This is a genomic window from Yoonia sp. (genome assembly GCF_030731595.1).
Taxonomy (GTDB): Bacteria; Pseudomonadota; Alphaproteobacteria; order Rhodobacterales; family Rhodobacteraceae; genus Yoonia.
This window is the reverse complement of record NZ_JANQTS010000039.1, coordinates 1-53350: the sequence shown is the minus strand read 5'-3', so window position 1 is coordinate 53350 and position 53350 is coordinate 1. Positions and strand designations below refer to the sequence as shown.

Here is a 53350-nt window from a genome sequence, read left to right as displayed (position 1 = left end):
GATCGATCTTCATCCTTGATAAACACCACCGCAGGGCGGCCAGTGCAAAACCTCGGACCAATTCCCAAACAAATCTTAGAATGATCATTCACCACTGTCCCGAAACATTGCACTCGCGTGGCGCATACTCCATATGTTTATGTGTTCCATGACAAGGCGCTATCCATGACCCAGTACCTCGACTTTGAAAAACCTCTGGCCGAAATCGAAGGCAAGGCGGAAGAACTGCGCGCGATGGCGCGCGCGAACCCCGAGATGGACGTCGAGAAAGAAGCGGCAGCCCTTGATAAGAAAGCGGCCGATCTTCTCAAATCCCTTTACGCGGATCTTACCCCTTGGCGAAAGTGTCAGGTTGCCCGTCATCCCGAACGTCCACATTGCAAGGACTATATTGACGCGCTCTTTACAGAATATACGCCGCTTGCCGGAGATCGGAACTTTGCCGATGATCTGTCGGTCATGGGTGGGCTTGCCCGCCTGAACGGTATTCCGGTCATGGTGATCGGTCATGAAAAAGGCAATGACACCAAAACGCGGATTGAACGGAATTTTGGCATGGCCCGCCCCGAAGGGTATCGCAAAGCGATCCGCCTGATGGAGCTTGCCAATCGCTTTGGTCTGCCGGTGATTACCTTGGTCGACACGCCCGGCGCCTACCCCGGCAAAGGCGCCGAAGAGCGCGGCCAGTCCGAAGCGATTGCCCGCTCGACCGAGAAATGCCTGCAACTGGGCGTACCACTGATCAGCGTTGTCATCGGTGAAGGTGGATCTGGCGGCGCTGTGGCCTTTGCCACGGCAAACCGTGTCGCGATGCTGCAACACTCCATTTACTCGGTCATCAGCCCCGAAGGCTGTGCATCGATCCTTTGGAAGGACGCCGAAAAGATGCGCGAGTCCGCCGAGGCTCTGCGCCTGACATCCAAGGACCTGCAAGAACTGGGAGTCTGCGACCGCATCATTCCAGAGCCTCTCGGCGGGGCACATCGCAGCCCCGAGGAGGCAATCAAGTCCGTCGGTGAGGCCTTGACCCTCTTGCTCAACGAATTGCGTGGTCTTTCACCACAGAAACTGCGTGCGGATCGTTGGAGCAAATACCTTGATCTTGGCTCAAAAGGCCTCGCAGCCTAAGTTTGGTGGCGCCTTCTTGGGTCCGGTGCGGAAGCAATCAAGTGATCGGTGATCAACTGATGCCTTCAGACCGGGGCGCAACAAGCGTCTCGGACTGCAAGACTACCACAAGGTCTGCTGCGCGCGGGCGGCCCAACTGGCATCATAGTCTGCCCCGTCAAACCCAGCCTCTTGTTCGGCCAAGATCTGCCCAATCGTTGGTAGATCCGCGCTCTCATCGGTAGAACTCCAGGTCCTGGCACGCATCAAGGCCCGTGCGCACTGGCTGTAAACCTCAGCGACAGAGATCACTGTAATGCTGCGCGGCGGGGGTCCTTTCTGGTCAAAACGCTCCAGCAATTCCGGGGCAACAGACACGACCGCCGTGCCATTCACGCGGATGACGTTATTGGAACCGGGTACGATGAACATCAGGCTGATGCGCCCGTCCAAGACGATATTGCGCAAGGTATCAATGCGATTATTCCCGCGCCAATCCGGCATCAACAGGGTGTTTTGATCCAGCAGTTGCACGACAGGTCCATCGTCCCCGCGTGGACTACCATCTGTGCCATCCGGTCCTACGGTTGAAACGATGCACAACCGCGACGCCCTGATCCATTTGGCATAAAGCGGCGTGAGATGGTCGGCAACCTTGATCAATGAAGCCTTCGCCGGCGTATCGTAGATCGCTTCGAGGGCAGCAATTTCCCTGATCACGTGATCAGCCATCAAAGCCGGCCTCTTTGTTCAGACGGTCCGAGGCGGTTTCGATATCATGCTCAAGACGCGCCATGAAATCGGATACATCAAGTCCGGGCTCAATGCGCGGCAAGAATTCGAACACAGCCGTACCTTGCCGACGCATGATCCCGCGCTTTGGCCAGAAAACCCCGACATTGGTCGCGACAGGCACAACCGGCTGTTCCAGCTCGCGATAAAGCGCACCGGTCCCGATCTTGTAAGGGGCCTTTACGCCCGGAGCGATACGGGTCCCTTGGGGGTAGATGATCAACTGCCCCGGAAGCGCGCGACCTGCTTTGACATCCGCGACCATCTTCTTGATGGCCTGCCCGCGCTTGCCACGATCAACAGGGATGCACCCGATCCGCAGGCCGAATTGTCCGATGATCGGCGCATATTTCAAGATCGCCTTGAAGATGAATTTGCCACGCGGCATTGCGCCATAAATCATCAATACATCAAGAAAGGATTGGTGTTTTGGTGCCACCATGACCTCATCGGTGGGGGGAGTACCGCGAATTTCGCATTTGAGGCCGATCATCCAGGCGGCGCTCCAGCGAATATAGCGGCAATAGGCGTGACAGGCGGCAATTGCGCCTTCGCGTGACCAGATGGCAGCGGGCGTGTAAAGGATGCCGACAACCAGCATCGCGACATACATCTGCGCATTGAAGATCAGCGACCTTGTCCATTGGACCGCATTGCTCATGTCTGTTCCCTTAGCCTTGCAAAAGCAGCAGCCCGTGTCGCAAAGAATGCAACGATAGCAGAGAGCAGCGGGATGAGGATCGGCCAGAGCCAGTCGCCCCCTTCGAAACCGACGCCCATCAAAAGGCTCCCGGAGGCATCACCCTGCGGCATGAATTGCAGTGCCAGAACGCCCAGAATTGCCCCGACAACTGCACCGCCGCCTGCACGCAATGTGTAACGGCGGACAAAGGCCCGGGCAATGTAGACGTCTTTCGCACCGACCAGACGCAAGACCCGAATGACCTGAACATTCGCCGCAAGCGATGCTTGTGCCGCCAAAGTGATCATCGCGGCCACAGTCGCGCCAATCAGCAAAATGACAAACCACCCGATCACACGCACACGGCTCGCAGCCTCGACCAAGGGGGCCCGCCATGCGGTGTGATCATCAAGGATTGCGCCGGGTACCTGTGCCGAAAGACGCGCCCGCAGACCTTCAATGTCATAGCCGTCACCATCCGCAACGATTTCGATCAATTGCGGGACGGGCAAGGATTCAATAGGCAAGTCAGGGCCGAACCAAGGCTCGAGCAGGGCCTTTTGTTCATCTGATGAAAGCGCGCGCACACGGCTAATGCCGGGCGTTGTATCCAGCACATCCAAGGCAGACAGCAAGAGCGCATCTGCCGTGGCTGGATCAGCTGGCAAACGCAGTGTTGCCGATTGTGCCAACTCTTCAGCCCAGACATTGGCCACGCGGGTCGTCGTCAGCGACACCGCCAGTGCGATGATCGCCAAAAACGCCATTACCGCAGCTACGAACACAGTCAGGCGTGCGGTCATGCCCGTTGGTGGCACCGCACGGTCAGCTTGCTGATCGCCGACAATCAATTCAAGAAATGCCCTCAAAGCTCTGACCCCGCCTGCATCAATTGCCCGTCCTTGAGCCGCAAGACACGTGCACTCACATCCGCCTTCATTGACCGGATCATGGCAAGGTCATGTGTCGCGATCAGAATCGTCTTGCCCATCTTGTTCAGCTCAACCAACAAACTCAGCAACCGCTGGGACATTTCCCAGTCGACGTTGCCGGTGGGTTCGTCCGCGATAATGATCTCTGGCGAAACGATCACGGCACGGGCGAGGGCGGCTCGCTGCCGCTCACCACCGGACAACTGCGGCGGAAGCTGATTTGCTTGCGGGCCCAAACCGACCCAATTGAGCAGCTCCTGCAGGTTTCCCGAAACCTCTTGTTCACGGCCTGATACCGTCAATGGCAAGGCAATATTCTCGGCGATACTGAGGTGATCAAGGAATTGGCAATCCTGATGAACCACACCGATGCGTCGGCGAGACATCGCCACCGCATCACGATCCAACGACGCCGCATCCTGCCCGAAAATACGCACTTTCCCTGCCGTTGCCCGCAAGTCAGCATAACACAAGCGCAGCAATGTGGTTTTCCCCGCGCCCGACGGGCCCGTCAAAAAATGGAACGACCCCGGCGCAAGTGTCAGAGATAACTGGGAAAAAAGCGCCGTTCCGCCGTATCCATAAGACACTTTATCAAGTTCAATCAAAGCTTTTCCCCTGCCCTACACCGCCCTTCTGCCCAAAACTGCAACAGGTTTCAATCTCCGGACAGGTCTACATACGCAAATCCTTTGCGTTTGCCGTAGTCATTGCTAGATTGGAGACGGCTATAAAAACAATAGTGTAACAAGGCCGGGCAGAAGGATTGGTATGATGAGGCTCATTTGCCCTAATTGCGAGGCTCAATATGACGTTGCAGATGAAGCGATCCCATCGGGCGGTCGCGATGTGCAATGTTCAAACTGTCAACAGACTTGGTTTCAGACGGACAAACCGGTCGTGGCCGGACGCGAGTTGTCGCGCAGTTTGCCAAAAGTAGAAGTGACCAAGGCGGGATCAAACGAGAGCGAAGACAAACCGATCGCCCCCGCAGCCCAACCGCCACGCAAAGCCTTGGACGAAGCAGTCGCCAGTATCTTGCGTGAAGAAGCGTCTTTGGGCGCCAACTCCCAAAACGACATCCCCGGAAGTCAGGCTGCAAGGCCGCCGATGACACAAGCGGACAGAACAGCGCAAGTCGTGGATGCTGATGAAACCCGCAAACGCATCGCACAGATGACCGAAGCCGAAGGCGGAACCCGGGCCGTCAAGGCAAGTGTGTCAGCAGCAGCCGCTGCCGTCGCTGATACGCAAGCCAGATCAATACCGGATATCACTGAAATCAACGCGGCTTTGCGTGCGCGTGCCGAAGCAAATGATACGTCGGGCCTGACCGAGGCCGAAAAGAGCGAAGCCGTCCAGCGCAGTGGTTTTCGCCGTGGTTTCTTTCTGGTGCTTCTGCTGCTGGTCGTGCTGGTCGCGCCGTATTTCTTTGCTGACCTGATCACCGAGAACCTGCCGCAAACACGCGCGTTCATGGCAGACTACGTGACCACAGTCGATCAATTGCGGATTTCTTTGAACACCTTTGTCAGCGGCCTGTTTTCAGGCTAACCCGATACTTTAGGTTTCTGCTTCTAGAATTGGTCCAGCAAACGGCGCAGGTAATCGCGTTCGATCTCTGGACGGCTTTGTTGGGCAGAGCGGCGGCGAATCTCATCGAGCAGTTCTTCGGCGCGGCGGTTGACATCGTCGCCACCCAACAATTGCTGATCCGTGCCAAGTTGGCCGGTATTACCCATCTCGCGGCCCAAAGGGTCGCGTTGTCCGGGGATCGGGCGACCGGCGGCTTCACCTTGTTCTGACCCTTGGCCCGGCTGCATGTTTTGGTTTTCGGCCAGAGCCTGCCCCAATTCGCGCATACCATTGCGCAGGGCATCCATAGCTTCTGCCTGCTGGTCTATCGCTTCGGCCAGATCGCCGTCACGCAACGCATCTTCAGCACCTTCCATCGCACCTTCGGCACGGTCCAGTGACCGGCGTGCAATATCGCCTGCTTCGCCCCCAAGATCGGGCAATCCGTCGCGCTGGCGTTGTAGCTCTTGGCGCAGGGCCTGCTGACGCTGTGCCAAGCTGCGCTGGTCGCCTTCGCCACCTGCGCCATCGCCGCGCTGATCACCAGTTTGGCCGTCCTCGCCTGTACCTTGGCCTTGGCCTTGCTGACCATCTTGCCCGGGCTGTTCGCCGTTCTGGCCCTGCTGGCCAGGCTGCTGGCCCTGCTGACCGGGTTGCTGTTGGCCTTGCTCTCCCGGGCCAAACTGGTCCTGCAACTCGCTAAAGCTGTCATCGGACAGTTCTTCTTGTTCGCGCAGCGTGTCAGCCAGATCTTGCATGGATTGCTGGCCCGGCGATTGCGGTCCATCGCCGCCTTCGCCTTGGGTCACGCGCAGGTTTTCCATCATCTGGTTGAGCTGTTCCATGAGTTCTTGCGCCTCGGCCATCCGGCCTTCTTGCATCAGCTCTTCAATGCGATCCATCAGCGCTTGCAGCTCGTCCATGCCCATCTGCTGGCCCTGCTGGCCGCTGTCAGCCTGATCTGTGCCATCGGAGGGTTCAGCCTGTTCAGCCAACATGCGCAGGTAATCGTCCGTTGCCTCGCGCAATTCCTGCATCAGTTCCGCAATTTCTTCGTCTGACGCACCATCGCGCATCGCCTCGGCCAGCCGTTCCTGCGCGCGGCGCAACCGCTCGCGGGCGTCGGCAAGGCGGCCATCCTCCAACTGGATCGCAAGATCCCAAAGCGCCTCGACGATTTCGGCCTGTGCTTCGTCGGTCATGCCGGTTTCGGCAAAGTTATCCATGCGACGAATAATGGTGCGCAGGCGCAGGTAAGTCGTTTCATTGGAAAACAGTCCCTCGGGGCGATGAGAAACAGCGCGCAGGATCTGATTGATGCGTGGCGCATTGGCCTTTGACCACATCAAGTCACGGCGTTGTTCGATCACAGCTTTGGCGAAAGGCTGGAAAAAACGACGGCCCGGCAAAATCAACGGTTCCGCAGGGGTGGAACCGGTCTGTCCTGCTGCGTCCGTCACGGTCAGCTGGAGCGTCACCGGCAAATTGGCAAGCGGATGCTCGCTGAGGTTATCGACGAGGAAATCATCGAAATCCGACCGGTCGCCCGTGAAGGGCATCGGCAAGTCCAGCACCAAAGGATCAATGGGGTCTGGGTCAATCGCCAGACCGTGGCTGCGATCGACCGCTGCCAAATCCAGCGCAATGGTCGCGGTCCCCGATTCGATTCCATAGTCATCCGATGCCGCAAAGGGTTGTGACATCTCTCCCATCGCATCGGATTCGATAGGTCCGGTCAAATCTACGGTCGGGGCGTCATCGGCAATGGCGGTCACCTCCCATGTCGTGGACGTACCGCCACTGATTGTCAGCGTACCCGACTTCGCAATCGTGAACTGCTGCTGCGCGTCTGAAGCCAAGCCAATGTCATCGACCCGCCCCGAAACGGTCTCTGCCACAGTCAGCGCGCCCACTTCGCCATAAAGGCGCAACGTGATCTGGCTTCCCACTGGGACGCTCAGGGGACCGGGTGGCACGTCATTGAGATAAAGTGACGGCCTGCCTGTATAGGCGGGTGGCTCCACCCAACCCTCCCAAACCGGACCGGTCACAAGCGTCTGCTCACCTCCGGCAACAATCTGACCCACCGAACTCACGCGGAACAGAGAACCGAACATAAGGGCGGCAACGAAAAACAAGAGCGCAATAAAGCGCAAACCATAGGGGTCGCGATCAGAGATACGCAGGTCCGGCTCGACAGGCCGCGCTTTTTTGGTTTGCTCGGCCATCCGCGCGATGTGTGCCTGCCACACGGCCTCGGACGCAGCATCACCGCCTCCAATGGCTTGGGTATCGGCGACAGCAGCAATTGGGCGACCGGGCAAGGCTGCGTCGACCCGCGCGAGCGCCTCTGCGGATGACGGGACCCGAAACCGACGAATACCCCAAACAAGTGTCGCAAGACAGGATATGACCGAAATGACAGCGCCAGCCCAAAACGCCTCGAGCGGCAGAGTGTCCTGCCAGCCCATCATCAACGGGGCAAGCACAAGGAACACGACGGTCCAGAAAGGCCAGAAGGCGCGCACGACCTCTTCGGCCACCATCCCGGCACGGGTGGCTGCGACAGGCAGGCGCAAGTGGCGCATCTGGTCGTGCTGATCTTTCAGCGGGCGTCTCCCATTTTTTTGCACCACGGGCCAGTCCTGCGAAGCTTGCGCTATTCTAACCACATGGGCAGCGTATCGCGTGCAATCATTTCTTCATAGGTAGGGCGTGCGCGGATAACTGCAAATTGATCTTTGTCCACCAACACCTCTGGGATCAAGGGGCGCGAATTGTACTCTGACGCCATCACCGCGCCATAGGCCCCAGCAGAGCGGAAAGCGACCAGATCATCCGCTTGCACCGCGGGCATTTCACGCCCTTTCGCAAAAGTATCGCCGCTTTCGCAAACAGGCCCGACAATATCGTATTTTGCAGGCGCGGCACCCGGTGCAGGCTCTTTTACAGGGATAATATCATGCCATGCGTCGTACATGGCTGGACGGATCAGATCGTTCATGGCGCCGTCAAGGATCAGGAAATCACGGTCTTCACCTGATTTCACATAGATCACCTTGGACACCATCAACCCCGCATTGCCCGAAATCAACCGACCCGGTTCAATCTCGATCTCGCAGCCCAGATGCCCCACGGTGCGCTGAATGAGCGCACCATAATCTGTCGGCAAAGGCGGGGCTTCGTTGGAACGGGCATAGGGAATCCCCAAACCGCCGCCCAGATCAAGGCGCTTGATCTCGTGACCATCGGCGCGCAACTGTTCGGTGAGTTCGGCCACCTTGCGATAGGCCGCCTCGAACGGCGCCAATTCGGTCAATTGGGACCCGATATGCACATCAATCCCGATGACCTTCAGGCCAGGCATCGTGCCCGCCATCGCATAGACCTCGCGAGCGCGGCTGATTGGAATGCCGAACTTGTTCTCGGATTTTCCGGTCGCAATTTTCGCGTGGGTTTTGGCATCGACATCCGGATTCACCCGCACGGTAATCGGCACGACGGCACCCAGCGATTGCGCCACGCGGTCCAGCATGATCATCTCGGGTTCGCTTTCGACGTTGAACTGTCGAATCCCGCCTTCAATCGCAAGACGCATTTCATCGGCGGTCTTGCCCACGCCTGAAAACACAATGCGATCACCCGGCACGCCAGCAGCCTTGGCGCGCATGTATTCGCCTCCAGACACGACATCCATGCCAGCACCGGCATCGCCCAGGAGCTTGATCACCGCTTGGTTGGACAGGGATTTCATCGCAAAGCAGACAAGGTGGTCTGCCCAGCCCAGCGCCTCGTCAAACAGTGAAAAATGGCGCTTCAGTGTCGCTGTGGAATAGACATAAAACGGGGTCCCTACCGCCGCAGCAATCTCTGCCACAGGAACGTCCTCGGCGTAGAGCGCGCCGTCACGATAAAGAAAATGATCCAAGCCAGCGTTCCTTGTCCAAAGCCAGCCACCGACATATCAGATCGCGGGCAAAGACCAACCCTGATTTGAGGCGTTAGACGCGGACTTGTCTTTTGTCGCGGGCATAAACGACGCGGTCACGCAGATACAGATACAGTGGCAAGCCACAACTGACCCCGATACAGAATGTGGCCGGTATCGCGATCAGGCTCAGCCAGTTTTTCGTCCGGAATGCCTCGAACACGATCCAGACGGTCAGGGTCACTGCGGCAATCGTCAGATCCCATACCAAACCGCTTGTTGCGGCGTTGACATGCCAGGCATCGACCATCGCCAAAAGGCTCCACCCCTCGGCCTGAAACCAACTGATGAAGTAATACATCGGGTGAATGGCACCCCAAATCGCCAACACAAGAAAAACATTCCGCATCAGATGCCAACCCCAACCGAGACCGTACCATTCGAGGCGCCCAGACTGGCGCCAGTGCTCACGCCGCCGGTGCCGATACTCAGCCCCAGATTGGCGCTGGGAGTCCACGGCGCACCATCTGCACCGCATCCAGCAAGAGCCGCAATCATCAAAATCAAGGCGATACGCTTCATTTCAAGACCTCTTTCCAATGCGCCACCTGTGCGCGGACCTGTTCCGGTGCCGTCCCGCCAAAACTGGTGCGCGACGCGACCGAATTTTCTACCCCCAACACATCAAAGACATCTGGCCGGATCTCTGCATGAATGCTTTGCATATCTGCAAGCGTCAGGTCCGGCAGATCACAGCCTTTGCCCTCGGCCATCGCCACCAAAGACCCGGTCACGTGATGTGCATCCCTGAACGGTAGCCCAAGTTCACGCACCAGCCAATCCGCAAGATCGGTCGCGGTCGAAAATCCGCTGGAGGCTGCGGCTTTGAGGTTGTCGCGCTGCGCGGTCATATCCGTGACCATCCCCGACATGGCCGCCAAGGCCAGCATCAGGTTGTCGGCAGCGTCAAAGGTCTGTTCCTTGTCTTCCTGCATGTCCTTGGAATAGGTCAGTGGCAGGCCCTTCATCACCGTCATCAGGGCGACGTTCGCGCCAAAGATCCGTCCAATTTTGGCACGGATCAGCTCGGCCGCATCAGGGTTGCGTTTTTGCGGCATAATCGACGATCCGGTCGACCATTTGTCGGACATCTTAACAAAGCGGAACTGGGCAGAGGACCAGATCACCAGTTCTTCGGCCAGACGGCTCAGGTGCATTGCGCAGATGCTGGCGCTGGCCAGAAACTCCAAGGCGAAATCGCGGTCGGCCACAGCATCCAGCGAATTGGCCATCGGGCGGTCAAAGCCCAGCGCCGTGGCGGTCATCTGGCGGTCAATCGGGAAGGAGGTGCCCGCCAAGGCAGCAGCGCCCAAGGGCGATGTATTCATCCGCGCCCGCGCATCCGCAAAACGCGAGCGGTCGCGCGCGAACATTTCGACATAGGCCAGCATATGATGGCCCCATGTGACGGGCTGTGCCGTCTGCAAATGGGTAAAGCCGGGCATAACCCAATCGGCCCCTGCCTCTGCCTGACCGAGCAGAGCCTTTTGCAAGGCCGCCAGCGCCGCATCGGCCTGATCGCACTGGTCACGGACCCAAAGGCGGAAATCGACCGCAACCTGATCATTGCGGGACCGCGCGGTATGCAGACGGCCCGCTGGTTCGCCGATCAGATCGCGCAGGCGCGCCTCGACATTCATATGGATATCTTCGAGTGCGGTCGAAAACGGAAATTCTCCCGTTTCAATCTCTGACAATACGGTGAGCAGGCCTTCACGGATGGCTTTTGCATCGTTATCGGTAATGATGCCACAGGCGGCCAACATGGCGGCATGGGCACGTGAACCTGCGATGTCCTGCGGTGCAAGACGGCGGTCAAACCCGATCGAGGCATTGATAGCCTCCATGATCGCGTCTGGTCCGGCGGCAAAACGCCCGCCCCACATTGTGTTTGCGGATTTGGTCATAAAGGAAGTCGCCCATGCGAAAGTTACTGTTTGCCCTGCTTTATACGGCCCTTTACGGTGTTGCAAACACCGCTGTCGCCGATATGTCCGAGGTGGCCGAACTGCGCACGGGTGATATGCGCAAGCTGATGTTCCATAGCGCGCCGATGGCCGGCTCTGACGTGGCCTTTACTGGGCAGGACGGGACCGAAATGACCCTTGCCGATTTTCAGGGGCAATATGTGGTCCTGAATTTCTGGGCGACGTGGTGCGCGCCCTGCCGCAAGGAAATGCCGCATCTGTCTGCGCTGCAAACGCAACTGGGCGGTGATGCCATGCAGGTCGTGACAATCGCGACAGGGCGCAACCCGCGCCCTGCGATGGAACGCTTCTTCGCCGAGATCGGCGTGGATAATCTGCCACTTCACACTGATCCGAGACAGGCGCTGGCGCGCAACCTGGGTATTTTGGGCCTGCCTGTGACGATCATTCTTGACCCCGAGGGGCAGGAAATCGCGCGGATGCAAGGCGATGCCGATTGGTCCAGCGAAAGTGCGCTTGCGATCATGCAGGCATTGCTTGACTCACCCGCCTAGCGCGTCAGCCCTTCACAGAAAGTCTGTTTCAAATCCTCTGTCAGGATGTGGTCCTTTAGGCATGACCCGCCGTGCCAGATAACAACAGCGGATCAATCCCCAGCAGTCCCAGTGCCGCCGTCCATTTGTTCTGGTTATCATCTCCGAAAATGATCTGGTCACTGGCAGGGCAGGTCAGCCAGCCGTTCTGACCAATCTCGTACTCCAACTGACCCGGCCCCCAACCTGCATAGCCCAAGGCCAAGATCGACCGCGCAGGGCCATTGCCCTTTGCGATATCCTCGAGCACCTCGATTGTGGCGGTCATGCAGAATGTCTGGTCCACGCGCAGCGTGCCGGTTTGCGCTGTGTAGTCATGCGAATGCAAGACAAACCCGCGCTGTTGATCCACAGGGCCGCCATAGTGCACTTGGACATCACGCATATGCGGTATGGCCGGGATGTCCATTTGCTCGAGAAGTTTGGCAAACTTGATCTCTTTTTGGGGTTTGTTCACGATCAACCCCATGCCTCCGTCGTCGGAATGCGCGCATAGGTAAATCACCGTCTTGGCAAAACGCGGGTCGGACATATCCGGCATCGCGATCAGTAGCTTTCCGGCAAGTTTGGATTCTAAGGCTTTCATATCACCAAGATGTGTAACCTCATCTCGTGGTGCAAGCATCAATATTGCATCGATTGGCGCAAACGTGACTTCCCATTGCAGCGCTGATGCATAATTAAGGAATCATGCGCAAAAACCTGCTGATCACCCTCGCCTTTCTGAGTTTGCCGACATTGCCCGTCGCGCAGACTTTTGACGATTTGGCGCAAGTCGAGGTCCTGACCGGATGGCGTACAGCCGCGGGCGACCACATCGCAGCCCTTAAGGTCACGCTTGCGCCTGGCTGGATCACCTATTGGCGCGCGCCTGGCGCTGCCGGAATTCCGCCCGAGTTCCATTTCAGCGGCTCTGACACGATTGCCGAGATCACGCCTCACTGGCCCACGCCGGGCGTTTATGTGTCGGATGGCATACGATCCATCGGATACTACGATAGCGTGATCTTTCCATTGACCATCGCAACAGATGGTGACGCGCGCGACATCGCCATCGCGGGCGAGATGACAATTGGCGTCTGCGAGGAAATCTGTATTCCGGTGACGCTGGAGTTTGATGCGCTTTTGCCGCAAGTCGGTGCAGCCGACAGCGCGATTTCCGCAGCACTTGATGCAGAGCCCCTTTCACAGGCCGAGGCGCGTATTCCTTCTGTCACCTGCGCCATTGCGCCGATCAGTGACGGGATCCAACTGACCACTACGATTGATGTGCCGCGACCTGCCCGCTCTGAATTTGTGATGATCGAAGCCAGCGATCCAAGCATTTGGGTGTCTGAAGCAGATGTGTCACGCGATGGCGATGTCCTCAATGCGACCGTCGATATGGTTCATCCCAGCGGGGGACCTTTTGCGCTTGATCGTTCCGGCATCCGGATCACGGTCTTTGGCGCTGATCGGGCGATTGATATTCTCGGCTGCGACGCAAGCTAGCTGCGCGCGCGCCGCATGCTTTGTCCGGCCAAGGCGATGACGTAGATCGTCAGCAGCACAACTATCAGACCCAGCACAAACAGGCCAAGCGCCGGCCCAAACCCGCCCTGTAGCATCGGCACGACACGTGCAACTGCTTCAAACGGTACCCCCGTCCAAAGCAACGGCAATATGGTCAGCGCAAACAGGATAGCGGCTGCAACAGCACCTACAGCCGCTGGCACAAACATCGCCAGTTTACGCCCTCGCAAGGCCCGCTTGGCTGACTGCACCTGCCGATAGACATCGGCCTGCATCGCCATGACCGAGGGCACGACAAGCAAGACAAGCACCATCCCGAAGGCAAGGCCAAAGACCAGCGTCACAACGGTTGGCTTAAGAAACTCCGCCTGATTGGACCCTTCATAAAGCAATGGGGCCAGCCCCAGTACAGTTGTCAGCGTTGTCAGCAATACAGGGCGCAGACGATCCACCGTGCCGTCAATGATCGCAGGGACCAAGCCCCGGTCCTGAGCGTATTCATCTATAGTGGTGACCAATACGATACTGTCGTTGATAATGATCCCGACCATGCCGATCAGGCCCACAACAGTAAACATGCTCATCGGGATGCCCCAAAGGTGATGGCCGTAGATCGTGCCGACAAGCGCGAAAGGTATGATCGACATCACGACAACAGGCCGTGTCCAGCTGCTGAAAATCCACGCAAGCGTCAGATAGATGCCCAGCAAGACGAGAATGAGCCCCGTGCGGGCGTCGCTCAGGAACCGCTGTTCCTGCTCGCTTTGCCCCGACAAGACCGTCTGCACACCAAAATCGCTTTCGACACGCGGCAGGATATCGTCAGTGATAATCTGCTGGATCTCAGTGGCACGGGCGGCATCTTCACCGTCCAGATCACCAATGACGGAAATCAACTGAATGCCGTTCTCGCGGCGGACCGTCGAAAACCCTGTGCGGGTCTGTACAGTGACCACATCAGCCAGCGGGACATAGACCCCGTCAGCGGTGCGGATCTGGGTGAGGTCAAGAAAATCAGCCGAAAGCTCGCCCGCAGGCAATTCGACGCGGATTGTGGCCGAGCGCGCACCATCGGGGAAACTGGCCGCCTCGATCCCGCCCAGCCGATTGCGCAGCACACGGCCCAAGCCGTCGATGCTCAGCCCCAAGGCCTGGCCTTGCGGGGTCAGTTCCAGGATCAGTTCTTCTTTGTCATAGGCCAGCGTATCTTCCAGCCCCGAGATTTCAGGATATATGGCAAGGGCAGTTTTCAGCGCCTCTGCGGCGGCTTTCAGTGTATCGCTATCGGCACCGAACATCTGGACATCCAGGCTATCGGCCCCCGGACCAGAACCCCAGCGCCGGAAGCTGACAGTCTCTGCCATCGGGTGCTGCTGGACGCTGTCCTGCAGCGCGGCGACAAATTCAAAGCTCGTATAGGGGCGGCTGTCAGCGTCAATCAACTCGATGGTGATCGCACCCAGTTGATCCGCATCCTTGGTATCAGAGCCGGCAATCGCGCGGCCAGAGTTGCCGCCGATCTCGGCCACGACATACTGCAGCGGGTTGATACCATGTTCAGCCTCGTATTGTGCGCCCAATGCCTCGGTCGCGCGTTGCATTTCGCGCATCATCTCGAGCGTATCTTCGCGGGTGGCACCGGGCAGCATCGCAAAATTGCCGGTTACCTGGCTTTGCTCGGGAGAGTTGAAGAACTGCCAGCTGACTTCGCCCCTGATCACCAAAGCGACCTGACTGGCCAGCAGCACCAGCGCCATCGCAAAGACCGGATAACGGGCCTTGATCACAAGCCCCATGAAGGGGCGAAACAGCGTCTGGCGGAACCAGTCAAAACCCCGGTTCACGGTCCGCGAAGGCCAATCGTACCAATGTTCCTTGGCGGAATGGGCCATGGAATGGGCCAAGTGGTTCGGCAGGATCAGGAAACACTCCACGAGGCTCGCAATCAGGACAACGATGACGGTAAAGGGAATGTCCGAGATCAGATCGCCAAAGCGTCCGCCGATCACCACAAGGCCAAAGAAAGCGATAATCGTGGTCAGCGTGGCCGAAAACACTGGGCTGAACATCCGCTTTGCCGCCTTTTCCGCAGCAATGGTGGGATCTTCGCCCAAGTGCCGGACCCGAAAATCAGCATGTTCCCCCACAACAATCGCATCATCCACCACGATCCCCAGCGTGATGATCAATGCGAAAAGCGAGATCATGTTGAACGTGATCCCAACGGCATACATCAAGGCAATCGCAGCCAGCATCGCCACGGGAATGCCAAAGGCGACCCAGAAAGCAGTACGCGCGTTCAGGAAAAGAAACAGCAAGGCCACGACCAGCATCAATCCGGTGAAGCCGTTGCTGAGCAGAATGTTCAAGCGGCCGGTAATCTGTTCGGCCCGACCATTGGTCAGTTCAATCGAAACTCCCGACGGCAAAGTGGCCGTCATCTCAACAGCGACGCGCTCGACCGCTTGTTGCATCCCGATCGCATCACCCGTGGCGGACCGGTCAACCCGCACTTTGATCGCGGCATCGTCACCTACAAAATAGGCCCTTTCGCGGTCGGGACCCTCAACGCGGATCTGGGCGACATCGGCGATGGTCAGGGTTGATCCGTCAGGATTGGCGCGCAGGGCAATCGCGCCGATCTCTTCGGCGCTGCGCTTGGCCACACCTGTCCGCACACGGGCATTGGCCGAGACATCCCCCGCCGGGTCGGCTTCGGCCTCTTCGGCGATCCGGGCGGCGATATCCGAAAGCCCGATGTCGTATTGAATAAGCGATAGCGACGGCACTTCGACGATGGTCGAGGGCGCTGCCACGCCTTGCACGGTGACTTGTGTCACACCTTCGGCGAACAACCGGGTCGCGAACTCATCGGCAAAGCGGCCTAACTGGTCCACGCTCACTGGGCCGGTGATCACAACATCTGTGACGCGATCCGACCAGCCACCGCGGCGCACGCTGGCGTCTTCCGCATCTTCGGGCAGATTGGTCGCACTATCGACGGCAAGTTGTACGTCTTCGGCGGCGCGATCGATGTCATAGCCGGGGGCGAACTCCAACCGGATCGAAGCCCGCCCTTCGCGGGAGGTTGACGACGATGCGGTGACACCCTCAACCGCCAGCAAAACCGGTTCCAGCACCTGCACGATAGCGGCATCGACGTCTTCGGCCCCTGCCCCGCTCCACGCGACCGAAACTGTCAGGTCATCGACGACAACATCAGGAAAGAACTGCGCGCGCATGTTCGGAAATGCCAAAGCGCCTGCGGTGATCATCAAGACCAAGAGCAGGTTTGCAGCCGTCCGATGCCGGGTGAAGTAGGACAAGATCCCGCCCGCCCCTGCGTTCAGCCTTTCACCGCCAGTCACCATCAGCTACCCATCCTGCTCTCAAGCCGGGTCACGGTTTCGGATGACACTTCGTCTGCTTCCAACTGACCTATGATCCGCGCTTTGACGTCGTCAGGCATCTGGCCTGCGCTGACAAAGGCGATCAGCTTCGCGCGGCGATCAGCGTCAAGCGCGATCATCTCGGGCGCAGCTTCTTCTTCAACGACACCGGGGCGGATCGGGCGCACCTTGATCCCTGCACCCAACAAAGGCGAACGCTCAGCCACGATGGTCGCACCGGTATTGGGGCCTATTGCAACGATCACATTGTCACCCTGCCGGCGCAGCAGGCTAACTGTAGCCGTTTCCAGCCGATCCTCTTCGCCTACAACCAAAACGGTTTCATCGGCAGCCACCGCCGTCGCAGGGATCAGCGCCACATTTTCCAAGGCAGGCTCTGCAATGCGCACGGTCACAAAATCGCCCGGGCGGAACCCGGGGGCCGCATCCAGCCGCGCAAACAAAAGCCGCCCCGTCTGGCCCACGCCGACTGCTGCACCTTCTCGTGTAATCTGGCCGGTGGCCGTCAAGTTCACGCCAGAAACATCCAGCGCCACCGTGACGGGCGCTTTGGTCAAGGCGCCATTGCTATCCAGCAACCGCGCATATTGCGAGGTCGAGACACGAAAGGTGACTTCGAGTTGCGAGGGATCGACAAGCTGCGCAAAGCGTTCGTTTGCTGTCACCCGCCCGCCGGGGCTGATCGTGACCTCGGCCAAAGTGCCATCAAAGGCCGCGAAAACCTCTGTGTCTGCGACTGCGCGTTCTGCCTCTGACACGCTGATTTCAGCGCGGGCCAAGCGCGTCGTCGCCTGATCAATGCGCGCCTGTGCCGATGCCAGCGCCTGCCTGCGGGTCAAAACCGCCGCCTCGGCCGAAGAGGCCGCCAATTCAGCAGTTTCGATAGCCGCAGTCGTACCCACACCGCGGTCTGCCAGATCACGGGCGCGGGCCAGCGCCTGATCGCGCAAGCTTGCCTGTGCGCGAGCGGCTGAGAGTTCATCATCGGCGAGGATCAAGGCACGCTCTGCATCGCGCAATTCGGCTTGGGCATCTTGCAGATCCGCGCGCACACGGTCCAAGGCCGATTGCGCCTCGATCGGGTCGATCCGCAAAAGCAACTCGCCGGCTTGGACTGTCCCACCTTCGACCAAGGCATCACTTGCTGATAAAACAGTGCCGCCTGTCGCACTGCGCAAATCCAGCGTGCGCTGGCTGCGCAATTCACCAAATACGGTCAAATCGGGAATGATCGTCTGCGGTTCCAGCGTGACAACATTCACCGCCAAAACGCGTTCGCGCTGCGGAAAGCTGCGGGGTTCTTCGCTCATCCGCGCGACGACAGCGCCGCGCACCATCTCTCCCGCCCAAGCCAATAGCGCCAGCGTGACCGCCAGCAAGAAAACACCTGTCAGGCTACGACGTAAAAACCGCATTCTCGAATTCCTTGGCCTGTCATAGTGATTTAGCTGAAAGCAGGACGCTGTCCACTTATACGCACGATCAGTTTACTTCCGTCGCAGATGTTCATCCAAACGCGGCATGATCTCAACAAAATTGCACGGTCTGTGGCGATAATCGAGTTGTTTGACCAAAATCTCGTCCCAAGCATCCTTGCAAGCCCCCGGCGATCCGGGCAAGGCAAACAGATAAGTTCCTTGGGCAACGCCTGCCGTTGCGCGGCTTTGGACAGCGCTCGTCCCGATCTTTTGCATACTCACGATGGTGAAAATCGTGCCAAAGGCATCGATTTCCTTTTCATAGACGTCGCGGTGCGCCTCGACTGTCACATCACGCCCGGTCAGTCCGGTGCCGCCGGTCGAGATCACAACATCAACAGCATCATCCGCGCACCAAAGGCGCAATTGTGCTGCAATCAGGTCGCGCTCGTCGGCAATGATCTTGCGATCCGCGAGACTGTGCCCTGCGGCCGCGATCCGGTCCACAAGCACCTGCCCGGATTTGTCATCGGCCGCCACGCGCGTATCGCTGACCGTCAGCACCGCAATACGGACGGGCACGAACGCCTTGGTTTCATCAATACGGCTCATGCCCGCAACCTCGCCTTGAGTGCCAATAGATCTGCCCAAGCCTCGCGTTTGGCAATCGGGTTGCGCAACAGATAGGCCGGATGGAACATCGGCAAACAGGGTTTGCCCAAAACCTCGACCCAATCGCCGCGCATCCGCGTGATGCCACTGCGCCCCAGAAGGGCCTGACAGGGCGTATTGCCCATCAAAACAACGAAATCGGGCTCAGCCAAAGCGATGTGACGTTCAAGAAACGGCAGCATCATCGCGATCTCGGCGGCATCCGGCGTGCGGTTTGAAGGCGGGCGCCAAGGCAGAACATTGGTGATATAGACCGCTTGCGCCGCATCCTCGCGGGTGCGTCCCAGTTCAATCGCCTCCAGCATACGGTCCAGCAACTGACCAGCACGCCCGACGAAAGGTTTACCCGCGCGGTCCTCTTCCCGACCCGGTGCTTCGCCGATAATCATCACGCGGGCCTGCGGCTGCCCGTCAGAAAAGACAAAACTGCGCGCGCCGCGTTTCAATTCACAATGTTCAAACCCCTGCATTGCTGCCGAAAGGGCCACCAGATCGCCCGCGCCTGCCGCTAAATCGCGCGCGATGCCAACAGCGTCCACTTCAACGGCTTGCGGGATCGGAGGCGGTCCTTCAACCTTTGCATCTGCAACGGCCGCTTTCGGGACGGGTTTGACCGCTTCCAATGCATAGCGGTCCACAGGCGCGTCCAAAATCGCCTCTGTCACACCCAGTTCGACCTGCCATTCCAGCAGGGCGCGGTCATGCCAATATGTGTCACTCGAATCCATCACCGCTACGATATGCTGCTTTTGAACCGATGTGCAGTGCTTGCAGCATTGATGCAGGCCCGCCGCGGCCCTATAAGACCGCGAACCGATGAAAAGAGGGCCTCATGACATTTCGCGCCAAGCATCTTTTGGGCATCGAACCTCTGCATCCGACCGAGATCACCACATTGCTGGACCTCGCCGACAGCTATGCCGACCATAACCGGCGCGGGATCGCGCATCGCGACGTGCTGGCCGGGCTGACGCAAATCAACATGTTTTTTGAAAACTCGACCCGGACACTGGCAAGTTTCGAACTGGCAGGGATGCGGCTTGGTGCGGATGTGATGAACATGGGGATGCAGGCGTCATCCATCAAAAAGGGTGAAACGCTGATTGATACGGCCCTGACGCTGAACGCGATGCGACCCGATTTGCTTGTCGTGCGTCACCCGCATTCGGGTGCTGTCGACCTGCTGGCGCAAAAGGTCAATTGCGCCGTCCTGAACGCAGGTGACGGCAAGCACGAACATCCGACCCAAGCCCTGCTTGACGCGCTGACCATCCGACGGGCCAAGGGTCGTCTGCACCGGCTCTCCATCGCGATTTGCGGGGATATCGCGCACAGCCGCGTCGCGCGCTCAAATATCATGCTGCTGGGCAAGATGGAAAACCGGATCAGGCTGATCGCCCCGCCAACGCTGATGCCTTCGGGCATGGGGGAATTCGGGGTCGAGGTCTTCGAGAACATGGAAGAGGGGCTCAAGGATGTCGACGTCGTCATGATGCTGCGCCTGCAAAAAGAGCGGATGGATGGCGGGTTCATCCCGTCCGAACGCGAATACTTCCACCGCTACGGGCTGGATGCAGTCAAGCTGCGCCACGCCAAGCCCGACGCGATCGTCATGCACCCCGGCCCAATGAACCGCGGAGTCGAGATTGACGGGACCATCGCCGACGACATCAACCGCTCTGTCATTCAGGAACAGGTCGAAATGGGCGTTGCCGTGCGCATGGCGGCCATGGACCTTCTGGCGCAAAACCTGCGCGCGGGGCGAAAGGCTGTTATGGCATGATCAAGCGGTTCTTCCAGCCCCCAGAACGCGACCGCTGGGACGACTATTTTGAGCCGGGTGAAGTTCTGCTGTGGCAGGGTGCGCCGGAACCGGGCCCGCATTCCTTCATTGGCCCGCTGGCCATCAGCATCTTTGGCCTGCCGTTCCTGATTGCCGGCCTCTCGACCGCTGCGACGGGGTTGGGATATGCAATAGGAATGAACAATATCGCCGATCTGGGGATCGGGCTTTTCCTCACGGCCTTTTCCATGCCATTTCTTGCGGTAGGTATCGGCTTGACGGTTGGGACATGGCTTTTCGTCTATCATGGTCATAAGTTCGTCCGCTACGCACTGACCAACAAACGCGCCTATGTGGCAAAATCCTTCTTCAAGCATACGCTCGAGAGCTATTCCATCGGCCCGGATGACGCGATCACGCTGGAGCAGGGAAAGTTCGATAAAGTGCGGTTCAAAACCATCCACAAGAAAGATGATGATGGCAACAATAGGATCGAGGAAATCGGCTTTGACAATATCGTCAATGGCCACGACGTGTATGCCCTGATCCGCCAGATTCAGAGAGAACAGATATGAAGCTCGCGATTCCTGCTTCTGATTTCGGTCAACTGCGCGTCTTTGCGACAGATTTGGACCTGCCCGCAGAAGTGGTTGCAAAACCCCCGCAAGGGCTTGCGGATCTCTTTGGAGCCGACCTGAACCCTGATTTCGTCGATGTGGTGCAGATCAGGGATTTGGACGGCATGAAGCTGAGCGCCTATATCGCGGAAGGCTATGATATGGCCCCCGATCTGGTGGACAAAGCCGCCGTTGACGCCATCACCGGGACAGCGATCCTTGTGCTGTCACGCGCGACAAACGCGGTGGAAACAACCCTTAAACTGGCAGAAGGGCTGCGCCATGTGACAACCTACAGCCCCGCTGTGCAGATCATAACACCCGAAAAACTGCCTGACGCCTCGGCAAAGGGTATTCTGGGCAATCCGCCGACCAAAGCCCCCAAATCCGATGCGCGCATGAGCGGGATGGTCGCGACCTATGCCCTCTTGGTGATGTTCGCATTGGTAGGCTTGATGATCTGGGTGGGCGGCTAGATGCGGTCACGCTTTGCGCAGGCAAGACTTGCCCTGCGGACGATTTGCCGCCAAAACCCCCTGAACCCATGCCAGCAGGACCTCACCTTATGACTGCGACCTTCTTTGCCAACGCCCGTCTGATTGATCCGGTCGCGTTGACGGATGCCCCCGGTGCGATCCTGATCGCGGACGGCGTGATCAAAGAGGTCTTCGAGGGTCATCCGAGCGCACCCAAAAACGCCAATGTCGTGGATTGTGGCGGATTCTGCCTTGCGCCGGGGATCATTGATATCGGCGTCAAAGTCTCGGAACCGGGCGAGCGGCACAAGGAATCCTTCCGCTCTGCCGGACGGGCCGCTGCTGCGGGCGGCGTGACCACGATCGTCACACGTCCCGACACGACGCCGGCCATCGACACGCCCGAGACACTGGAATTTGTCGAGCGCCGCGCACAACAGGATGCACCCGTACACGTTTTGCCAATGGCGGCGCTGACCAAGGGCCGCGAAGGCCGCGAGATGACCGAGATCGGGTTCTTGCAAGATGCAGGGGCGGTTGCCTTCACCGATTGTGATCGGGTCGTGACCAATACCAAGGTCTACAGCCGCGCGCTGACCTATGCCCGGTCTTTGGATGCTTTGGTCATCGGCCATGTGCAGGAACCGGGGCTGTCCGAAGGGGCCGCTGTAACATCCGGAAAATTCGCGTCATTGCGCGGTTTGCCGGGGGTGTCGCCGATGGCCGAACGCATGGGGCTGGACCGCGATATCAGCCTGATCGAGATGACGGGCGTGCGTTATCACGTGGATCAGATTACAACCGCACGCGCCCTTCCCGCGCTGGAGCGGGCCAAACGGAACGGCCTGCGCATTACCGCTGGTGTAGGCATCCATCACCTGACGCTCAATGAACTGGACGTGGCAGATTACCGCACGTTCTTTAAGCTTAAACCGCCCTTGCGCAGCGAAGAAGACCGCGTCGCCGTGGTTCAGGCCGTCGCGGAAGGGCTGATCGACATCATTTGTTCGATGCACACGCCACAAGACGAAGAAAGCAAGCGCTTGCCTTATGAAGAGGCCGCAAGCGGGGCTGTGGGGCTGGAAACACTGCTGCCTGCTGCCCTGCGGCTTTATCATGCGGACATGATCGACCTGCCGCGCCTGTTCCGCGCCATGTCGCTTAACCCGGCCCATCTGCTTGGGCTGGCGGCAGGGCGGTTGCTGCCCGATGCGCCTGCGGACCTGATCCTGTTCGACCCTGATGCGCCATTCCAACTGGATCGGGCAACATTGCTTTCGAAATCCAAGAACACGCCCTTTGACGGCGCGCGCATGCAAGGCAAAGTTTTGGGTACATGGGTCGATGGTCAACGCATCTGGGAGAAATCGTAATGCCACCTCTTGAGAGCGCGACCGCTGTCTTGGTCCTATGGGGCGTGATCGGTTATTTTCTGGGCTCGATCCCGAGCGGGATGATCCTTGCGCGCATGATGAACCTTGGCAACCTGCGCGAAATCGGGTCCGGCAATATCGGGGCCACCAATGTCCTGCGGACCGGCAACAAAAAGGCAGCGGCGCTGACGCTGTTGTTCGATGCAGGCAAAGGGGCGGTCGTCGTGCTTTTGGCGCGCGCCTTTGCTGGCGAAGACGCCGCTCAGGCAGGTGCGCTCTTGGCCTTTGTAGGGCATTGCTTTCCGGTCTGGCTTCGGTTCAGGGGCGGCAAGGGCGTGGCCACCTATCTTGGCATTCTCCTGGCTGTGTCATGGCCCATGGGGCTGACCGCCTGCGGTCTCTGGCTCGTGGTTGCTGCCCTCACGCGGTACTCGTCACTGGCCGCGCTTGTCGTCGCAGGCTGGATGCCGCTTGTCGTCGGCTTCACCGGCAACGGTTCGATATTTTTCCTCTGCGCAATCCTCTGTCTGCTGGTTTATTTCAGACATTGGGGCAACATCAGGCGCCTGCGCAAAGGGACCGAAACAAAGATCGGGGCCAAGAAGGCTCCCGAGGCCTAGTAGCTGTACTCGCTGTAAATCCGCTTCAGGTCGCCATTCCAGTCACCGTGATAGTGATCCAGCAATTCATCGGCGAGCGTTTTGCCCGTCTCGATCGATTCATGCAGGGCATTCAGGAAATGGGTCTCGTCAGGGACAAGACCACCTGCGCCGGGCATCGCGCGTGCTTTCAATCCGGCATGTGAAATCGCCACGACTTCGCGGGCCAGATCATGCATGTTGATCCCGTCAACCTGCGCCTGCAGCCCATCGACCGATGCGGCCACTCGCAAAGCCTCGCGCTGTTCGGCGGTCCAGTCCTTGCACAGGTCCCATGCGGCATCGAGAGCGGTTTGATCGTACATCAGCCCGGTCCAGAAAGCAGGCAGCGCGCACAGGCGCCGCCAAGGACCGCCATCCGCGCCGCGCATTTCGATGTATTGCTTCATCCGCGCCTCGGGGAAGACCGTTGTCAGATGGTCAGCCCAATCTGACATCAGAGGCTTTTCACCGGGCAGCGCAGGTAATTCGCCCTTCAGGAAATCACGGAACGACATGCCCAGCGCGTTGATATATTTCCCGTCGCGGTAGACGAAATACATCGGCACATCGAGCACCCATTGCACCCAAGCCTCGAACCCGAAACCGTCTTCGAAGACGAAAGGCAACATGCCGGTGCGCGCGGCGTCCAGATCGCGCCAGATCCGGCTGCGCCAAGACTTGTGACCGTTCACTTTGCCTTCGAAAAACGGCGAGTTGGCAAACAAAGCGATCGCGACAGGCTGCAATGCGAGGGAGACGCGCATCTTTTGCACCATGTCAGCCTCGGACCCGAAATCAAGGTTGACCTGCACGGTGCAGGTCCGCCGCATCATGGCGGTGCCCATGGTGCCGACCTTTTCCATATAGTTGTTCATCAGCTTGTAGCGGCCCTTGGGCATCAGGGGCATCTGCTCATGGGTCCATTCGGGGGCGGCACCCAGACCGATGAATTTCACGCCGATCTCGTCCGAGACAGATTTGACCTCGGCCAAATGCGTGTTCACCTCGTCACAGGTCTGGTGGATGGTTTCCAAAGGGGCGCCCGATAGTTCCAGCGCGCCACCCGGTTCAAGGCTCACGTTGGCGCCGTCTTTGGTCAGGCCGATGATATTGCCTTCTTCTTCGACACGGTCCCAGCCAAAGCGGGTCTCAAGCCCTTCCAACACAGCCTTGATCGACCGTTCACCCTCATAGGGGAGCGGCAAAAGACTATCCTGGCAATAGCCGAATTTCTCGTGCTCGGTCCCGATCCGCCAATCCGCTTTGGGCTTGCAGCCTTTGGCCAAAAGCTCAGCCAGTTGTGCGTGATGTTCGATTGGGCCACCGCCGGATTGGGGGATAGACATAGGCGACGCTCCGTTGTTGGTCAGACGTTATCGGTGACGTGACTTAATGCGGCTGTCAATGCAAGAGCGGCTTCACTCTGCTCCAGACAATCACACGCGCATCAGGTGTGCGGGAAAGCACATCGAGAACGGTATGTGTCTTGATGCCCGGCAGGGCGGCAAAGACATCGAACAGCTCTTCCGCACCAGCGGCATTGATCGGGATCGCGATCCGCTGGCCGCCAATACCGGTGAGCACCCAACTGGGTTCAGGATGGCTTGAGGGGTCGATTTCCAACTGGGTCAAGTCTTCAACATCGATCACCCCGCCATCAAGCGGCCCGAAATAGGCCAAGCGCCGTTCGCGGATCTGCACAACGCCGGGGCCGCCACCATCTTGACGAAAGCGCGCGCGTTGCGCCCCCGCAATCGCCCAGATCAGCCCCAAACCGATCAGGCCATAGCCGATCCATTGCAGGATACCAAAACTGCGTAAAGCCCAGAACAGGCCAAGCGCCAAAAGTGCAAGGCCCAAAAGCATATCGCGATATCGCCAAGCCAAGGCGCGGACTTCGGGCCTCAGGAAATCAGCCATAAATCACCTGCGGTTCCGGAAAGATCAGGATGGCAAAAGCGCCGGTGCGGGCAAAGCCTAGCGCCTCATAAGCCTTGCAGGCCTGGGGCGATGCCGCAAAAAGGCTGGCATCGGTCACGCCTTTGCCGCGCGCCTCGGACAGATGCATCGCAACCGCGCGCCGCGCCAGCCCGCGCGACCTTTCGGCAGGGGGCGTATAGACGCCACCGATCTGCACGGCATTTGGCACTGTCGCATTGAACCCGGTCATGGCCACGGGCATATCCTCTTCATACAAAACACGGTGCGTATCGGCCGCGCTATAAACCGCGATGTCGTCAGCCGCTTTGCGTGCTGCGTCCTCACCCGGCATCGGCATCACCTCATTGATGTAAGCGTGCCGCCAGCCGATTACGAGGTCGCGGGGCGCCTGCGCAAGAGGGCGCAGTGAAAATCCGGTCACATCAGGCATCCGCAGTGCCGCAAGACGCAGTCGGTATAGTGGCTCTTGGGTATCCATCGCAGGCCTATCACAAAGCCCCAAGGCGTGTCGCAACGCGCTGACCTGTCCGGCGTCCCCCAGCGCGCCCATGATCGCTGTCCCTGCGAGCACAGCCTTAATTGCACCCCAAGGCCCCGTGGGGCATTGGGGGAACAGAACCCCTTCATTGGTCATGGTCAGCACATCAGTGATCATTCCATCCTGCCAGCGCACCCAGAACGACACCACATGGCGATGATCCCCGGTCATGCCATACCGCCGCAAATTCGACAGCGGAAACATGGAGGTCGCGATGTGTTTGGTCAAAAAGGCCTCGATGGCGGGGCGATCCTGTGTCGTCGCACGGATCATTACCAGTCGCCCAAGGCCTGCTGCCACAGCGTCAGCGCCACAACCGCCGCCGTATCGGCGCGCAAAATTCGCGGGCCAAGGCTGACGGGATGGGCAAAGGGCAAAGCGCGCAGCCGGTCACGCTCAGCGGGCGAAAACCCGCCCTCAGGGCCGATCAGGATCGCCCAAGGGCCACCTTTACCGGTCAAAGCAACCGGATCACCAATCAGAACCTCGTCACAAAACATCAACTGGCGGTCTTGGGGCCAATCGGCCAGCAATCGGTCCAGCTTGCGCAGATCACCCACAGGCGGCACAAAAGTCCCGCCGCATTGTTCGGCGGCCTCTACCGCATGAGCCTGCAGTTTGTCCTGCCTGATGCGATTGACGCTTTGGGTATAGTCCGTCTGGACCGGCAGGATACGGGCCACACCCAACTCGACCGCCTTTTCCACAATAAACGCGGTACGTTCCTTGCGGATCGGCGCAAAGAGCAGCCAGATATCCGGCGGCAGTTGCAAGGGCCGTGTTTGCGACCGGCACAGCAGAATACCGCCCTTCTTGCTCGCCTGGACAACCTCGGCATCCCACTCGCCATCCGCCCCGTTTATCAACGACAAGACTGTGCCCTCATCCAGTCGCATCACGGCAAAGAGATAGTTGGCCTGCTCCCGCGAGAGCGGAACCGATTGCCCTTCCCCCAACGGGTGATCTACATAAAGCCGAACCTTGGATGCCATGAAGCGAAGCATATGACCGAAGAAACCCAGATGCCAGAGCCGAACGGAACTGTCGCCGACGCCGTGAAAGACAATTGGGTGGACCGTTTCGCACCGCGGCCAAGCCGCCCCTATCTGCGGCTCAGCCGGGCGGACAGGCCGATCGGAACATGGTTGCTTTATGCGCCCTGCCTGTGGGGTTTGTCCTTGGCGGTCCTCGCGACAGACAGCTACAGCCGGCATGATCTTTGGACGATTGTGGGCTGCGGGATCGGGGCATTCCTGATGCGGGGTGCGGGCTGCACGTGGAACGACATCACGGACCGCGACATTGACGGATCGGTCGCGCGGACACGCTCGCGGCCCATCCCCTCTGGCCAAGTCAGCGTCAAAGGTGCGCTGGTCTGGATGATCGTTCAGGCGCTCTTGGCATTCCTCATCTTGATCAGCTTTTACCCTACAGCGATTATTCTGGGCATCGCGGCACTGGTGCCGGTGGCGATCTATCCTTTCGCAAAACGCTTTACATGGTGGCCGCAAGTGTTTCTGGGGCTGGCCTTCAACTGGGGGGCTTTGCTTGCCTGGGCTGCGCATACCAACAGCATCGGGCCCGTGCCCATCGTTCTTTATGTGGCCGGTATCGCATGGACACTTTTTTACGATACGATCTATGCGCATCAAGACACAGAAGACGATGCCCTGATCGGCGTGAAATCGACAGCGCGGCTTTTCGGTGATGACAGCCGCAGATGGCTGCGGCTTTTCATGACGCTGACCATCATCCTTTTTGGTCTGGCTGTCGTGCTTGCGACCTATGAAAGATCCATGTTGTCGCTTGTGATTGCCATTGGCGGACCTTGGGCGCTGGGGTGGCATTTGACATGGCAATTGACCAAATTCAATCCAGACAACGCAGAGGGACTATTGCGGATATTCCGTTCGAACCGCGATGCAGGTCTGATCCCCCTGCCGTTTTTTGCCATTGCCCTTTTGGTGTGATTGAACACCGCGCCGCGTCGCCCTATGCAGTAGCCACCACTATCACCGGAACCCAATGCGATTATCAGCCATCTTCATCCGTTTGATCGTCTTTGCCATGGCAGCGGTCTTGTCGGTCATTGCCGCGCGCTCGACGGTGGCGATCGTTGAAGAACGCTCGGTGCTGGCCGTGCGGGAAACGCTTGTAGATCAAGGCTATGAGTGGGCTTCAGTGTTAGGCGACGGCCTTCAGGTCATTCTCGAAGGTGACGCCCCTAGCGAAGCTGTGCGGTTCCGTGCAATTTCCGCCGCAGGGAGCATGGTTGATGCAAGCCGTGTCATCGACAACCTCTCCGTCACCGATTCGGCGGTGATCGCGCCGCCCGAATTCGCCATCGAAATCTTGCGCAACGATTCCGGGGTGTCCTTGATCGGCCTGATCCCCGCGTCAACAGACCGCGAAGCCTTGGCGCAACGCATTGCAGATATCGCTGACGGACAAACGGTCACGGACCTGCTGGAAGTTGGGGACTATCCTACACCGCCAACATGGCGGGCTGCGATGAACTATGCACTGCGCGCGCTTGAGTTGCTGAATAAATCAAAAATCTCGGTCAATGCCGAGCGGGTGATGGTGAGTGCCATCTCGGACAGCCCCGAAGAGAAACGACGACTTGAAATTGCCCTTGCACGCAACACACCAGAAGGGGTGCGTCTGGCCGTGGATATCAGCGCCCCGCGCCCCGTGATCTCGCCATTTACGACACGCTTTGTCCTCGACGAAGACGGCGCGCGGTTTGATGCCTGTACTGCCGATACCGCCGAAGCGGTGAGCGCGATCCTCTCGGCTGCCTCCAAGGCCGGGTTTCAGGAAAGGGCGAACTGCGTTCTGGCACTTGGGGCACCATCGACCACTTGGGGCGAAGCCGTGGCACAAGCCATAACGGCAGTCGAAAACATGGGTGGCGGCACAGTCACAATTGCGGATACCGATATTACGCTGGTTGCGCCGGTCGGCACCGGCCAAGCTACATTCGACAATATCGTCGGACGTCTTGAAAATTCTCTTCCTGACGTCTTCGCTCTCTCCGCGGAACTGCCCGAACTGGCGACCGATACAGGCACAGAACTGCCGCAGTTTACAGCAACACTCAGCCCGGAGGGAGCGGTCCAACTTCGTGGCCGCATACCCGACGACGTTACAAATACCTTGGCTGAAAGTTTCGCAAATGCCCGGTTCAGCCAACGACAGGTAACGATGGGCACGCGGATTGCAGAGGGGCTGCCCGCTGACTGGTCGGTCCGTATCCTCGCGGGGATCGAGGTCTTGTCAGAGCTTTCGAACGGGGCCGTCGTAGTCGAACCCGACACAATCCGAGTGCGCGGCAATACCGGCAACGAAGACGCCAGTGCAGCCATCTCAAGGCTCTTGATTGAAAAGCTCGGACAAACTGCCGTCTTTGAGATTGACGTGGCATATGTCGAGCAATTGGACCCGGTCGCGAGCCGCCCGACACCCGAAGAATGCATGGTTCAGATCCTCGCCGCTACCGAAGGGCGCAAGATCACCTTCGATCCCGGTTCAGCGGATCTGACCGCAGCCACCCAACCTGTCGTCGACGACATTGCGGCTGTCCTGAAGGAATGCGGCGACCTGCCGATCAGGGTTTCCGGCTTTACAGACAGTCAAGGGCGTGTGGAGATGAACCAGCAACTGTCGCAGGCGCGGGCCGATGCTGTCCTGACCGCTCTGCGCGCACGGCGGGTTCCTGTGTCCACCTTTGAAGCGATCGGCTTTGGCGAAGAGAACCCAATCGCCTCGAATGAAACCGAAGAGGGGCGCGAAGCGAACCGGCGGATCGAATTCAGTCTGATTCTGCCCGAACCGCTCCCCGAAAGCACATCCGCCCTTGATGGGTTAGCCGAAGATGTCGTGATTGAAGACCCGCAAGAAGACCCAGCCCCACAAGAAGATGCACCCGCAGCAGAAAACGAATAGAACAGGCCAATGAACAGAACCGAATTCATCATCGCAACGGCCATCATCCTTTTTGTGGCTTTCATGCTTGGCTGGTTTGCAAGCTGGCTGGTGAACCGATTTACGCGCGTGACCAAAGCAGAAATCGGCGAACTTGATAAAATGGCTCAGGCCTTGCACGAGGCCGAAGAAACCCGCGATCAGGCGATCACCTATCTGCAACAGCGCGAAGCCGAGATCACCAACCAGTTGAGCCAGACCGAGGCAGAATTGCGCGCCGCGATGGATGGCTTGCGCGAAGCGCGGCGCGAAGCGGAAGAGCTACGCGGTTATATCGAGCAGCAAAACAGCCAAGGCTAGGATCAGCGGGGGGCGGCAGCCCTGCGCAGACGGTCGTTGATGGCGCGGCCCAAGCCAATATCAGGCACGGGTGATACGGCAATCGCCTCAGCGCCCATCGCATCCAACTGGTGCAGGCAGGCAAAAAGCCGTGCGGCAGCTTCGGTCAAATCCCCAGATGGGGACAGGTTGAGATCAGCATCAACCGGACCAAACCCAAGCAGCACCTCGCCCGCTTCGGCGTAAGGTGCGTTCAAACGGACCTTACCTTTCGGCGCGTAATGCGATGCAAGCTGACCGGGTGCAACCGGCAAGGCGGGATCGTCCGGCTGGGCAAGCGGCGCACCCAGACAAGCCGCGATTGCCTCGACCGGAATGCCCCCTGCGCGCAACAGGGCAGGCGTGCCAGCACAGCTCACTATGGTCGATTCCAACCCTACGGGGCACTCTCCCCCGTCAATCACCGCATCAATCCGGTTGCCTAGTCCGGCCAACACATGGGCGGCGGTTGTCGGGCTGACCCGGCCGGAGGGGTTCGCAGAAGGTGCTGCAACCGGCCCACCGAAGACATCCAGCAGCGCTTTGGCCACCGGGTGGTCCGGTACGCGGATCGCAAGCGTGTCCAGACCAGCAGTCACCAGCTTTGATATCCCCGCATCCGGCCTGAGCGGTAAAACCAGTGTCAGCGCGCCAGGCCAGAAAGCCGCAGCAAGCCTGTGCGCCACATCGTTAAAGTCGCAATAGACCTGAGCCGCAGCAAGGTCCGGCACATGGACAATCAGCGGGTTGAAACTGGGCCGCCCTTTGGCTTCATAAATTCCCGCAACCGCTCTGTCATCGCGGGCATCCGCACCCAGCCCGTAGACGGTCTCGGTCGGGAAAGACACCAACCCGCCACGGCGCAAAATCTCTGCTGCTTTGCGCAGTCCGGCCGTGTCCGGTCCGAGCGTGAGGATTTCTTCATGGGTCATGACGTGGCGTTTTGGTTGATGGGTGGGCCTTCAGGAGTAGGTTAGCCCCTATAGCGGGGTGCATAGCCCCCGGACCCGCGTTTGCCAAGCGGCTGGACCATTCGGAGAAAACCAATGCCTTATCGTGCGCCTATTCGCGATTTTCACTTTCTGATGGAGCATGTGGTCGGTTTCAAGGCTGTCGCGGCCACAGACCAATTTGCCGATGCGACACCGGACATGACGCAAGCGATCCTGACCGAAAGCGCCAGAATGTGCGCAGATATCCTTGCACCGCTTAACCGCGTAGGCGATCTGCATCCCGCCCATCTGGACAACGGCATTGTGCGCACAGCGCCCGGATTTTCCCAAGGGTACAAAGCCATTGCCGAAGGTGGATGGATCGGTATGTCCGCCTCGAAAGAGGTCGGTGGCCTTGGCCTGCCCATGACCCTGACCACCACCGTCAACGAGATGATCGCCAGCGCCTGCCTTGCCCTCCAACTTAGCCCGCTGATGACCCAAGGGCAGATCGAGGCACTTGAACACCACGCCTCTGACGCACTCAAGGCGCTTTACATTCCCAAGCTGATCTCGGGCGAATGGAACGGAACGATGAACCTGACCGAACCGCAGGCGGGTTCGGATGTGGGGGCTTTGCGCACCAAGGCCACGCCAAATGGCGACGGGACTTACGCCATCACAGGCCAGAAGATCTATATCAGCTGGGCCGACAATGATTTCACCGAAAATGTCTGCCACCTTGTCCTCGCGCGTTTGCCCGACGGGGTGCCCGGCACGAAAGGAATCAGCCTTTTCATGGTTCCCAAGCTCATACCGGACGCGGATGGCAATCCCGGCGCAAAGAACGACCTGCGCGTTGTCAGCCTCGAGCACAAGATGGGCTTGCATGGCTCTCCGACCGCTGTAATGGAGTACTCGGGTGCGACCGGCTGGCTGGTCGGTCACGAGCATGAAGGCATGGCAGCGATGTTTACCATGATGAACAATGCACGCTTGGGTGTTGCCGTCCAAGGCGTCGGCGTGGCCGAGGCCGCATTGCAACACGCACTGGCCTATGCCCAAGACCGCAAGCAAGGCAAAGCACCCGGCACAGGGGCCATTATCGAACATGCTGACGTGCGCCGGATGCTGTCCACGATGAAAGCCGATACCTATGCCGCAAGGGCGATCACCTTGATGAATGCCGTTGCCATCGACATGGCGCTGGCCACCGGTGATGCTGGTTGGCAGGCCCGCGCCGCATTTCTGACGCCGATCAGCAAGGCTTTTGGCTCTGACATCGGTTGCGAAGTGGCCGCGATGGGCATTCAGGTCCACGGCGGCATGGGCTTTATCGAAGAAACAGGCGCGGCCCAATTTGCCCGCGATGTCCGCGTGGCAACCATCTACGAGGGCACCAACGGTATTCAGGCCATGGACCTTGTCGCGCGGAAACTGATGGATGGTGGCGAAGCGGCGTTCCGGCTTCTGGAAGAGATCGAACAGGGGGCAGAGACCGCCAAGGCAACCCATCCCGACCTTGCCGAAGCGGTCTGGCAAGCGGCGGAAACACTGCGCGAGGTCACCGAATGGCTGTTGGCCCAGAGCGATCTGAATGACCGCTTTGCAGGGGCCGTGCCCTATCTGCGCGCCTTTGCGCGGGTCTTGGGCGGCCATGTGCATCTGGCAAGTGCTGTCGCGGGTGACACGAGCCGCCTGCGACTCGCCACATTCTATATCAAGCGGATATTGCCCGAACATACCGGTCTTCTGGCCCATGTGCGCGAAGGCGCCAGCGACCTGATGTCCATCTCTGCTGACGATCTCGCTGCCTGATGGCTGATGGCGCAAGCGGGATCCGCTACCCTTTCCCCCAGCCGCCAATGGAAGGCGAAGCGATTACCGTCGCACCGGGCGTGCTTTGGCTGCGGCTGCCACTGCCGATGGCGCTCGACCATGTGAACGTCTACGCGCTGGATGACGGCGACAGCTGGACCGTTATCGACACCGGTTTCGCATCGAAACGCGGGCGGGCAATCTGGGAAAAACTGCTGCGCGGACGGCTTGCTGGCAAACCGGTCAAGCGGGTGGTGGTCACACATCACCACCCGGATCACGTAGGCTTGGCCGGGTGGTTCATGGAACACGGGGCAACACTTTGCATGCCACGCACAGGCTGGCTGATGGCGCGGATGCTGACGCTCGATGTGCAAGACACCCCGAAACCCGAGGCACTGGCCTTCTACAAACTGGCCGGTATGGAGGCACAAGAACGCGCGCGCCGCGCGGCAGAGCGGCCCTTCAACTTTGCCGATTGTGTGGCCCCCCTGCCCCTGGGCTACATCCGCCTGATTGACGGTGACACGATCACAATGGGTGGACGGACCTGGGATATCCGCATGGGTGACGGGCACGCCCCCGAACACGCCACCTTCTGGAGCCGCGACTGCAACCTTGTGATCGGTGGCGATCAACTGTTGCCGTCCATCAGCCCGAACCTTGGGGTCTATCCGACCGAACCCGATGCCGATCCGGTGGCCGACTGGCTGCGGTCATGTCACAAGTTCCAAAGCTTTGCCGAAGACGGGCATTTGGTGCTGGGAGGGCACAAGCTTCCCTTCACCGGACTGCCGACGCGGTTGACACAACTGATCGAAAACCACCACGGCGCTTTGCGCCGCTTGCTTGCACATCTCAGCGAACCGCGCAGCGCAGGAGAGTGTTTCTTGCCCCTTTTCAAGCGGCAGATCGGACAAGAGGAATACGGGCTGGCCTTGGTCGAAGCCGTGGCGCATCTCAACCACCTTCACCAAAACGGTCAGGCGACGCGCGTGCTGCGCGAGGATGGTGCCTGGGGGTTTCAGGCGGCCGCAGACATCGCCATCGGGACCATCTCGTAGCCCGCTGCAGTGACTTTGCACAACGTATCGGTCGGAATCGCGGTCCAGCGCTCGGTCACACCGCACAAGGGCTCTGACGCCACTGCACGCCCGCCATTATCCAGAACGCCCGAAACATAAAGCGTTGGTGCAGGACCAGACGAGGCATGGCGGAACGCATAGAGCGTCTGCCCGTCAGAAAAGACACAGGTCAGCTTGGTCGGGCCTTCGGATTGTGCGGGACCAATCAGCGCCAAAGTCGCCTGCATCGCGGCGACAGGATCAGCCGCCAGCCCGTTGGCCAGAAGCGTGAGAAAGATCAGTTCGCTGTCGGTAGAGCCGCGACGGGCGTCGAACAGATCATCACAGAGCGCGTCCAGCATCTTGCGGCGGATCGATTTGAAATGCGGCAACTGCCCGTTGTGGCAAAACGACCAAGCGCCATGCACGAAAGGATGGCAATTGGTGCGGGTCGTCTCGCCGATCGTCGAGGCACGGATATGCGCGATGAAATGGCCAGAGCGGACCATGCGGCACAGGTTCGTCAGGTTGTCATCAGCCCATGCGGGCAAAACGTCGCGGTAAACACCAAGATTGCCCCGCTCGTCGTACCAACTGATCCCAAAACCATCGCCATTCACGGCAAGCTTTGCCTCGGTGGCGTGCTGGCTTTGCGTCAGCAGCGAGTGGACCGGACGCACGACGATGTTTTCAAGCGGAATTGCTGGGCCTGTGTAGGCAGCGATACGGCACATTCAGTGGCGGCTCTCGATCCGGGCGTGGAGCCTTTTGAGAATACGGCTGGCGGTTGTCTCGCAAAGCGCGGGAACGACCGCATGTACTAAAGCGGCAAGTGCAGCAGCGGCCAGCCAGAACGCGAAACTGAACGCAAACCGCATATGCTGGAAATAGGTCTCGTTCACAGTCGCCGGGTGATCAAGAAACAGAACCGTGAGTGGGTTTCGGCTTGGTGGGCTGTTTGAAGCTTCTGACATTGTGGGGGTCCCGTATTGGCTTTTGAAAAGCCTACCCAATTCACTGTGCGAAGTGATCCCAAAGTTCGTTGCATTTACGCCTCTTTTTGGGATATTGTCCCGAGTATGACGCCAATTCTAGATAATATAGACCGCGCTATCCTGCGAATAGTGCAAAAAGATGCTTCGCTATCGGTCGACGAGGTCAGCGCCGCGGTCAATCTGTCGCGCAACGCCTGCTGGCGACGGATCAAGGCCATGGAACAGTCGGGCGTGATCAAGGGTCGCGTCGCCTTGGTTGATCCGGCAAGTGTGGGCGTGCCGCTGAGCGTGATGGTTCTGATCCGGACCAATGCCCACAATGCAGATTGGATCAAACAGTTCCAGACGACGCTGCAAAGCTTTCCCGAAGTCGTGGGCGCATATCGCATGACAGGTGATCTGGACTATGTTCTGCGGGTGCGGGTTGCCGACGTGCCCGCCTATGATACCTTCTACAAAAGACTGACTTCACGTATTTCTGTCTCGGACATCTCGGCAAGTTTCGTTATGGAAGAGATCAAGGAAACAACCGCGGTGCCACTATGACAGACACGACGATGCAGATTGATACCTCGGCCGAGGTGATGGAAAATGACATTCTTCCCAAATGCAGGGAAATCCACACCGATCCAAATGTGCAGTCTGCAACAGGCGCGTCGATCCCGAAAGCACTGAACAAACCGGTGACGCAGAAAAGCCCCGCTCAATGGGCTTATGAGCGGATAATCATGTATATCCAGAACTTCGAGCAGCAGCTAGACAATGAGCATGAAGTCGGGCTTGGGCTTGCCGGCGGCAAAACGGGTGTCATCAAGATCGAGGGTCTGGGCTACTATGACCCCGATATCATCACCTACTACGGGCTCAACGAAATCGGTGTGCGCACACAACTGATTCAACACGTCAGCCAGTTGAATGTGTCCTTGGTCGCCAGTCCAAAGCACATCGATCAACCAGCGCCAAACAGGATCGGCTTTCAGCTTGCATCAGCTTTGGACGGCGACGAAGATGTGACCAGCTGACCGGGTGACAACGCCAAATGAATCGTCTATGCGATAGTCAAATGTGATCTCGAAGGAACTCTACTATGGCTGACCACAAGCACGGTGAAATGGATATCTCTGCTCAGGAAAAAACCTTTGAAGGTTTCATGAGCATGACGACAAAAACCGGAATTGGCATTATTGTCTTTCTGATCTTCCTTGCCATTGTTGCTATCTGATTTTTCGTGGATCGACGTCGGTTTCTGATCGGCCTGCCGTTGGCCTTGTCTGCTTGCACGGCGCAAGAGGTCTGGGCGCCGGACGACATCGTCGCGCGTGCGATTCATCGGAAGCCGGGCGACAAGTATCTGACGCTTTACACGATGAAGAACATCGGCTCCGGCAATGGGGCGCATAGTTCTTTGGTGATCAATGCCAGCCAGAGAGTGCTCTTTGATCCCGCGGGGTCGTTCAGCCAAGAGGCGATGCCGGAACGCAATGACGTGCTCTTTGGTGTCACGCCGCAACTTGAAGACTTCTATGTCAGTTTCCATGCCCGCGTCACTTATTACGTGGTTGGCCAGACTGTCATCGTGCGGCCAGAGGTTGCCGAACAGGCGCTCAACCTCGTTATGGCAGCAGGCCCCGTGCCTCAGGCAAACTGCGCAAGGGTGACATCGCGGATTCTGCGGCAATTACCCGGCTTCGAGGGGTTTCGTCAGACATGGGACCCAAACCGGATCGAAGAAGATTTTGCCAAACTGCCAGGCGTTGTGACCCGCGAATATCGCGAAAATGACTCTGACGATAAATCCGTTGCAGCGGCTCAGATCAACGCACAGCTTAGAGCGCAGCAACAATCGCGATAGCGATATAGAATGTCGCAGCACCACCGCAGATAGCCCAAAGCGCACTGCGCGTCCAAACCCCAACCAGGACCGTGACCAAAGCTGCGATCAACCGCACAGGATCCGTCTGCCCTTGCGTGGCAGTGGGCCAAAGCACAAGGGGAGCGACCATCCCCGGCAAGACGGCGACAGGTGTGTAGCGCAGCAAACGCAGCACGAATGCGGGCATGTCCCGATTGCCGATGAGCCCGAGAAACGAAAACCGGATCAAGAACGTGCCCACCGCCATCAAGGCAATGATCAGCCAAATCTCTGCGCTGGAATAATTCATCGCCCGCGCCTTTCCATCCATGTCTCCACCAAAGCACCGGTCAGCATCGCAGCACCAGCCGCAATCAAAAGACCGGTCCCTGCCGGCAGCTCGGTCAAGGCCAGCGCCACAAGAACCGACACCCCCGCCGCGGCAAGATGGGCGCGTGATTTCAACATCGGTGCGACCATCGCCAAAAACATGATCGGCATGATGAAATCGAGCGCCCAAGCATCCGGGATCGCCTTGCCGGCCAAGATACCAACCAGCGTCATGACGGCCCAAAGCGGTGCAATTGGTGTCGCCACACCAAAGAAATACGACACGCGATCAGGCACGCTCATCTCTGGTCTGGCCTCGTAACGCGAGATCGACATCACATAGGTCTGGTCAAAATTCAGATAGGCAATCAGGGCGCGCTTCCAAAGCGGCGCCGCCCCCAGATAGGGCACCAAAGAAGCCGAATACATCGCCATGCGCAGGTTCACGGCCAAGGCCGCAAGCAAGACAAACGCAATGCTGGCGTTCTCCACCATCAATTGCACGGCCGCGAATTGGGCCGCACCCGCGATAACAAGGACGGTAAAGCCCATCGCCTGCGCCAGTGTCAGCCCCGCATCCGTTGCAATAACTCCGAACAATGTAGCAAAAGGGCCCGCCATCAAGATGAAGGGCGCGCCATCCCGGACACCGGCCCAATAGGCCGATTTCGCTGGTGCTTTCACGGTGGAAGTCGTCATGGCTTTGCCCTAGCTTAAGCGCGTTGCGACAGCCTTAAACCTGCGAATGGGGAATGACAATTGGCGCGGATTGAAGACACCTCGGGATATCTGATCGCGCCCGACCCGAGCGCACCACGTCTGACGCGTGCCGTGCATGGCACCGATCAGAACGGGGAAATGATTGACCTGAACGTTGTAGAAGAGCGCCCTTTGACGATCTTTCTCAACGCGCGGGAAATTGTGACGGCCATGACGATCGGCGACTACCCTCAATACCTAGCGCTTGGATTCCTGCGCAATCAAGGGATGTTGCATGACGGCGATGTCATCACAGGCGTCGACTATGATGAGGAATTGGAGACTGTCGTTGTCCGGACCAAGGTGCAGACCACCTATGAGGACAAACTCAAGAAGAAGACACGGACCAGCGGCTGTGCTGTCGGCACCGTCTTTGGAGACATGATGGAGGGGCTGGAGGGGATCACCCTGCCCAATGTGCAAGTGCGGACCTCTGACCTTTATGCTTTGGCGGCAACGATCAACCGCACCCCGTCGCTTTATCTGGAAGCAGGGGCAATCCATGGGACTGTCCTGTGCCAAGGTGATCGCCCGTTGGTCTATATGGAAGATGTGGGCCGCCACAACGCCGTCGACAAAATCGCAGGCTGGATGCTGTCCGAAGGCGTGAGTGCGGGTGACAAAATCCTTTACACCACCGGACGACTGACATCCGAAATGGTGATCAAGACTGCAATGATGGGCATCCCCGTTCTGGCCTCCCGGTCCGGTTTTACCGCATGGGGCGTCGAGATCGCGCAGCAGGTTGGATTGACGCTGATCGGTCGGATGAAAGGGCAAAGGTTCGTCTGTCTTGCAGGAGAAGACCGCCTGACCAGAGATGCCGATCCGGCAAGCATAGCCGATGAGCCGCGCAAATCGGGCCGCAAAGGCAGCGCGGCATGAAACAGCCTTTTGGTGTTATTTTGGCCGGTGGCCAAGCCACGCGCATGGGCGGCGGTGACAAGGGGCTTTTGCCGCTGGGCAACAGCACCATTCTGGGCCACGTCATTGACCGGCTTGCACCGCAGGTGGCAGGGCTTGCGCTGAACGCGAACGGCGATCCCGCACGGTTTGCAAGCCTTAGCCTGCCTGTGATTGCGGACCAAATGGCGGGTTTCGCGGGGCCTTTGTCAGGTGTGTTGGCCGGGATGGATTGGGCGGCAGAACAAGGCGCTTCGCATATTGTCACCGCAGCTGCGGATACCCCGTTCTTTCCTTGTGATCTGGTCCCGCAGCTTTGCTTGGCGGCAGAAAACGCGGGCACAGAGATCGCCTTGGCGGCAACCCCTGACGGGCGGCACCCGACGTTCGGGCTTTGGCCTGTCGCACTGAGGGACGACCTGCGGGCCGCGCTTTCGGACGGTCTGCGCAAAGTCGTTCTTTGGACCGACAAGCATGGCGCAGCGACTGCGCTGTTCCCTGATGACGCGGCCTTTTTCAACGTCAACACGCCCGATGATCTGGCGCAAGCGGAAGTGATGCTATGAAGATTTACGGCATCGTCGGCTATAAGAACGCGGGCAAAACCGGCCTTATGGAACGGCTCGTGACAGAGATCACAGGGCGTGGCTTTCGCGTTTCGACCCTGAAACATGCCCATCACACCTTTGATGTCGATCATGAAGGCAAGGACAGCTATCGCCATCGCCATGCGGGCGCGCATCAAGTCTTGCTGTCCTCCCGCGCGCGTTGGGCGCTGATGACCGAGTTGCGCGATGGTGACGAACTGCCGCTGTCTGAATTGCTCGGACGGCTTGACCCAGTCGATCTGATCCTTGTGGAGGGGTACAAACGCGATGCACATCCCAAGATCGAAGCGTACCGCGCCGAAAACAACCATCCTATCCTAGCCCATACCGACCCGACCGTGCGCGCCATTGCCAGCGACATAGCACTGGATGTGACACAACCCTTTTTTGACCTCGACGACACGAAAGCCATCGCCGATTTCATCTTGCAAGAGGTCGGACTGTGACCTTCGACACCTTCCTGATGGTCGATTGGTCAGGCGGCAATGATCGCGGCGCGGCTCCGAAAAAAGACGCTATCTGGGTCTGTGCGGCCCGGAGCGGGACCGCTGATGCGCCAGTCTATTTGCGCAACAGGCAGGTTGCAGAGACCTGGATTGCCGCATTCTTGCACAGCGAACGCGCGGCTGGTCGTCGGGTTCTGGCGGGGTTTGATTTCGCTTTTGGCTATCCAGAGGGGTTTGGCAAAGCGCTGACCGGTAGCGACGATCCGTTCGCGGTCTGGGATTGGTTTGCAGCTCGGGTTGTGGATGCTCCCGACAGCAACAACCGGTTTGATCTGGCGGGCGAGATCAACGCGCGCTTTGCCGGTGTCGGACCGTTCTGGGGCAATGGGCTCAAGCGCGATATCCCCGATCTGCCCCGTAAGGGATTAGCCCGCACCGACCACAACATGCCCGAAAAACGCGCCGCCGAAAGGCTTGCCAAAGGGGCCTTTGCCGTCTGGCAACTTTCAGGCGCAGGCGCTGTTGGCAGTCAGGTGATCATGGGACTACCGATGCTGGCACGCCTCAGGGACAGGTTTGCGCCAGAGGTTGCGGTATGGCCATTCGAGTCCCTTGATCAGCCGATCGCGATTGTTGAAATCTGGCCTTCCTTGATCGCCAGAGCGGTCACGGCAACCCAACCCGAAGGAGAGATCAAAGACGCCCATCAAGTGATGCTTTTGGCGCAAACACTATCCGGGCTGCCACCTCGTGACATTGCCAAGTTGCTGGATGTTCCACGGAACGCCGAAGGCTGGATTCTGGGTCTTGGGCACAAGGCCATGTTGGAAGAGGCCGCACTGGCGCAGCATGCGCCGCCACCGCTCAAAAACGATTGCTTTGCGATGCCCCAAGGGGCGACTTGGACACCTGTGGACGAGGCGCTCGCGCATTTGCAGGCCCAGTTGTACGGCGTCACGCTAGACGAGGTGATCCCGCTTGATGCAGCAACAGGGCGGTTTCTGTCCGAAGATGTCACAGCAAAGCGGGCTCATCCGCCCGCCCCCAACGCGGCGGTCGACGGTTATGGCTTTGCCGGTCCTGCCGCAGCCGGTGTCAACCGGCTGAAGCTGGTCGATGGCAGGGCGGCTGCAGGTGCACCCTATGCCGGCGTTGTGCCAGAAGGCTATGCCGTTCGTATCCTGACAGGGGCGAACTTGCCCACAGGTGTGGATACGATCGTGCTGCAAGAGGACATCCGCCTGACCGCGCAAGACATCAGCTTTCACGGACCGCTCAAGCGCGGGGCAAATGCCCGGGCGGCAGGCGAGGATATGGCAGCAGGTCAAATCATCCTGCAACAGGGGCGCAAGGTGACGCCTGCCGATCTGGGGATGCTGGCCTCTGTCGGGATCGGCAAGATCAAGACCCGCCAGAAACTGCGCGTAGGGGTCCTCTCGACGGGTGACGAATTGCGTGAAGTGGGTGCGGCTGCGACATCGGCCCAGATTTATGATGCCAATCGCCCTATGCTGTGCGCCCTCGCAGCGCAGTGGGGCTACGATGTCATCGACCTTGGACGCGCGCCCGATGACCGCGCGCGCTTGCAAGGCATTCTGGATGATGCGGCCGTGCGTTGCGATGTCATCCTGACATCTGGTGGAGCGTCTGCTGGGGACGAGGACCATATGTCGGCGCTCTTGGAGGGCACCGGGTCGCTGGCGCTTTGGCGGATTGCGATGAAACCGGGGCGGCCTTTGGCGATGGGTTTGTGGAAGGGAAAACCGGTTTTCGGGCTGCCCGGCAATCCGGTGGCAGCAATGGTCTGCGCCTTGGTCTTTGCTTGGCCCTCGCTTGCGGTTCTGGCCGGTGGTGAATGGCGCAGGCCGCAGCATTATCTGCTACCCGCCGCTTTTGAAAAATCCAAGAAACAAGGCAGGCGCGAATATCTGCGCGCGCGGATCGTTGATGGACAGGTCCATGTTTTTCCGTCCGAAGGATCAGGCCGTGTCTCTGGCCTGAGTTGGGCCACTGGTCTTGTAGAACTGAGCGATACTGCACAAAAGATCGCGCCGGGCGATCTTGTATCCTTCATACCCTATGGCAGTTTTGATTGATGGAGATTGTTGTCGGAATTCCCCGAGCAAACCGGGAAGAAGCTGCAGCCCTTTATTGGGAAGCATTCGGTGAAAAGCTCGGGTTTGTTTTGGGGCCGAAAGATCAGGCGCTGCAGTTCGTTCGTTCTGTGCTGCGGCCTGATCATGGGATCTGCGCCATCGACGAAAACGGGAAGCTGCTTGGCATTGCCGGCTTCAAGACAACCCAAGGCGCACTGGTTGGCGGCGAGTTCAGGGATCTGCGAAGAGTCTACGGCTGGATCAGCGCAACCGTCCGTTTCACGCTACTCGTCGCATTGGAACGCGATATCGAGAACGAGCGTTTCTTGATGGACGGGCTTTTTGTGGCGCGAGAGGCGCGTGGTCTTGGTGTCGGGACTGCCTTGCTTGACGCAGTTGCCCAAGAAGCGAAAAGGCGCGGCTATGGGCAAGTGCGGCTTGATGTCGTCGATACAAACCCCAGAGCCAAAGCGCTGTATCGCCATGTCGGCTTTAAAGAGATCAGAACGGCCAAGATCGGCGTGCTGCGGCACTTTTTTGGCTTTAGTGCCGCCACAACTATGGTGCGGGATGTTTAGCCCGACCCGATGATCACGCCTGCCGCAAAGACCAATGCGCCACCAAGCACCACTTGAAAGATCGCCTTGAGCCAAGGTGTCTGCATATAGCGGTTCTGGATCCAGGCGATTGCCCAAAGTTCTGCAAAAACGACGATCAATGCAATGATCGTTGCCGTCCAGAAATCCGGGATCAGGTAAGGCATCGCATGGCCCAAGCCGCCAATCGTGGTCATGACCCCTGCGGCAACACCGCGCTTGAGCGGCGAACCCCGCCCTGAAATCTGGCCGTCATCCGATGCTGCTTCGGTAAAGCCCATCGAAATCCCCGCGCCGACCGAGGCTGCCAGACCTACCAAGAACGTCGTCCAAGTGTCTTGCGTCGCAAAGGCGACCGCAAAGATCGGGGCCAGCGTCGAAACCGAGCCATCCATCAGACCGGCCAGACCCGGCTGGACCCATGTCAGGATGAACTGGCGATGCGCGGCTGATTCCTCTTCGGATTTGGCATCGCCGCCAAGATGTTGATCGGACAGGGCATTTGCCTTTTCCGAATGGCCCGCCTCGGCGGCAGCCAGATCACCCAGCAGTTTACGAGTGGCCGCATCAGTTGTCTGCGCCGCCGCGGCAAGATAGAACCGTTCCGCGTCACGCTCCATCTGGGCGGCCTCATCGCGAATCCGCTCCAAGCCCAGATTCTCGATCAGCCAGACAGGACGGCGGGCATAGAATCCTGAAACATGTTCGCGCCGGATCAGCGGGATCACTTCGCCAAAACGCGTAGAGTGGAGATCGATCAGGCGGCGCCGGTGGCCGTCTTCCTCGGTCGCCATCCCGTCGAAGATCGCCGCTGAAGAGGGGTAATCGGCGCGAAGCACTTCCGCGTAGCTGCGATAGATGCGCGCGTCATCCTCCTCTGAGGAAATGGCGAGCGCCAATATTTCCTGCTCGGAGAGATCCTTGAAACGGCGACGATAAGCTAGTCCGGGTATCATGAGTGTTCTCTGACTACATTAGAATAGTTCTAAACTAGTCTTTCCTGCATCAAGCTCAAGTCAAAAAAGTGAACTGATCAGTTCATTTTTTGCTTGCAATCTGAACTGATCGGTTTAGTTATTGCAAAATAGACAAATTCAAAAGGACGTTTCCATGCCCCGCATCTTCCTCGCACTCGTTGCCGCTGCCATCGTAAGCGCCGCCGCGCCTGCCTCTGCTTTGTCGTTTCAAGTCGATTTCCCGACGCTGACCTATCCTCCCCGCCCTGCCCCAGAAGTCAGCCAAGGCTGTACCGACATGACGACTTTGAATGGCGCGCCTTGCAAAACATCGTCCAAGTAGCGCGCCCAGCGATGGGGTCCCTCATCCCCCTGACCCCATCGCTGTAATGCCCTTGCCCGAAGTGAACCGGTTAGTTTATGGTAGGGGCTCATAAGGGGAGGCAAAAATGCCAGACGGCACGGTAGAACCCAAGAAGGGACGGAAATTTGATCAGGTGCTGGAAGGCGCCAGACAAGTCTTCCTCTCTGACGGTTTCGAAGGCGCCTCGGTCGATGACATCGCCAAAGCGGCAGGTGTCTCCAAGGCGACCCTCTACAGTTATTTCCCTGACAAGCGGTTCCTGTTCATGCAGGTGGCCCGCACCGAATGCGCCCGTCAGGCCGATCATGCGATCGAAACAATCGATATGAATGCGCCGGTGGGTCAGGTCTTGCACGATATCGCGGTCGAAATGGTCGATTTTATCACGTCGAAATTCGGCAAACAGATCTTCCGGATTTGCGTCGGCGAAAGCGATCGCTTTCCCGAACTGGGGCGCGAATTCTATGAAAGCGGCCCCATGCTGATCCGCAACCGTCTGGTAGAGTTTTTCAAGCAAGCCGCTGAGAAAGGCGAGTTGGAGATCACGGATTTCAACCTCGCCGCCGAGCAATTCCACGAGCTGTGCAAGGCCGATCTTTTTCCGCGCATGGTCTTCAACATGAATGACGACTTTACCCCCGCAGAAAAACTGCGTGTGGTCAACGGCGCGGTCGAAATGTTCATGGCGCGCTACAGCGCCTAGTCTAACCGTCGCACTTCGACGGTTTTGCCTTCTTTCTTGACCTCGAAACGCCCTGTCTTGGCCAGCAGGTCGCTCAGCTTGGGGCTGCCATAGGTGCGCGGATCAAAATCAGGATGGGCGCGGGTGATGTGCTGGCCCAAGGGCCCGAGCGAAAACCAATCACCTTCGCTGTCGATGCTTTCCATTGCCTTGATGATCAAAGGCACAGCTTTCGAGGGCGGCTGGCGATTGCTGGCACTCTGCGCCACTTTCTCCGTTTTCGGTGCTTCGGCCTTCGTCTGGTCTTTGTCGGACCCGACAATATTCTCGATCAGGATAAAGCGGTTGCAGACATTGCGCAGACTGACAGGAGCCTTTGCCTCGCCAATCCCGATCACCTCGACCCCGTCCTCACGCAACCGGTTGGCAAGTGCTGTAAAGTCACTGTCCGATGACACCAGCACAAACCCGTCAAACCGGCCCGTGTGCAGGATGTCCATCGCGTCAATCACCAGCCCAATGTCACTGGCATTCTTGCCTTTGGTATTGGCGGTTTCCTGATTGGCAACCATCCCCAGTTCAACCACTTCGCGCTTCCAATTGGCCAAAGCAGGGCTGGACCAGTCGCCATAGACGCGGCGCAGGGCCGGTTCGCCATAGGTCGTGATCTCGCGCAGGATTTCGCTGGCATATCTGGCCGGGATGTTGTCGGCGTCGATCAGCACCGCAAGCAGCATTCTGTCCTTGGGCATCGTCTATCCTTTCAAGAGTGCGACGGCGTTAAAGACGGACCAATGCGCCTATCGGTCAGTTTTCAAAACTCGACCACCGCCCGGATGCTTTCACCTGCGTGCATCAGATCAAAACCTTTGTTGATGTCATCAAGACTCAGCTTGTGAGTGATCATCGGGTCAATCTCGATCTTGCCCTGCATGTACCAATCCACGATCTTGGGCACATCTGTCCGGCCGCGCGCGCCGCCAAAGGCTGTACCGCGCCAGCTCCGGCCTGTGACCAACTGGAAAGGCCGTGTCGAAATCTCTGCACCGGCGGGGGCCACACCGATGATGATGCTTTCACCCCAGCCTTTATGGGCCGCCTCGAGCGCCGTGCGCATCACGCCGACATTACCGGTCGCGTCAAAAGTATAATCGGCTCCGCCGCCGGTCAGTGCAACCAGATGGGCGACCATATCACCGGTCACATTCTTGGGGTTCACAAAATGGGTCATGCCAAAGCGGGTGGCCATCTCGACCTTGCCCTCGTTCAGATCGACGCCAACAATCTGGTCGGCACCGGCAAGACGCAGGCCCTGAATGACATTCAGGCCAATCCCGCCTAGACCAAAGACAATCGCAGTCGATCCGATCTCGACTTTGGCTGTGTTGATGACTGCCCCAATCCCCGTGGTGACACCGCAGCCGATATAGCAGATCTTGTCAAAAGGCGCGTCTTTGCGGACTTTCGCCAAAGCGATCTCTGGCAGGACGGTGTGATTGGCAAAGGTTGAACAGCCCATGTAATGCAGGATCGGCGTGCCATCGAGCATCGAAAACCGCGACGTCCCGTCGGGCATGACACCCGCCCCTTGGGTCGAGCGGATTTTCTGGCAAAGGTTGGTCTTCGGGTTCAGACAATATTCGCACTCGCGGCATTCGGGCGTATAAAGCGGAATAACGTGATCGCCTGGCTGCAGGCTGGTGACACCCTCGCCCACTTCCACGACAACGCCTGCCCCTTCATGGCCCAAGATCGCGGGAAACATGCCCTCGGGGTCCGCACCGGACAGAGTAAACTCATCCGTATGGCAAATCCCTGTAGCTTTGATCTCGACCAGAACCTCACCCGCCTTGGGGCCTTCAAGGTTCACTTCCATTACTTCAAGCGGCTTGCCCGCTGCCAATGCTACGGCTGCACGTGTACGCATGTCCGGTATCTCCCTTTGCTTTGCCAAGACGATCAGGCAAAGCCGTGTGGAATTCAACAGCCGAGTTCTGTTTCACTTGCTTTGACCGCAAATCCAGCGAGAATAAAGCCATGAAACGGACCATTGCCTTCATCGTCCTCGCCGGTTGCGCCGCGCCGACGCCGACCCCGACGCTTCCGCCGCAACTCGAAGACACCTGCAACGCCGCGGCATATGCCAATCTCATTGATCAGGATGCGACAGCACTCGAACGTGTCTTGCTTTTGGGTCCGGTCCGCGTGATCCGCCCCGGCGATGCCGTCACGAGAGACTTCCGCCCCGACCGGATCAATTTCATGATCGGCGAGAACGAAACAATCCAGATGATTGATTGCGGCTAGGTCTGGGAGGGGAAACGAAATTCCCCGATGTCACGAACTGGGTGGGGGCTATTGACCGCGACATCGGGGTAGCATTTCGCTATAGTTCCAATATCACGTCGAGTTGTGTTCCCAGTTGGCAATATAAGGGGCCGTCGCGTGTTATTTTTAAGGCGAAACAAAGGCAGCCTCACAAGAAACCTTGATTTTGCAGGGGTTTGGGGCAAGTCTTTGTTATGACCTATCAACCCTCTCCCTCGTTTCATGCACCCGAGCAGGTTGCGTTCCACCGCACCGAACTCAATGTGATTCTCGGGCTTTATGGCCGGATGGTCGCAGCCGGTGAATGGCGCGACTACGGAATGTCGCATCTTCGCGATGTTGCCATATTCTCGGTGTTCAGACGGACCGCGGAAAACCCGCTTTACCGCATTGAAAAACGGCCAAAGCTGCGCCTCAAGCAAGGCCAGTATGCGGTGATCGCCATGGACGGGCAGGTCCTGAAGCGCGGCAATGATCTGCGGCAGGTCTTGCGCGTGTTGGAGCGCAAACTGATCCGCGCAGTCGAATAATAAATACTTGACTAAAAAAGTCGGATTGACTTTCGCAGATGCCCAGCGCAGACTGTGCCTTGTATCCAGCCACCTTTGCAGCACCAAAGGAAGCCCGATCATGAAGATGAAAGGACACCGGCGATGCAACGAACAGACAAGATTGAAAACATAGGCGAGGCGTCGCAAGATCGCCGCACATTGGAAGAACTCTTCGCGTTGCTGGACACATCGGAAACTATACCACTGGAAGATTTCTTTGATCGTGTACCAGCGCAGAGAAAGCAGAAGCGATGAACATCCACAGCGCGCCTTTGCAAAGAACCCCGTCGCCACCCAGCGTTCCCGTCTATACTGTTACTGACCTCACAAAAGGTGGTAATCAGGCACAGATCACGTTGAATGATCAGATTTATACCCTGCGCATCACACGTGCGGGCAAGCTGATCTTGACGAAATGAACGCAATCCTGAGATCCCCGCCGGGTCAGTGTTCCGCGCACTGGTCAGACCGGCAAAAGCTGGAAGCGCTCAGCATATCGCTCTTGCGACTCTGGGCCGATGGGCAAGCCGGTCGTGCAAGAATGACCGCCGAAATCTATGAGACAATTGGCCCTCAACGAGGGCATCGAATCGTCACGTTATGGGCAGAATTTATCGAAATTTATGGGCTTTATCAGCAAGACCCATCGGCACCCCATGCCATCTATGAGGACTACCTGAGCATAGATGAGGCATATTTTGCCCAATTCCTTGCCATAGCAGCAGAAGGTGACCGCGAAGAGGCGCTTTTGTTCGCTATGTCGCGGGTCCGGCCTGATGCGGTGTTGGTCCTTACCAATCTGGCGACACAAATCGGGCTTTCGTTGAAACAAATCCTATTGATCAGATCAGCGACCAATAGACCGCTGTCGCAGAACCTGCATTAGAGCCGTTTGCGCGCAACCACCGGCCCGTCACCTTGGGCATCGATGCGCAGAATTGCCCGTTCCACCGGCTCGTAAACCGTTGCCATATGATGCGCGTTTGCGTGAATGAGCGTGTCAGGGTCCACCATCATCCCAACATGCCCCTGCCAGAACACAAGATCACCCCGCTGGAACGGCCCATCAAACGATTGCCCCAAACCGTCGCGCTGCATGTCACTATCAGCGGGGCAGGCGATATCACAAGCAGCAAGGCTGGCCGCGATCAATCCAGAGCAGTCGATCCCACGGGTCGAATTCCCACCCCAAAGGTAAGGCACGCCAAAATGCAACTGCGCGACGGTGGCAGGGTCGTTGAAAGGGCGATCCAGCCCGCGCAAATGGCTCTTTGGAATAAAACCCGCGTTGGTTTCGAAAAACTTGCGCCGTTCGTCCAGCACTGTCACCCGCGCAGCAAAGGGTAAACTGCACAGGTTTCGCGATTTGAAATCCTCTGCGACATAGGCGTGGGTCGCTACAGAGGCCACAAAATGCGTGGGTGTCAGGACCTCATCAAGTGCATTGGAGCTTACATATCCAACGTAGCCGTCAGCAACCTGCACAAAGGACCATCCAGCGCGATTTTCAAAAACCGTGACGACGGCACCCATCAAGAGTTGTCTGTCGCGCGGCCCGTCCGGACTGGCGCACAGATCAGTGACCTCAGGGCCGACCATCATCGACCAGCCTTCCAGAAATTTGTCCGCTGTCACCTGTCCGGCAAGATGCAAGGCCGCAACGCGCCCATTTGCAGGCGTCAGGCGGCGGTCGGTCATAGGCCCAAAAGCTCTGGCAAGGCTTCGAGAACTGCACGCGCACCCATGCCAACCCCGCCTTTGGGTCGCGCAGGGGCAGCTATCGGCTGCCAGCCGTAGATGTCGAAATGCATGTAAGGGCTTTCCACAAAACGACGCAGGAAAAGTGCCGCCGTGATGCAGCCTGCCATTCCCCCAGAGGGCGCGTTGTCAAGATCGGCGATGCCCGGCTCGATCATGTTCTCGTAGGGTTCATGAAACGGCAGCCGCCAAACTGGGTCCGCAACTCTGCTTGCGGCGCGCGCCAAAGCTGCGGCATGCGCATCATTATCCGTAAAGAATGGCGACAGATCGGGGCCAACCGCCACACGTGCCGCCCCAGTCAATGTGGCCATCGAGATGACCAGATCAGGGTTATCCTCGTCCGAAAGTGTCAGCGCATCGGCCAGAACCAACCGCCCTTCGGCATCGGTATTGTTGATTTCAACAGTCAGCCCCTTGCGTGAGGTCAGAATATCCTGTGGGCGGAATGCATTGCCGTCAATGGCGTTTTCGACCGCCGGAATCAGGACCCGCAAGCGCAACGGCATCTCCAAAGCCATAATCATATGGGCAAGGCCCAAGACGGTTGCAGCGCCTCCCATGTCTTTCTTCATCAGACCCATGGAACTGCCCGGCTTGATATTCAGACCGCCGGTATCGAAACAAACGCCTTTGCCGACCAAAGTCAGCATTGGCCCGGCCGTCCCCCAGCGCAAATCAATCAGTCGGGGCGCGCGGGTAGACGCCCGACCGACCGTGTGGATCATCGGAAAATTGGACATGATCAGATCATCGCCTCTGATGACATTGATCTGCGCGTCGTGTCCGGCGGCCAGCGTGCGCGATGCTTCCTCCAATTCGTCCGGTCCCATGTCCGAAGCAGGTGTATTGATCAGCTCCCGTGTCAGCGCTTCTCCATTGGCGATGGTGGCGATCCGCCCTGCATCGACCTCGTCGGGTGCGACAAGCCGTGCGATCGCAGGTGACGGCCTTTTGTAGCGGTCATAGCTGTAGCCTGCCAGCAACCAGGCCAGAGCAGCCTCGTCCAGGTCGGCGCCGGCTAGACCGCTCGCGATCTTATAGGTTCCGATCGGCAACTTGCGCGCAACGGCACCGATATGAAAACGCCCGCGCGCGCGCTTGGCCGCGGTACCGTATCCGACCAAGACCTGCGCAATCCCGCCGGCGTCGTCGGGGAGTGTCAGGACCTGTCCCAACTCCGCTGTAAATCCCTGCACCTCGGCCCAAGTGCGCCCCTGATCTGTCAGGGCAGCCAAAGCCGCATCAAGACCGTCTGTCGTTACGATATGGACGGGAATGGCGTGGTCGGTAGGTTCGGCAAAGGCGAGCGGCATGGCGTATCCTTCGAAAGCTGCTGTCACCCCAACCTAGCGGCCTGCCTGCAACCTGCAAGTGGCTGTGATGCCCCTGCTATAATTCCCGGAAATTCCAAATCTCTGATACGGCCACGTCAAAGCCTCTTTCCAAACGTGCCATTGTCGCCTCGAGTGCGACACCATCGTTTTGCGTCAGGCACCGGCAGACATGCGCGGCTGCAATCGCAACTTCGGTAAGGCCAATCTGGTCCGCAATATGCCCAATGCGCCGCGCGGGGCGGCGCATCCGCCCGAAATCACAGGCAGCCAAGCCGCGCTGCATCATGTCGAGACGCAACGCAATGTCTTCTAACATCCGGCAAACGACCTCTTCCGCGACACGCTGATCTTTCTCGGCAAAAAGCCTGCGGAGGGGTGCCGGATCGAAATGCATCTGATGCGGACAGTTCAAAACCACCACATCGCTTGATGCAGCACAGACAGAGGGCGGGAATGGTGTCACAGTTTCCATGAGACCGCTTTTGACAGAACAAGGTTCCCAGAAGGTTGACATCAATGTGAAAAACTCCTCGAAATTCATGTAAATGCCACGTATCCCTCGCCCAACAGCGAAAGATGTCACAATGCAGCATGCCCGTCCGCTTCCGGCCTATCTGGTCAACCGTTACTATGGTTGGAAGGCTACCGTTTATACGGAAAACAAGGGCTGGTACCGCAGGCTGGCTGAAGACGGTCAGCATCCAAGGTCGATGGTGATTTCCTGCTGTGACAGCCGCGTGCATGTGACATCCATCTTCGGGGCCGATCAGGGCGAGTTCTTTATTCATCGCAATATCGCCAATCTTGTTCCGCAGTTTAATCCCGATGGGCAAAACCACGGCACATCGGCCGCGGTCGAATACGCTGTGACGACCCTCAAAGTGGCTCATCTGATTGTCTTGGGTCATTCGGGATGCGGTGGCGTCGAAGGGTGCTACAACATGTGTTCGGGTCACGCGCCTGAGCTTGAGGAATCGAGCAGCTTTGTCGGACGCTGGATGGAAATTCTCCGCCCCGGATATGCCAGCCTTCCTGATGGCGATGACGCGACCCGCAAGCGCGCGCTTGAAAAGGCCAGCGTTGTCATCTCGCTTGAAAACCTCATGACCTTTCCCTTTGTGAAGACAGCCGTGGAAGATGACAGGCTGTCGCTTCATGGCCTTTGGAACGATATTGGCGAGGGCGGATTGGAAGCTTTCGATCCTCAAAGCGATACCTTTAACCCGATTTAAACGACGCAGGTCGGACCAGCACTCTTGCCAGATTGAGGTGAGTCCCCTAGGACCCGCTAAACTGAAAAGAGTGGGAACAGATGCAGGAAATTCTATCGCTTGCAGGTGCAAACCTGATCTCGCCCATCATCCTCAGCTTTGCCTTGGGCCTTGCTGCGGCCTTGGCCCGGTCTGACCTCACGATCCCCGAGGCCGTGGCCAAAGGCATGTCGATCTATCTGCTTTTTGCCATCGGCTTCAAAGGTGGCGTTGCAGTCAGTACGCACGGCATTGATCAGACGCTGATCTTGTCGCTGATTGCAGGGTTGGTACTGTCCTTTGGTCTGCCATTGATCGCATTTGCGATGTTGCGGTTCATGACGGGCCTGTCCAACATAGATGCAGCTGCCGTGGCTGCACATTATGGCTCGATCAGCATCGTGACCTTCGTGGCGGCGACCTCTGTTCTTCAAGGCCGGATGATCTCATCCGAGGGCTATATGGTCGCGGTTGCCGCCGTGATGGAGGCCCCTGCGATCTTGTCGGCGCTTTGGCTAGTGGCGCGCAGCGGTGGTGGCGGCAAGATGGAGCCGGGACTGATGCGCGAACTGCTGCTGAACGGGTCTATCGTGCTGCTTGTGGGCGCGTTCTTTATCGGTGCAATTACCGGCGAAAAGGGGCTCGACGAAATAAGCCCCTTTATTGTGGCCCCATTCAAAGGGGTGCTGTGCCTCTTCCTTTTGGATATGGGCCTGATCGCCGGACGTGGGCTGCGGCAGTCGCGTGGCGTGGTCAGCATGGGCGCTGTCGGCTTTGCGATCGCCATGCCGCTGATCGGTGCCGCAATCGGGTTGGGGGCTGGTTTGCTGGTGGGACTGTCCTTGGGCGGGGTCGTCCTGATGATGGTGCTAAGCGCATCGGCCAGCTATATCGCCGTGCCTGCGGCAATGCGTGTGGCCCTGCCAGAGGCCAACCCTTCCGTCTACCTGACCCTGTCTCTCGGGGTCACCTTCCCCTTTAACCTGACGCTTGGTATCCCGCTTTATCTTGCCATAGCGCAAATCGCAGTCGGAGTCTGACATGCAAACGCATACCGCAAAACGGGTTGAAATCGTGATCGAGGCGCCGCTTGAAAGACGGCTGACACAAGCCCTGACCAATGCCGGGGTCACAGGGTTCACCATTCTGCCCGTGCTGGGCGGTTCGGGCAGGTCAGGGGTCTGGACCCGCGAAGGTCAGGTCGGCCGGGCGGGCATGGTGTCGGTTGTGTGCTTGATCAAACCGGAACGACTGGACGGGTTGCTTGATGCGGCCTTTGGCGTCGTTGAAAAGCATATCGGCGTCGTCAGCATCACCGACGCGCAAGTGCTGCGGGCGGAGAGGTTTTAGGTGGGTAGATACGATATAAGCACTCACCCCAATTGTGTCTGAGCGAGAGCGGACTTTGTAGGCTGTCTGCTTCAAAGTCTGCTTTGCGGGAC

The 53350-nt window shown here is 58.5% G+C and carries 62 protein-coding genes; 33 read left to right on the top strand and 29 right to left on the bottom strand.

Translation table 11 applies throughout. The annotated features are described in order from the left end of the window. Positions 1-165 precede the first annotated feature (165 nt). Positions 166-1128 carry an acetyl-CoA carboxylase carboxyltransferase subunit alpha gene (locus tag NWQ23_RS03755; protein WP_306164904.1) on the top strand — a complete coding sequence of 321 codons (963 nt, stop codon included), beginning with the start codon at positions 166-168 and terminating at the stop codon, positions 1126-1128. Positions 1129-1230: 102 nt separating this feature from the next. Here NWQ23_RS03755 and NWQ23_RS03750 read toward each other — a convergent pair whose 3' ends face one another. From NWQ23_RS03750 to NWQ23_RS03735, 4 genes are read right to left on the bottom strand one after another with little or no spacing between them, the layout of a single operon-like run. After that, positions 1231-1839, bottom strand: coding sequence for a pyridoxamine 5'-phosphate oxidase family protein (locus NWQ23_RS03750; RefSeq protein ID WP_306164903.1), 609 nt, complete (start codon positions 1837-1839; stop codon positions 1231-1233). Then, a complete protein-coding gene (locus NWQ23_RS03745; protein ID WP_306164902.1) occupies positions 1832-2560 on the bottom strand; it encodes a 1-acyl-sn-glycerol-3-phosphate acyltransferase in 729 nt (242 codons plus the stop codon). The genes NWQ23_RS03750 and NWQ23_RS03745 overlap by 8 nt, the downstream gene beginning before the upstream one ends. Continuing rightward, positions 2557-3450, bottom strand: coding sequence for an ABC transporter permease (locus tag NWQ23_RS03740; protein ID WP_306164901.1), 894 nt, complete (start codon positions 3448-3450; stop codon positions 2557-2559). Before NWQ23_RS03740 ends, NWQ23_RS03745 begins: the two co-directional genes overlap by 4 nt. After that, entirely contained in the window at positions 3447-4121 is a 675-nt protein-coding gene (locus NWQ23_RS03735; RefSeq protein WP_306164900.1) for a cell division ATP-binding protein FtsE, read from the bottom strand. Before NWQ23_RS03735 ends, NWQ23_RS03740 begins: the two co-directional genes overlap by 4 nt. Before the next feature lie 163 nt (positions 4122-4284). Here NWQ23_RS03735 and NWQ23_RS03730 point away from each other — a divergent pair, with 163 nt between their 5' ends. Further along, positions 4285-5067, top strand: coding sequence for a zinc-ribbon domain-containing protein (locus NWQ23_RS03730; protein WP_372340106.1), 783 nt, complete (start codon positions 4285-4287; stop codon positions 5065-5067). A 23-nt stretch (positions 5068-5090) separates the two neighbouring features. Here the strand turns inward: NWQ23_RS03730 and NWQ23_RS03725 are convergent, their stop codons facing one another. The 5 genes from NWQ23_RS03725 to argH all read right to left on the bottom strand — a co-directional run bounded on the left by NWQ23_RS03725 (position 5091) and on the right by argH (position 10983). After that, a complete protein-coding gene (locus NWQ23_RS03725) occupies positions 5091-7676 on the bottom strand; it encodes a TIGR02302 family protein (protein WP_306164898.1) in 2586 nt (861 codons plus the stop codon). A 71-nt stretch (positions 7677-7747) separates the two neighbouring features. Further along, the gene (gene lysA / locus NWQ23_RS03720) at positions 7748-9016 is read right to left on the bottom strand and encodes a diaminopimelate decarboxylase (protein ID WP_306164897.1); all 1269 of its coding nucleotides are present in this window, start codon (positions 9014-9016) and stop codon (positions 7748-7750) included. Between the two features lie 73 nt (positions 9017-9089). Continuing rightward, a complete protein-coding gene (locus NWQ23_RS03715) occupies positions 9090-9425 on the bottom strand; it encodes a DUF2834 domain-containing protein (RefSeq protein ID WP_306164896.1) in 336 nt (111 codons plus the stop codon). After that, positions 9425-9598 (bottom strand): hypothetical protein, encoded by a 174-nt coding sequence (locus NWQ23_RS03710; protein WP_306164895.1) that lies wholly within the window; start codon positions 9596-9598, stop codon positions 9425-9427. The genes NWQ23_RS03715 and NWQ23_RS03710 overlap by 1 nt, the downstream gene beginning before the upstream one ends. After that, positions 9595-10983, bottom strand: coding sequence for an argininosuccinate lyase (argH, locus tag NWQ23_RS03705; protein WP_306164894.1), 1389 nt, complete (start codon positions 10981-10983; stop codon positions 9595-9597). Before argH ends, NWQ23_RS03710 begins: the two co-directional genes overlap by 4 nt. Before the next feature lie 14 nt (positions 10984-10997). Between argH and NWQ23_RS03700 the strand changes: the two genes are divergently transcribed. Beyond that, positions 10998-11558: a TlpA disulfide reductase family protein gene (locus NWQ23_RS03700; protein ID WP_306164893.1), complete on the top strand. Its 561-nt coding sequence runs from the start codon at positions 10998-11000 to the stop codon at positions 11556-11558. A 55-nt stretch (positions 11559-11613) separates the two neighbouring features. On the opposite strand, the gene NWQ23_RS03695 is transcribed toward NWQ23_RS03700, so the two are convergent. Beyond that, complete coding sequence (locus NWQ23_RS03695) at positions 11614-12183, bottom strand: YqgE/AlgH family protein (protein WP_306164892.1); 570 nt, start codon at positions 12181-12183, stop codon at positions 11614-11616. 104 nt (positions 12184-12287) lie between these two features. On the opposite strand from NWQ23_RS03695, the gene NWQ23_RS03690 reads away from it, so the two are divergent. Next, positions 12288-13088 (top strand): protein-disulfide reductase DsbD domain-containing protein, encoded by an 801-nt coding sequence (locus NWQ23_RS03690; protein ID WP_306164891.1) that lies wholly within the window; start codon positions 12288-12290, stop codon positions 13086-13088. On the opposite strand, the gene NWQ23_RS03685 is transcribed toward NWQ23_RS03690, so the two are convergent. The 4 genes from NWQ23_RS03685 to NWQ23_RS03670 all read right to left on the bottom strand — a co-directional run bounded on the left by NWQ23_RS03685 (position 13085) and on the right by NWQ23_RS03670 (position 19337). Then, positions 13085-16480 (bottom strand): efflux RND transporter permease subunit, encoded by a 3396-nt coding sequence (locus tag NWQ23_RS03685; protein WP_306164890.1) that lies wholly within the window; start codon positions 16478-16480, stop codon positions 13085-13087. The two genes, NWQ23_RS03690 and NWQ23_RS03685, sit on opposite strands and share 4 nt — an antisense overlap. Next, positions 16480-17934 carry an efflux RND transporter periplasmic adaptor subunit gene (locus NWQ23_RS03680; RefSeq protein ID WP_306164889.1) on the bottom strand — a complete coding sequence of 485 codons (1455 nt, stop codon included), beginning with the start codon at positions 17932-17934 and terminating at the stop codon, positions 16480-16482. The genes NWQ23_RS03685 and NWQ23_RS03680 overlap by 1 nt, the downstream gene beginning before the upstream one ends. Before the next feature lie 72 nt (positions 17935-18006). Continuing rightward, complete coding sequence (moaB, locus tag NWQ23_RS03675; RefSeq protein ID WP_306164888.1) at positions 18007-18549, bottom strand: molybdenum cofactor biosynthesis protein B; 543 nt, start codon at positions 18547-18549, stop codon at positions 18007-18009. After that, complete coding sequence (locus NWQ23_RS03670; protein ID WP_306164944.1) at positions 18546-19337, bottom strand: uracil-DNA glycosylase family protein; 792 nt, start codon at positions 19335-19337, stop codon at positions 18546-18548. Before NWQ23_RS03670 ends, moaB begins: the two co-directional genes overlap by 4 nt. A gap of 104 nt (positions 19338-19441) precedes the next feature. On the opposite strand from NWQ23_RS03670, the gene NWQ23_RS03665 reads away from it, so the two are divergent. The 5 genes from NWQ23_RS03665 (at position 19442) to plsY (ending at position 23478) form a co-directional block, all read left to right on the top strand. Continuing rightward, positions 19442-20392, top strand: a complete 951-nt coding sequence (locus NWQ23_RS03665; RefSeq protein WP_306164887.1) for an aspartate carbamoyltransferase catalytic subunit — start codon at positions 19442-19444, stop codon at positions 20390-20392. Continuing rightward, entirely contained in the window at positions 20389-20967 is a 579-nt protein-coding gene (locus tag NWQ23_RS03660) for a hypothetical protein (protein ID WP_306164886.1), read from the top strand. The genes NWQ23_RS03665 and NWQ23_RS03660 overlap by 4 nt, the downstream gene beginning before the upstream one ends. After that, on the top strand, positions 20964-21485 hold the full coding sequence (locus NWQ23_RS03655) for a hypothetical protein (protein ID WP_306164885.1): 522 nt from the start codon (positions 20964-20966) through the stop codon (positions 21483-21485). The genes NWQ23_RS03660 and NWQ23_RS03655 overlap by 4 nt, the downstream gene beginning before the upstream one ends. A gap of 89 nt (positions 21486-21574) precedes the next feature. After that, complete coding sequence (gene pyrC, locus NWQ23_RS03650) at positions 21575-22858, top strand: dihydroorotase (RefSeq protein WP_306164884.1); 1284 nt, start codon at positions 21575-21577, stop codon at positions 22856-22858. Then, on the top strand, positions 22858-23478 hold the full coding sequence (gene plsY / locus NWQ23_RS03645) for a glycerol-3-phosphate 1-O-acyltransferase PlsY (protein WP_306164883.1): 621 nt from the start codon (positions 22858-22860) through the stop codon (positions 23476-23478). The genes pyrC and plsY overlap by 1 nt, the downstream gene beginning before the upstream one ends. Here the strand turns inward: plsY and NWQ23_RS03640 are convergent. The 4 genes from NWQ23_RS03640 to NWQ23_RS03625 are packed head-to-tail and all read right to left on the bottom strand — an operon-like array spanning position 23475 to position 26970. Further along, a complete protein-coding gene (locus tag NWQ23_RS03640) occupies positions 23475-24845 on the bottom strand; it encodes a glutamate--cysteine ligase (RefSeq protein ID WP_306164882.1) in 1371 nt (456 codons plus the stop codon). The genes plsY and NWQ23_RS03640 overlap by 4 nt on opposite strands. Before the next feature lie 55 nt (positions 24846-24900). Further along, positions 24901-25419 (bottom strand): hypothetical protein, encoded by a 519-nt coding sequence (locus tag NWQ23_RS03635; RefSeq protein ID WP_306164881.1) that lies wholly within the window; start codon positions 25417-25419, stop codon positions 24901-24903. Then, positions 25412-26251: a GNAT family N-acetyltransferase gene (locus NWQ23_RS03630; RefSeq protein ID WP_306164880.1), complete on the bottom strand. Its 840-nt coding sequence runs from the start codon at positions 26249-26251 to the stop codon at positions 25412-25414. Before NWQ23_RS03630 ends, NWQ23_RS03635 begins: the two co-directional genes overlap by 8 nt. Next, positions 26251-26970: a 16S rRNA (uracil(1498)-N(3))-methyltransferase gene (locus NWQ23_RS03625; protein WP_306164879.1), complete on the bottom strand. Its 720-nt coding sequence runs from the start codon at positions 26968-26970 to the stop codon at positions 26251-26253. Before NWQ23_RS03625 ends, NWQ23_RS03630 begins: the two co-directional genes overlap by 1 nt. Before the next feature lie 12 nt (positions 26971-26982). Between NWQ23_RS03625 and ubiA the strand changes: the two genes are divergently transcribed. From ubiA to NWQ23_RS03610, 3 genes are read left to right on the top strand one after another with little or no spacing between them, the layout of a single operon-like run. Beyond that, positions 26983-27948, top strand: coding sequence for a 4-hydroxybenzoate octaprenyltransferase (gene ubiA / locus NWQ23_RS03620; protein WP_306164878.1), 966 nt, complete (start codon positions 26983-26985; stop codon positions 27946-27948). 55 nt (positions 27949-28003) lie between these two features. Further along, on the top strand, positions 28004-29926 hold the full coding sequence (locus tag NWQ23_RS03615) for an OmpA family protein (protein WP_306164877.1): 1923 nt from the start codon (positions 28004-28006) through the stop codon (positions 29924-29926). 9 nt (positions 29927-29935) lie between these two features. Next, positions 29936-30265 (top strand): hypothetical protein, encoded by a 330-nt coding sequence (locus NWQ23_RS03610; RefSeq protein ID WP_306164876.1) that lies wholly within the window; start codon positions 29936-29938, stop codon positions 30263-30265. Between the two features lie 2 nt (positions 30266-30267). On the opposite strand, the gene NWQ23_RS03605 is transcribed toward NWQ23_RS03610, so the two are convergent. Continuing rightward, the gene (locus tag NWQ23_RS03605; RefSeq protein ID WP_306164875.1) at positions 30268-31215 is read right to left on the bottom strand and encodes an L-threonylcarbamoyladenylate synthase; all 948 of its coding nucleotides are present in this window, start codon (positions 31213-31215) and stop codon (positions 30268-30270) included. A gap of 114 nt (positions 31216-31329) precedes the next feature. Here NWQ23_RS03605 and NWQ23_RS03600 point away from each other — a divergent pair, with 114 nt between their 5' ends. Continuing rightward, a complete protein-coding gene (locus NWQ23_RS03600; protein ID WP_306164874.1) occupies positions 31330-33033 on the top strand; it encodes an acyl-CoA dehydrogenase in 1704 nt (567 codons plus the stop codon). Next, entirely contained in the window at positions 33033-34097 is a 1065-nt protein-coding gene (locus NWQ23_RS03595) for an MBL fold metallo-hydrolase (RefSeq protein WP_306164873.1), read from the top strand. The genes NWQ23_RS03600 and NWQ23_RS03595 overlap by 1 nt, the downstream gene beginning before the upstream one ends. Here the strand turns inward: NWQ23_RS03595 and NWQ23_RS03590 are convergent. Both NWQ23_RS03590 and NWQ23_RS03585 read right to left on the bottom strand, forming a co-directional pair. Further along, the gene (locus NWQ23_RS03590) at positions 34058-34831 is read right to left on the bottom strand and encodes a class II glutamine amidotransferase (protein ID WP_306164872.1); all 774 of its coding nucleotides are present in this window, start codon (positions 34829-34831) and stop codon (positions 34058-34060) included. The genes NWQ23_RS03595 and NWQ23_RS03590 overlap by 40 nt on opposite strands. Then, on the bottom strand, positions 34832-35071 hold the full coding sequence (locus tag NWQ23_RS03585; RefSeq protein ID WP_306164871.1) for a DUF6356 family protein: 240 nt from the start codon (positions 35069-35071) through the stop codon (positions 34832-34834). Between the two features lie 105 nt (positions 35072-35176). On the opposite strand from NWQ23_RS03585, the gene NWQ23_RS03580 reads away from it, so the two are divergent. The 4 genes from NWQ23_RS03580 to NWQ23_RS03565 all read left to right on the top strand — a co-directional run bounded on the left by NWQ23_RS03580 (position 35177) and on the right by NWQ23_RS03565 (position 36944). Continuing rightward, positions 35177-35638, top strand: a complete 462-nt coding sequence (locus NWQ23_RS03580; RefSeq protein WP_306164870.1) for an Lrp/AsnC family transcriptional regulator — start codon at positions 35177-35179, stop codon at positions 35636-35638. Next, on the top strand, positions 35635-36114 hold the full coding sequence (locus NWQ23_RS03575; protein WP_306164869.1) for a DUF6173 family protein: 480 nt from the start codon (positions 35635-35637) through the stop codon (positions 36112-36114). Before NWQ23_RS03580 ends, NWQ23_RS03575 begins: the two co-directional genes overlap by 4 nt. 65 nt (positions 36115-36179) lie before the next feature. Further along, on the top strand, positions 36180-36314 hold the full coding sequence (locus tag NWQ23_RS03570; RefSeq protein ID WP_306164868.1) for an aa3-type cytochrome c oxidase subunit IV: 135 nt from the start codon (positions 36180-36182) through the stop codon (positions 36312-36314). Between the two features lie 6 nt (positions 36315-36320). Beyond that, positions 36321-36944 (top strand): hypothetical protein, encoded by a 624-nt coding sequence (locus NWQ23_RS03565; RefSeq protein ID WP_306164867.1) that lies wholly within the window; start codon positions 36321-36323, stop codon positions 36942-36944. Here NWQ23_RS03565 and NWQ23_RS03560 read toward each other — a convergent pair. Both NWQ23_RS03560 and NWQ23_RS03555 read right to left on the bottom strand, forming a co-directional pair. After that, positions 36919-37254 (bottom strand): AzlD domain-containing protein, encoded by a 336-nt coding sequence (locus NWQ23_RS03560; RefSeq protein WP_306164866.1) that lies wholly within the window; start codon positions 37252-37254, stop codon positions 36919-36921. The two genes, NWQ23_RS03565 and NWQ23_RS03560, sit on opposite strands and share 26 nt — an antisense overlap. Beyond that, a complete protein-coding gene (locus NWQ23_RS03555) occupies positions 37251-37973 on the bottom strand; it encodes an AzlC family ABC transporter permease (protein ID WP_306164865.1) in 723 nt (240 codons plus the stop codon). The genes NWQ23_RS03560 and NWQ23_RS03555 overlap by 4 nt, the downstream gene beginning before the upstream one ends. 60 nt (positions 37974-38033) lie before the next feature. Between NWQ23_RS03555 and NWQ23_RS03550 the strand changes: the two genes are divergently transcribed. Genes NWQ23_RS03550 through NWQ23_RS03530 form a run of 5 tightly spaced genes read left to right on the top strand, consistent with a single transcriptional unit; the run spans position 38034 to position 42664 of the window. Next, on the top strand, positions 38034-38918 hold the full coding sequence (locus NWQ23_RS03550) for a formate dehydrogenase accessory sulfurtransferase FdhD (RefSeq protein WP_306164864.1): 885 nt from the start codon (positions 38034-38036) through the stop codon (positions 38916-38918). Beyond that, entirely contained in the window at positions 38915-39502 is a 588-nt protein-coding gene (mobA, locus tag NWQ23_RS03545; protein WP_306164863.1) for a molybdenum cofactor guanylyltransferase MobA, read from the top strand. The genes NWQ23_RS03550 and mobA overlap by 4 nt, the downstream gene beginning before the upstream one ends. After that, positions 39499-39990: a molybdopterin-guanine dinucleotide biosynthesis protein B gene (mobB, locus tag NWQ23_RS03540; protein WP_306164862.1), complete on the top strand. Its 492-nt coding sequence runs from the start codon at positions 39499-39501 to the stop codon at positions 39988-39990. Before mobA ends, mobB begins: the two co-directional genes overlap by 4 nt. 17 nt (positions 39991-40007) lie before the next feature. After that, entirely contained in the window at positions 40008-42086 is a 2079-nt protein-coding gene (gene glp / locus NWQ23_RS03535; RefSeq protein ID WP_306164943.1) for a gephyrin-like molybdotransferase Glp, read from the top strand. Then, a complete protein-coding gene (locus NWQ23_RS03530) occupies positions 42086-42664 on the top strand; it encodes a GNAT family N-acetyltransferase (RefSeq protein ID WP_306164861.1) in 579 nt (192 codons plus the stop codon). The genes glp and NWQ23_RS03530 overlap by 1 nt, the downstream gene beginning before the upstream one ends. On the opposite strand, the gene mbfA is transcribed toward NWQ23_RS03530, so the two are convergent. After that, the gene (gene mbfA / locus NWQ23_RS03525) at positions 42661-43638 is read right to left on the bottom strand and encodes an iron exporter MbfA (RefSeq protein ID WP_306164860.1); all 978 of its coding nucleotides are present in this window, start codon (positions 43636-43638) and stop codon (positions 42661-42663) included. The genes NWQ23_RS03530 and mbfA overlap by 4 nt on opposite strands. A 154-nt stretch (positions 43639-43792) precedes the next feature. Here mbfA and NWQ23_RS03520 point away from each other — a divergent pair, with 154 nt between their 5' ends. Further along, positions 43793-43981: a hypothetical protein gene (locus NWQ23_RS03520; protein WP_306164859.1), complete on the top strand. Its 189-nt coding sequence runs from the start codon at positions 43793-43795 to the stop codon at positions 43979-43981. A 106-nt stretch (positions 43982-44087) separates the two neighbouring features. Continuing rightward, positions 44088-44705, top strand: a complete 618-nt coding sequence (locus NWQ23_RS03515) for a TetR/AcrR family transcriptional regulator (protein WP_306164858.1) — start codon at positions 44088-44090, stop codon at positions 44703-44705. Here NWQ23_RS03515 and NWQ23_RS03510 read toward each other — a convergent pair. Beyond that, entirely contained in the window at positions 44702-45436 is a 735-nt protein-coding gene (locus tag NWQ23_RS03510; protein ID WP_306164857.1) for an NYN domain-containing protein, read from the bottom strand. The genes NWQ23_RS03515 and NWQ23_RS03510 overlap by 4 nt on opposite strands. A 62-nt stretch (positions 45437-45498) precedes the next feature. Further along, positions 45499-46611: an S-(hydroxymethyl)glutathione dehydrogenase/class III alcohol dehydrogenase gene (locus NWQ23_RS03505; protein WP_306164856.1), complete on the bottom strand. Its 1113-nt coding sequence runs from the start codon at positions 46609-46611 to the stop codon at positions 45499-45501. A 110-nt stretch (positions 46612-46721) separates the two neighbouring features. Between NWQ23_RS03505 and NWQ23_RS03500 the strand changes: the two genes are divergently transcribed. From NWQ23_RS03500 to NWQ23_RS03480, 5 genes are all read left to right on the top strand, one after another. Next, the gene (locus NWQ23_RS03500; RefSeq protein WP_306164855.1) at positions 46722-46991 is read left to right on the top strand and encodes an I78 family peptidase inhibitor; all 270 of its coding nucleotides are present in this window, start codon (positions 46722-46724) and stop codon (positions 46989-46991) included. Between the two features lie 215 nt (positions 46992-47206). Then, the gene (locus NWQ23_RS03495; protein ID WP_306164854.1) at positions 47207-47542 is read left to right on the top strand and encodes a DUF2794 domain-containing protein; all 336 of its coding nucleotides are present in this window, start codon (positions 47207-47209) and stop codon (positions 47540-47542) included. Positions 47543-47665: 123 nt separating this feature from the next. Further along, the gene (locus NWQ23_RS03490) at positions 47666-47818 is read left to right on the top strand and encodes a hypothetical protein (protein ID WP_306164853.1); all 153 of its coding nucleotides are present in this window, start codon (positions 47666-47668) and stop codon (positions 47816-47818) included. Beyond that, on the top strand, positions 47815-47982 hold the full coding sequence (gene hemP / locus NWQ23_RS03485) for a hemin uptake protein HemP (RefSeq protein ID WP_306164852.1): 168 nt from the start codon (positions 47815-47817) through the stop codon (positions 47980-47982). The genes NWQ23_RS03490 and hemP overlap by 4 nt, the downstream gene beginning before the upstream one ends. Further along, a complete protein-coding gene (locus NWQ23_RS03480) occupies positions 47979-48449 on the top strand; it encodes a hypothetical protein (RefSeq protein ID WP_306164851.1) in 471 nt (156 codons plus the stop codon). Before hemP ends, NWQ23_RS03480 begins: the two co-directional genes overlap by 4 nt. Here the strand turns inward: NWQ23_RS03480 and NWQ23_RS03475 are convergent. From NWQ23_RS03475 to NWQ23_RS03465, 3 genes are all read right to left on the bottom strand, one after another. Continuing rightward, on the bottom strand, positions 48446-49261 hold the full coding sequence (locus tag NWQ23_RS03475; protein ID WP_306164850.1) for an NlpC/P60 family protein: 816 nt from the start codon (positions 49259-49261) through the stop codon (positions 48446-48448). The two genes, NWQ23_RS03480 and NWQ23_RS03475, sit on opposite strands and share 4 nt — an antisense overlap. Beyond that, on the bottom strand, positions 49258-50637 hold the full coding sequence (locus NWQ23_RS03470) for a M17 family metallopeptidase (protein WP_306164849.1): 1380 nt from the start codon (positions 50635-50637) through the stop codon (positions 49258-49260). The genes NWQ23_RS03475 and NWQ23_RS03470 overlap by 4 nt, the downstream gene beginning before the upstream one ends. A 76-nt stretch (positions 50638-50713) precedes the next feature. Beyond that, positions 50714-51130 (bottom strand): hypothetical protein, encoded by a 417-nt coding sequence (locus NWQ23_RS03465; protein ID WP_306164848.1) that lies wholly within the window; start codon positions 51128-51130, stop codon positions 50714-50716. A gap of 112 nt (positions 51131-51242) precedes the next feature. Here NWQ23_RS03465 and NWQ23_RS03460 point away from each other — a divergent pair, with 112 nt between their 5' ends. The 3 genes from NWQ23_RS03460 to NWQ23_RS03450 all read left to right on the top strand — a co-directional run bounded on the left by NWQ23_RS03460 (position 51243) and on the right by NWQ23_RS03450 (position 53258). Next, positions 51243-51890 (top strand): carbonic anhydrase, encoded by a 648-nt coding sequence (locus tag NWQ23_RS03460; RefSeq protein ID WP_306164942.1) that lies wholly within the window; start codon positions 51243-51245, stop codon positions 51888-51890. An 80-nt stretch (positions 51891-51970) separates the two neighbouring features. Beyond that, positions 51971-52948 (top strand): sodium-dependent bicarbonate transport family permease, encoded by a 978-nt coding sequence (locus NWQ23_RS03455; protein WP_306164847.1) that lies wholly within the window; start codon positions 51971-51973, stop codon positions 52946-52948. Position 52949: 1 nt separating this feature from the next. Further along, positions 52950-53258, top strand: coding sequence for a P-II family nitrogen regulator (locus NWQ23_RS03450; RefSeq protein ID WP_306164846.1), 309 nt, complete (start codon positions 52950-52952; stop codon positions 53256-53258). Positions 53259-53350 lie beyond the last annotated feature (92 nt).

What these genes read in the sequence shown, in the direction of transcription:
- NWQ23_RS03755 (WP_306164904.1), top strand. Translation starts at nt 166, where the DNA reads ATGACCCAGTACCTCGACTTTGAAAAACCTCTGGCCGAAATCGAAGGC.
- NWQ23_RS03750 (WP_306164903.1), bottom strand. Translation starts at nt 1,839, where the DNA reads ATGGCTGATCACGTGATCAGGGAAATTGCTGCCCTCGAAGCGATCTAC.
- NWQ23_RS03745 (WP_306164902.1), bottom strand. Translation starts at nt 2,560, where the DNA reads ATGAGCAATGCGGTCCAATGGACAAGGTCGCTGATCTTCAATGCGCAG.
- NWQ23_RS03730 (WP_372340106.1), top strand. Translation starts at nt 4,285, where the DNA reads ATGATGAGGCTCATTTGCCCTAATTGCGAGGCTCAATATGACGTTGCA.
- NWQ23_RS03725 (WP_306164898.1), bottom strand. Translation starts at nt 7,676, where the DNA reads ATGCGCCACTTGCGCCTGCCTGTCGCAGCCACCCGTGCCGGGATGGTG.
- NWQ23_RS03715 (WP_306164896.1), bottom strand. Translation starts at nt 9,425, where the DNA reads ATGCGGAATGTTTTTCTTGTGTTGGCGATTTGGGGTGCCATTCACCCG.
- NWQ23_RS03710 (WP_306164895.1), bottom strand. Translation starts at nt 9,598, where the DNA reads ATGAAGCGTATCGCCTTGATTTTGATGATTGCGGCTCTTGCTGGATGC.
- argH (WP_306164894.1), bottom strand. Translation starts at nt 10,983, where the DNA reads ATGACCAAATCCGCAAACACAATGTGGGGCGGGCGTTTTGCCGCCGGA.
- NWQ23_RS03700 (WP_306164893.1), top strand. Translation starts at nt 10,998, where the DNA reads ATGCGAAAGTTACTGTTTGCCCTGCTTTATACGGCCCTTTACGGTGTT.
- NWQ23_RS03695 (WP_306164892.1), bottom strand. Translation starts at nt 12,183, where the DNA reads ATGAAAGCCTTAGAATCCAAACTTGCCGGAAAGCTACTGATCGCGATG.
- NWQ23_RS03690 (WP_306164891.1), top strand. Translation starts at nt 12,288, where the DNA reads ATGCGCAAAAACCTGCTGATCACCCTCGCCTTTCTGAGTTTGCCGACA.
- NWQ23_RS03685 (WP_306164890.1), bottom strand. Translation starts at nt 16,480, where the DNA reads ATGGTGACTGGCGGTGAAAGGCTGAACGCAGGGGCGGGCGGGATCTTG.
- NWQ23_RS03680 (WP_306164889.1), bottom strand. Translation starts at nt 17,934, where the DNA reads ATGCGGTTTTTACGTCGTAGCCTGACAGGTGTTTTCTTGCTGGCGGTC.
- moaB (WP_306164888.1), bottom strand. Translation starts at nt 18,549, where the DNA reads ATGAGCCGTATTGATGAAACCAAGGCGTTCGTGCCCGTCCGTATTGCG.
- NWQ23_RS03670 (WP_306164944.1), bottom strand. Translation starts at nt 19,337, where the DNA reads ATGGATTCGAGTGACACATATTGGCATGACCGCGCCCTGCTGGAATGG.
- NWQ23_RS03665 (WP_306164887.1), top strand. Translation starts at nt 19,442, where the DNA reads ATGACATTTCGCGCCAAGCATCTTTTGGGCATCGAACCTCTGCATCCG.
- NWQ23_RS03660 (WP_306164886.1), top strand. Translation starts at nt 20,389, where the DNA reads ATGATCAAGCGGTTCTTCCAGCCCCCAGAACGCGACCGCTGGGACGAC.
- NWQ23_RS03655 (WP_306164885.1), top strand. Translation starts at nt 20,964, where the DNA reads ATGAAGCTCGCGATTCCTGCTTCTGATTTCGGTCAACTGCGCGTCTTT.
- pyrC (WP_306164884.1), top strand. Translation starts at nt 21,575, where the DNA reads ATGACTGCGACCTTCTTTGCCAACGCCCGTCTGATTGATCCGGTCGCG.
- plsY (WP_306164883.1), top strand. Translation starts at nt 22,858, where the DNA reads ATGCCACCTCTTGAGAGCGCGACCGCTGTCTTGGTCCTATGGGGCGTG.
- NWQ23_RS03640 (WP_306164882.1), bottom strand. Translation starts at nt 24,845, where the DNA reads ATGTCTATCCCCCAATCCGGCGGTGGCCCAATCGAACATCACGCACAA.
- NWQ23_RS03635 (WP_306164881.1), bottom strand. Translation starts at nt 25,419, where the DNA reads ATGGCTGATTTCCTGAGGCCCGAAGTCCGCGCCTTGGCTTGGCGATAT.
- NWQ23_RS03630 (WP_306164880.1), bottom strand. Translation starts at nt 26,251, where the DNA reads ATGATCCGTGCGACGACACAGGATCGCCCCGCCATCGAGGCCTTTTTG.
- NWQ23_RS03625 (WP_306164879.1), bottom strand. Translation starts at nt 26,970, where the DNA reads ATGGCATCCAAGGTTCGGCTTTATGTAGATCACCCGTTGGGGGAAGGG.
- ubiA (WP_306164878.1), top strand. Translation starts at nt 26,983, where the DNA reads ATGACCGAAGAAACCCAGATGCCAGAGCCGAACGGAACTGTCGCCGAC.
- NWQ23_RS03615 (WP_306164877.1), top strand. Translation starts at nt 28,004, where the DNA reads ATGCGATTATCAGCCATCTTCATCCGTTTGATCGTCTTTGCCATGGCA.
- NWQ23_RS03610 (WP_306164876.1), top strand. Translation starts at nt 29,936, where the DNA reads ATGAACAGAACCGAATTCATCATCGCAACGGCCATCATCCTTTTTGTG.
- NWQ23_RS03605 (WP_306164875.1), bottom strand. Translation starts at nt 31,215, where the DNA reads ATGACCCATGAAGAAATCCTCACGCTCGGACCGGACACGGCCGGACTG.
- NWQ23_RS03600 (WP_306164874.1), top strand. Translation starts at nt 31,330, where the DNA reads ATGCCTTATCGTGCGCCTATTCGCGATTTTCACTTTCTGATGGAGCAT.
- NWQ23_RS03595 (WP_306164873.1), top strand. Translation starts at nt 33,033, where the DNA reads ATGGCTGATGGCGCAAGCGGGATCCGCTACCCTTTCCCCCAGCCGCCA.
- NWQ23_RS03590 (WP_306164872.1), bottom strand. Translation starts at nt 34,831, where the DNA reads ATGTGCCGTATCGCTGCCTACACAGGCCCAGCAATTCCGCTTGAAAAC.
- NWQ23_RS03585 (WP_306164871.1), bottom strand. Translation starts at nt 35,071, where the DNA reads ATGTCAGAAGCTTCAAACAGCCCACCAAGCCGAAACCCACTCACGGTT.
- NWQ23_RS03580 (WP_306164870.1), top strand. Translation starts at nt 35,177, where the DNA reads ATGACGCCAATTCTAGATAATATAGACCGCGCTATCCTGCGAATAGTG.
- NWQ23_RS03575 (WP_306164869.1), top strand. Translation starts at nt 35,635, where the DNA reads ATGACAGACACGACGATGCAGATTGATACCTCGGCCGAGGTGATGGAA.
- NWQ23_RS03570 (WP_306164868.1), top strand. Translation starts at nt 36,180, where the DNA reads ATGGCTGACCACAAGCACGGTGAAATGGATATCTCTGCTCAGGAAAAA.
- NWQ23_RS03560 (WP_306164866.1), bottom strand. Translation starts at nt 37,254, where the DNA reads ATGAATTATTCCAGCGCAGAGATTTGGCTGATCATTGCCTTGATGGCG.
- NWQ23_RS03555 (WP_306164865.1), bottom strand. Translation starts at nt 37,973, where the DNA reads ATGACGACTTCCACCGTGAAAGCACCAGCGAAATCGGCCTATTGGGCC.
- mobA (WP_306164863.1), top strand. Translation starts at nt 38,915, where the DNA reads ATGAAACAGCCTTTTGGTGTTATTTTGGCCGGTGGCCAAGCCACGCGC.
- mobB (WP_306164862.1), top strand. Translation starts at nt 39,499, where the DNA reads ATGAAGATTTACGGCATCGTCGGCTATAAGAACGCGGGCAAAACCGGC.
- glp (WP_306164943.1), top strand. Translation starts at nt 40,008, where the DNA reads ATGGTCGATTGGTCAGGCGGCAATGATCGCGGCGCGGCTCCGAAAAAA.
- NWQ23_RS03530 (WP_306164861.1), top strand. Translation starts at nt 42,086, where the DNA reads ATGGAGATTGTTGTCGGAATTCCCCGAGCAAACCGGGAAGAAGCTGCA.
- mbfA (WP_306164860.1), bottom strand. Translation starts at nt 43,638, where the DNA reads ATGATACCCGGACTAGCTTATCGTCGCCGTTTCAAGGATCTCTCCGAG.
- NWQ23_RS03520 (WP_306164859.1), top strand. Translation starts at nt 43,793, where the DNA reads ATGCCCCGCATCTTCCTCGCACTCGTTGCCGCTGCCATCGTAAGCGCC.
- NWQ23_RS03515 (WP_306164858.1), top strand. Translation starts at nt 44,088, where the DNA reads ATGCCAGACGGCACGGTAGAACCCAAGAAGGGACGGAAATTTGATCAG.
- NWQ23_RS03510 (WP_306164857.1), bottom strand. Translation starts at nt 45,436, where the DNA reads ATGCCCAAGGACAGAATGCTGCTTGCGGTGCTGATCGACGCCGACAAC.
- NWQ23_RS03505 (WP_306164856.1), bottom strand. Translation starts at nt 46,611, where the DNA reads ATGCGTACACGTGCAGCCGTAGCATTGGCAGCGGGCAAGCCGCTTGAA.
- NWQ23_RS03500 (WP_306164855.1), top strand. Translation starts at nt 46,722, where the DNA reads ATGAAACGGACCATTGCCTTCATCGTCCTCGCCGGTTGCGCCGCGCCG.
- NWQ23_RS03495 (WP_306164854.1), top strand. Translation starts at nt 47,207, where the DNA reads ATGACCTATCAACCCTCTCCCTCGTTTCATGCACCCGAGCAGGTTGCG.
- NWQ23_RS03490 (WP_306164853.1), top strand. Translation starts at nt 47,666, where the DNA reads ATGCAACGAACAGACAAGATTGAAAACATAGGCGAGGCGTCGCAAGAT.
- hemP (WP_306164852.1), top strand. Translation starts at nt 47,815, where the DNA reads ATGAACATCCACAGCGCGCCTTTGCAAAGAACCCCGTCGCCACCCAGC.
- NWQ23_RS03480 (WP_306164851.1), top strand. Translation starts at nt 47,979, where the DNA reads ATGAACGCAATCCTGAGATCCCCGCCGGGTCAGTGTTCCGCGCACTGG.
- NWQ23_RS03475 (WP_306164850.1), bottom strand. Translation starts at nt 49,261, where the DNA reads ATGACCGACCGCCGCCTGACGCCTGCAAATGGGCGCGTTGCGGCCTTG.
- NWQ23_RS03470 (WP_306164849.1), bottom strand. Translation starts at nt 50,637, where the DNA reads ATGCCGCTCGCCTTTGCCGAACCTACCGACCACGCCATTCCCGTCCAT.
- NWQ23_RS03465 (WP_306164848.1), bottom strand. Translation starts at nt 51,130, where the DNA reads ATGGAAACTGTGACACCATTCCCGCCCTCTGTCTGTGCTGCATCAAGC.
- NWQ23_RS03460 (WP_306164942.1), top strand. Translation starts at nt 51,243, where the DNA reads ATGCAGCATGCCCGTCCGCTTCCGGCCTATCTGGTCAACCGTTACTAT.
- NWQ23_RS03455 (WP_306164847.1), top strand. Translation starts at nt 51,971, where the DNA reads ATGCAGGAAATTCTATCGCTTGCAGGTGCAAACCTGATCTCGCCCATC.
- NWQ23_RS03450 (WP_306164846.1), top strand. Translation starts at nt 52,950, where the DNA reads ATGCAAACGCATACCGCAAAACGGGTTGAAATCGTGATCGAGGCGCCG.